The following is a 54,575-nucleotide window of genomic DNA, read 5'->3' on the forward strand; positions in this document are numbered from 1 at the left end:
TTCGACGAGAGTGATGGGCGCGATGTCGAGGTCGCCCTGGACGAGGCTCTCGCTGAGCTTCTCCGGGGTGTCCTTCGTGAGCTCGAGGTCGAGGAGCGTTCCCGTCCTGGCAAGTCCCCAGTACAGGGGCATGCAGTTGAGGAACTGGATGTGGCCGACTCGTGGCCGGTTGCGCTGCGGGGTCTCGGGAGAATTGTCCACATCGCGAGGCTAGACCCCATGCGGTACGGTGCAGGCTTCAGGGTCCCCGAGTCGCCCCTGTCAACCCTTTGACGCCCCGTATCAAACCTCCGGGTGACGTGATCTTGCCCTCTATTGCATTCCGGTGCCTGCGTGCTAGGCTCACCGCCAAGTTGCAGTTTGGTTTCCCTTGCAGTACAGAGCCTGCGGAGCATGTGACCGCGGGCTCTCGTCGTATTCAGACTTTTGCAGTTGTTCGCAAGTGCATTTGCAGGTTCTGGAGCAGGGCGACCCTTTGGCCCAAGGAGGGCTTATGGCTACCGGAACCGTGAAGTGGTTCAACGCTGAAAAGGGCTTTGGATTCATCGCCCAGGAAGGCGGCGGCCCGGACGTCTTCGTCCACTACTCCGCGATCAACGCAAACGGCTTCCGCTCCCTCGAGGAGAACCAGGCCGTGAGCTTCGACGTCACGCAGGGCCCCAAGGGCCCGCAGGCGGAGAACGTCACCCCCATGTAAGTGGGGCGTCCCCAGGTTTGCCCTTGGGACGTCGTGACTCCGGAACGGATGCAGTACCCAAGGAGCCCCGCTCCGCCAAGTGCCCCGGCACGCGGCGGAGACGGGGCTCCTGCCTTTTCGGCTCACGCGTACTGCATGACCAGAACGCAGGTCGTACCCGGCTCCAGGGCACGGCAGGTGTGCGGGACGTCGCCGGGGTACGACATGTAGTCCCCCGGTCCGAGTTCGACCGGATCGTCCTGGGGTCCCGCGAGGACCCGTCCGGAGCCCACCACGATGTGCTCGACGGCGCCCGGCATATGGGGCTCCGATTCACGGGGCGCGCCGGGTTCGACCTGAAGGAAGTAGAGGTCACGGCGGGAGCCCGGCGGGTTCGGCGAGAGCAGCGTCGCCGCGTAGTCGGCCTGCTCCGACGGAACGGCGACGCCCTGGCCCGCCCTGATGACCTGGACGGCGGGGCGCGGCGGGTCGAGCAGCAGACTCGGCGGGACGTCGAGTGCGACGCTCAGCGCCCAGAGGGTCTCCAGACTCGGGTTCCCGCTCGCCGACTCCAGTTGCGAAAGCGTGGACTTGGCGATCCCCGCGCGCTTGGCCAGCTCGGACAGGGAGATCCCGGCCCGGCCGCGCTCCCGGCGCAGGGCCGCGGCGATGCGGTCGAGGGGGAGGCGGGGGGTCTCGCCGGCCATGCTGCTCCTATCTCATCGTTCGTTCGCTGAGACGGACCGAAACGTTCGCCTTGACGAACGGGTGGTCTCGTGTCCATTCTACGAGTATGCGTTCGCCACACCGAACAGACAGCCCTCTTGGGCGAACGGTGGCCTCGGTCACGCCCTCGGACCCCGGCGCCGTTCCCGCCCGCACCGACCGGCGCCTCCTGCGCGACATCGCGCTCGTCTGCCTCGCCGACGCCGTCGTGGGTGTCTCCTTCGGCGCGATCGCGGTCACCGGCGGGCTGCCCGTCTGGGTTCCCGTGCTGATGTCGCTGATCGTCTTCGCCGGGTCGGCGCAGTTCAGCACCGTCGCCGTGCTCGCGGCGGGTGGCGGTCCCGTGGCCGCCGCGGCGACCGGGCTGCTGCTCAACACCCGCACGGCCGCGTTCAGTCTGGCCGTCGCGGACGCGCTCGGCCGGTCCTGGCCCGTGCGTCTCGTCGGCGCGCACCTCGTCACCGACGAGACGGCGGCGTTCGTCCTCGCACAGCGCGATCCCCGGCGGCGCAGGGCGGCGTTCTGGATATCGGGCCTCGGGCTCTTCGCCGCCTGGAACCTCAGCGTGCTCGCCGGGGCGCTCGCGGGCTCCGCGCTCGGGGACACCGCCCGGTTCGGCCTGGACGCGGCGTTCCCGGCGGTGCTCCTTGCGCTCGTACTGCCCGCGCTGCGCGGCTCGGCCGGGGTGCGGCGGGCCGCGGCGGCCGGTGCGGTGATCGCGGTCGCCGCGACACCGGTGCTGCCCGCGGGGGTGCCGGTCCTGCTGGCGCTGACGGGATTGCTCGTGGCCCGCACGCCCCGGCGGGGAACCCCGTCCCGCACGCACCGCCCGGAGTCCCCTTCCCGTACGGCCTCCCCGGGAGCCTCCTCGTGAACGCCACGCTCATCGCCGTCCTCGTCCTGGCCGCCGGGACGTACGCCTTCCGGCTCGCCGGGCCCCTGTTGCACGGGCGGGTCGAACTGCCCGCGCGGGTACAGGAGTTGCTGACCGTAGGGGCGACCGTGCTGCTGGTGGGTCTGCTCGCGACGGGGGCGCTGACCGAGGGGCACGGCTTCGCCGGGTGGGCGCGGCCCGCCGGAGTGCTGGCCGGCGGGGTGCTCGCGTGGCGGAAGGCGCCCTTCGCCGTCGTCGTCCTGGGCGCCGCCGCGACGACGGGCCTCCTACGGCTCACGGGCGTGTCGTAGCGGCCACGCAGGTGCGGCAATCCGTTCCGGATCGGGCGGGTAACGCCTCCAACTCGCTCCCGGCCGGGCCCATTCGGCAACTTACGAACGGATAGCGGCTCTGATCGGTCGCGCGGACCGGTGTCGGGGAAACCGCCGCTACTGTGATCGGCCCGCGTCACCGACCGGACCCCGCGCAGAGGACAGGTATGCCGATTTCTGCGCACGCACCGATGCCGGGGACCGCCCGCCCGGCACATGCTGGCCGCATCCGACCGGAACGCAGCAAGAGGCAGCACGACGGAGGCACCAGAACATGCCGGAGCTCCTGCACATCCGGGCCGTGGGACTCGTCGGCCGGGGCGACGCCGCGGCCGCGCTCGAAGGGCTGCTGCGCACGGAGCGCCTGGTGACGGTCGCCGGGCCGGGCGGCGTCGGCAAGAGCGCGCTCGCCGCCGAAGTCGTACGGCGCATGCGCCGCGAGCCCTGGTCCGCGAAGGGCACCGCCGACCTGGCCACGCTCGACATCCCCGGACTCGTGCCGCACGCGCTCGCCCGCGCCCTGCGCATCGACGGCGATCCCGCGGTGCCGCAGCTCCCCGCGCTGGCCGCCGCGATCGGTCGGCGCCCGGTGCTCCTCGTCGTCGACACCTGCGAGCGGCAGGCCGCGGAGTGCGCCGCCACGCTGCTGCACCTCGTACAGGCGTGTCCTGAGCTGCGGGTCCTCGCCACCAGCAGGGTCCCGCTGGACACCCCGGTCACGTTCCCGCTGCCCCCGCTCACCCCCGGCGGCGCGGCCCGCCTGCTCAGGACGGCCGCGCGGGCACTCGGCGCGCCGCGGGACCCGGACCCCGAGCAGGCCCGCCGCGTCTGCGCGGCACTCGGCGGTCTGCCGCTCGCCCTGCGCATCGCGGCGGGCCAGCTGAACCGCCACGACGCCGACGACCTGCTGTCGCTCATCGGCCGCCCCGAGCGCCTGCTCGACCTGCCCGCCCCGATGCCCGGACTGCCGCACCGGCTGCGCACGCTGCGCGCCTCGCTGCGCTGGAGCCAGCGGCTCTGCCCGCCCGGCGAACGGCTGCTGTGGGCGCGGGCCTCCGTCTTCACGGGGCCATTCACCCTGTCCGACACGGTGACGGTGTGCGCGGACGACCGGCTGCCGGCCGACGAGCTCGCCCGCTCCTTCGAGGGGCTCACGGCTCACTTCCTGTTCCCACCCGAGCCGTCGAGCCCCGGCGCCTTCCGCATGACGGCGGCCACGCGCGCGTACGGCAAGCATCTGCTGGAACGGCTGGGCGAGGACGCCGAGTTCCGGCGCCGCTGCCTTTCGCACTGCCTGCACAACGCCCCCGTCTCGCCCTAGAGCCTCTCGTTCGGATCGGGCTGGATCAGGGAGCGGGGTCTGGTGCGTGCAGCTGCCAGGGGGAGGATCGAGGCGACGCGATGGGGGTCCCCCCACGCCCTTAAGACAGTGAGGGAGTGCGTGCCAGACCCCGCGAGCCCAGCCCCTGATCCAGACGAAAGGCCCTAGCCCTTCTTCCTGGGCAGAGCCCAGGCCGCCAGCGCCGCCGTCACGCACAGGAGGCCGCCCGCGACGATCAGGCTCGTCCGCATGCCCCCGAGCGAGAAGCCGTCCCCGGCGCCGCCCGCGATCAGCGAGCCGAAGAGGGCGACGGCGAGGGCGCCGCCGGTCTGGCGGAACGCGTTCAGGAGGCCGGAGGCCGTGCCCGCGCGGGCCGCCGGGACGCTGTCCATGAGCAGGGCGGTGAGCGCGGGGACCGCGAACGCGCCGCCCATGCCCGTCGGGACGAGCAGGAGCAGGATCAGCCAGACCGGGGTGTGTGCGGCCAGCGGCAGCAGGCAGAACATGCCGAGGGCGAGGACGGCCTGCCCGGTCACGATGACGGGACGGCGGCCGAAGCGCTCGGCCATCGGCGGGGAGATGAGGTTGGTCGACGTGATGATCGCCGCCAGCGGTACGAACATGAGGCCCGCCTCGGTGCCGGACATGCCGCGCAGCTGCTGGTAGTAGAGGCCGAGCAGGAAGATCGCGCCGTAGAAGGCGACGTTGACGGCGAAGCCGATGGCGAGGGACACGCTCACGTCGCGCCGCCGCAGCAGGGGCAGCGGGACCATGGGCGCGCGGTGGCGCTTCTCGGCGGCGAGGAAGGCGAGCGCCCCGGCGACGGCCACGGCGAGTGCCGCGAGGACGGACGGGGCGGTCCAGCCCGCGTGGCCGCCCTCGATGACCGCGAAGGCGAGCCCGGCGAGCGCGAGGACCGCGGTGACCTGGCCGGCCAGGTCGAGCGGGGCGGGACGGCGCGGGGAGCGCGGGACGCGGGTGAGGAGGGCCAGGATCAGGGCGCCCACCGGCAGGTTCAGGAAGAAGACGGCGCGCCAGCCGGCGGCCTCGGTGAGTATGCCGCCGAGGACGGGACCGACGGCCATGGCGACCGAACCGCCCACCGTCCACAGGGCGATGGCCCGTGCGCGGTGGCGCGCGTCGTCGTAGGCCTGGCGGATCAGCGCGAGCGAGGCCGGCATCACGACGGCCGCGGCGCCGCCCTGGACGACACGGGCCGCGACGAGCGTGCCGATGCCGGGCGCGAGGGCGCAGGCGAGCGAGGCGAGGGTGAACAGTCCGACGCCCCAGGCGTATGCGCGCCGCGCACCGGCCCGGTCCGCGAGCGCCCCTGCGGAGAGCATGAGCGCGGCGAACATCAGGGTGTACGCGTCGACGATCCACTGGAGCCCGGTGATGCCGCCGTGCAGGGACGTACGGATGGCGGGCAGGGCGATGTTCACGGCGGACACGTCGATGGAGATGACGGTGAACCCGAGGAGCGCGGCGCCGAGGGCGAAGCCGGACGCCTGGGCGGGCGCCGGCGAACCAGCCGCCGGGCTGGTGACGCGGGCCGGTTTCCGCTGGTCGGAGCGGGTGGCGACGGACGGCATTCGGGGCTCCTCGGATGGAGAATCGGGTGGGCGACGTGGTCCGTCGGTCCTCCCCGGCAGAGCTTCGTGCGGGCGGCTCCGGCAACCGCGGCCGCGGCCCGGTGTCGTGCACCCCCTGGGTCCGCGGTGGCCTCGCCGCCCGCAACGGGGTCAACTCTGCGGGGTGTTGGCGCGAGGTGGCAGGGCGCAGTTCACCGGGGCGCGCTGTTCCTGGTCCTGACACGGCCCCCCAGAGACCTCGCCGAGCGGGGACAATGGAGGTATGGCTGGTGGAGCGACGAACGACGGCACTGAACTGGGCAGGTATCTCAAGGCGCGGCGTGCGCTCGTGAGCCCGGCGGACGCGGGGCTGCCCGCGGGCGCGGGGATCCGGCGGACGCCGGGCCTGCGCCGCGAGGAGCTGGCGACGCTCGCCGGCGTCAGCGTCGACTACTACACGCGGCTGGAGCGCGGCCGCGAGACGAACCCCTCCACGGCCGTGATCGACGCCATCAGCCGCGCCCTGCGGCTGTGCGGCGACGCGCACGAGCGGCTGCACGACCTGGCCGAGCTGGCCTCGGGCCGCCTCACCGAGCCGCACCCCACGACCGACCGCACGGTGCGCGATTCGGTCCTGCGGGTCCTGGAGGCGCTGAGTCCGCTGCCCGCGTACGTGGTGAGCCCGCACAACTACGTGCTGGCGGCGAACCCGGCGGGCCGCCGCCTCCTGCCCGGCCTGTGGGACTGGCCGGACGAGGAGCGCAACATCACGCGGTATCTGTTCCTGCACCCCGTGGGCCGCGTCCTCTACGTCCCCTGGGAGGAGACGGTCGCCCAGTCGGTGGCGCACCTGCGCGCGGTGGGCGGCAAGGACCCGAACTCGCCGGAGCTGGCAGCCCTCGTCGGCGAACTCGTCCTGAAGTCACCGGAGTTCGCGAAGCTCTGGGACCGTTACGAGGTCCTTGAGCGCGGCGGCGGCACCAAGACGTTCGCGCACCCCAAGGTCGGCCGGATGACCCTCACCTTCGAGGTCATGCAGCTGGCCCGCACGGGCGGCCAGCGCCTCGTCACGTATCAGGCCGAGCCCGGCAGCCCGGACGAGGCGGCGATGCTCCGCCTGGACCCGGCGGCCCGCCCGGACCGCCGGGAGTCCTGAACTCCCTTACCGCTCAAGCGCGTTCGAGTATCGCGGTGACGCCCTGCCCGCCGGCGGCGCAGATCGAGATCAGTCCGCGGGAGGGGGCGTCGCGTTCGCTCAGGAGTTTCGCCAGGGTGGCCACGATGCGGGCGCCGGTCGCGGCGAAGGGGTGACCGGTCGCGAGGGAGGACCCTGCGACGTTGAGGCGGGCCCGGTCGACGGGCGCGAGCCCCTGCTTCTCCCAGGCGGCCAGCGTCGCGAGGACCTGTGAGGCGAACGCCTCGTGGACCTCGAAGAGGTCGAAGTCCTCGATGCCGAGTCCGGACCGCTCCAGCATCCGGGGCACGGCGTGGGCGGGCGCCATGAGCAGCCCGTCCCCCTCTCCCCCGGTCACGTCCCCGCCGACGAAGTCCACCGCCCCGGTCTCGTACGCCGTGAGGTAGGCCAGCGGTTCGAGGCCCCGCTCGGCGGCCCATTCCTCGCTCGCGAGCAGGACCACGGCCGCGCCGTCGGTCAGCGGGGTCGAATTCCCGGCCGTCATCGTCGGGTTCGGACCGTCCGTGCCGAACACCGGCTTGAGCGTGGCGAGTTTCTCGACGGTCGACCCGGGGCGCAGGTTCTGGTCGCGGTCGAGCCCCCGGTACGGGATGACGAGGTCGCCCAGGAAGCCCCGCTCGTAGGCGGCCGCGAGCCGCTGGTGACTGGCGGCGGCCAGCTCGTCCTGCGCCTCGCGGGCGATGCCCCAGGCACGCGCGGTGACGGCGGCGTGCTCGCCCATGGACAGCCCGGTGCGCGGCTCGGCGTTGCGCGGGATGTCCGGTACGAGGTGCTGGGGGCGCACCCGGCCCAGGACCTTGAGGCGCGCGGGCAGGGAGCGGGCGCGCCGCGCGTCGAGGAGGATGCGGCGCAGGGAGTCGTTGACACCGAGCGGCGCGTCGCTCGCGGTGTCGGCGCCGCCGGCGACCGCGCTGTCGAGCTGCCCGAGCGCGATCTTGTTGGCGGCGGCGATCACGGCCTGGAGGCCGGTGCCGCAGGCCTGCTGGATGTCGTACGCCGGAGTGCGCGGGTCGAGTGCGGAGCCGAGGAGCGTCTCGCGCGCGAGGTTGAAGTCGCGGCTGTGCTTGAGGACGGCTCCGGCGACGAACTCGCCGACGGTGCCCGGACCTTGGAGGCTGTAGCGCGCCGCCAGGCCGTCGAGCGCCGCGGTCAGCATGTCCTGGTTCGAGGCGGTCGCGTAGGGGCCGTCGGAGCGGGCGAAGGGGATGCGGCTGCCGCCGACGACCGCGACGCGGCGCGGCAGATCTGCGCGCACCGGACGTGCTGGGCGTTCCATCTCGACCAACTCCTGACTGTTGAGTAACCTTACTCGGAAGTAAATTACCGACCGAGCAGGGAGTTGGACAATGGCCGACCGCTATCTGAACTTCACCGGCACGGCCCCGGGCCGCTTCCTGACCCGCCGCCTGGGCCTCCCCCAGCCCGCACAGCTGCACCGCTGGACGCCCGAACGACCGGCGCTGGACGGACCGTTGCTCCACCTCACGGCGGGCGGGTCCGGGCACACGGCGGAGCTCGCGGAGCTGCTGGCGCGCACCGGCCCCGACGTGCGGGCGGCGGCCGAGCGCCCCGCCGCGATCGTCCTCGACGCCACCGCGGTCACGGGCATCGCCTCGCTCGCCGAGGTGCACGCGGCCCTGCACCCGGTCACGCGCTCGGTCGCGTCCAGTGGCCGCATCGTGGTACTCGGCGCCCCGCTCTCCCGCGACGACCACCACCAGGCCGCCGCCCAGCAGGCACTCGAAGGGTTCGTGCGCTCCCTCGGCAAGGAGATCGGCCGCGGCCGCACGGTCACCCTCGTACGCGTCGAAGGGCCCATGGCAGCCGCCGAGTCGACCCTCCGCTTCCTCCTGTCGCCCAAGTCCGCGTACGTCAGCGGCCAGGTGATCGAGGTCGCGGCCGGCGAGACCACCGCGCCCGCCGACTGGGCGCGCCCCCTGGCCGGCCGCACAGCCCTGGTCACGGGCGCCGCCCGCGGCATCGGCGAGGCCGTGGCGGAGGTCCTCGCGCGGGACGGGGCCCGCCTGATCCTCCTGGACGTGCCCTCCGCACAGGCTGATCTCGAGGCCCTTGCGACCCGACTCGACGCGACCGCGCTGCCCCTCGACATCACCTCCCCCGACGCGGCCGAGCGGATCACGGACGCCGTCCCCGCCCTGGACACCCTCGTCCACAACGCGGGCATCACCCGGGACCGCACCCTCGCCAAGATGCCCGCCGACCGCTGGGCCACGGTCCTCGACGTGAACCTCGCGAGCGTCCTGACCACCACGGACGCCCTGCTCAAGTCCGGCACGCTCAGCCGCGGCGGCCGCATCGTCGCCACCGCGTCCATCGCCGGTCTCGCGGGGAACGCGGGCCAGACGAACTACGCGGCCGGCAAGGCGGGCATCGTCGGACTGACCCGCTCCCTCGCCCCCAAGGCGCTCGCCGAACACGGCGTCACGGTCAACGCGGTGGCGCCCGGCTTCATCGAGACGAAGATGACGGCCGCGGTCCCGCTGTTCATCCGCGAGGCCGGACGCCGCATGAACTCCCTCGGACAGGGCGGGCTCCCGGTGGACGTGGCGGAGACGACGGCCTGGCTCGCGCACCCCGCCTCCGGCGCCGTCAACGGCCAGGTCGTCCGCGTCTGCGGCCAGAGCCTGCTGGGGGCCTGACGACCATGGCGACCGTCACGCTCACCGCGCCCCCGTCCCTGCCTCCGCTCCTGGCCCGCGGCGCCCTGCTCTCACCCCTCAAGCGCCCGGGCCCCGGCGCCGAGGCCCCCGCGACCCGCCTGGTCCTGCCGGCCGCACGCGCCGACCGCGCCCGCCTGGCCGCGTACCGCGAGGTGTGCGGCTTCGCCCCGGACTCGACCGCACTCCCGGTCACGTATCCGCACGTCCTCGGCTTCCCCCTGGCGATGCAGATCATGGCCGAGCGGCGCTTCCCGCTCCCCCTGCTCGGCCTCGTCCACACCTCCATCACCGTCACCCAGGGGCATGACCTTCCGGTCGACGAGGCGTACGAACTCTCCGTATACGTAAAGGAGTTGGCGCCACACCGGCGCGGTACCGAGGCCACGGTCGTCACCGAGCTGCGGGCGGGCGACACACGCGCGTGGACTTCTACCAGCACCTACCTGGCGCGCCACCGCACCGACACGCCCGCCAGGGCGGCGGCCGAGGAGCGTCCCGAGCCGCTGCCCGCCGTGGCCGAATGGAAGCTGCCCGGCGACCTGGGCCGCCACTACGGCGCCGCGTCCGGCGACCGCAACCCCATCCATCTGCACCCGCTCACGGCCCGCCTCTTCGGCTTCCCGCGCGCCATCGCGCACGGCATGTGGACGGTCGCCCGCTGCCTCGCCGAACACGGCGCGGAGGGCGAGGTGCAGGTGCGCGCCGCGTTCAAGGCCCCCGTACTGCTGCCGGCGACCGTGACCTACGCGTCCCGGGGGCCCGCCTTCGAGCTCCGCTCGGCGCGCACCCATGTCACGGGCGAGGTGCTACGCGCCGGGGGCGGGTGACCAGCGCCGGCCCTCCATCAGGTTCCCGAGGCCCGACCAGGCGAAGTTCATCAGCGTGGCCGCGGCCTCCTTGGCCGTGACCGACGGGTCCGTGCCGGCCCAGCCGGCCAGCGACTCCGCGGCCCCGACCAGCGCCTGCGCGAGCCCGGCGACCTCGCGGTCGGGCAGCGCGGGATCGCCGTGCGCCTCCCTGGCCGCCGCGGCGATCAGCCCTGTCACGAACGCGACGATCTCGTCCCGCATGGCCGCGACCTCGACGGCGAACGGCTCACCGCCCGCCCGCGCCTGGCTGTGCAGGACGGCCCAGCCGTCGGGGTTCTGCGCCGTGTGCGTGAAGAACGCCCGCAGCCCGTCCCACAGCTGCCGGTCGGCTCCCCCGTCGCCGGAGACACCCGCGCGTACGGCAGCGATCAGGGCCGCCGACTCGCGCTGGATGCACGCCGAGAAGAGCTCTTCCTTGGAGTTCAGATAGAGGTACACCAGCGGTTTCGACACCCCGGCGAGCTCCGCGATGTCATCCATCGACGCGGCCCGGTACCCACGCTCCCCGAACACCCGCACCGCCGCGTCGAGCATCTGACGCTCCCGCACGGCCCGCGGCATCCGCTTGGCCCTCACTTCGCCCACCCCGGCCGCCCGCCTCTCTCCACACCGCGTCCGCCCGCAAGCGTAGCCACCACAACGCACACACCCCGCACCACGACCGGAGGGAACCGGCGGGTGCGGGGTGCGGACGGGTACGAGCCTGGGGACTCAGGCGGCGGCACCCACCGCCTGAGGCTCGTCCTCGTGCCGGCTCTCGACCACGAGCTCCTCGACGGGAGACGCGGTGGCGTTGTCGTACTTCACGCGGTCCAGGATGTTCTCGCGGGCGGCCACGATGACCGGCACGAGCGCCTGTCCGGCCACGTTCGTGGCGGTGCGCATCATGTCCAGGATCGGGTCGATGGCGAGGAGCAGGCCCACGCCCTCCATCGGGAGGCCGAGCGTCGACAGGGTCAGCGTCAGCATGACCGTGGCGCCGGTCAGTCCGGCGGTCGCGGCGGAGCCGATCACCGAGACGAACGCGATGAGCAGGTACTCCTTGATGCCGAGCTGCACGTCGAAGATCTGCGCGACGAAGATCGCGGAGATCGCCGGGTAGATCGCGGCGCAGCCGTCCATCTTGGTCGTCGCGCCGAACGGCACGGCGAAGGAGGCGTAGTTGCGCGGGACGCCGAGGCGCTCGGCGGACTGCTGGGTGACGGGCATCGTGCCGACGGAGGAGCGGGACACGAAGGCCAGCTGGATCGCGGGCCAGGCGCCCTTGAAGAACTGGAGCGGGTTCAGCTTGGCGACGGTCGCGAGGAGCAGCGGGTAGACGCCGAAGAGGACCAGGGCGCAGCCGACATAGATGTCGATCGTGAACGTCGCGTAGTTGCCGAGGAGGTCCCAGCCGTACTGGACGATGGCGCGGCCGATGAGGCCGGCGGAGCCGATCGGGGCGAGCAGGATGACCCACCACAGGGCCTTCTGCAGCAGTTCGAGCACCGACTCGGACAGGGAGAGGATCGGCTGGGCCTTCGGGCCGATCTTCAGGATGGCGACACCGGCGACGACCGCCATGAAGACGATCTGCAGGACGTTGAGCTCGGTGAACGGCGTGACGACATCGGTCGGGACGATGCCGGTCAGGAAGTCCAGCCAGGAGCCGGCGTGGTCGGGCTTGGAGCCGTCGGCCGGGGTGAGGTTCGAGCCGTTGCCCGGGTTGGTGATCAGGCCGATCGCGAGGCCGATGACGACCGCGATCAGCGAGGTGATCATGAACCAGAGAAGGGTACGGCTGGCGAGCCGCGCGGCGTTGTTGACCTTCCGCAGGTTGGTGATGGACACCAGGATCGCGAAGAAGACCAGCGGGGCCACGGCCAGCTTCAGGAGCTGGATGAAGATGCCGCCGACCTTGTCGAGGGTCGTGGCGAGCCAGGACACGTCGTAGGTGCGGGCGACGTAGCCGAGCACGAGGCCGACGACGAGGCCGAGCAGGACCTGGGCCCAGAAGGGGATGGGTATCCGGAAGCGGGGCTTCTGCTTCTCGGACGCGGACGCGGTGTTCGCGGACACGGACACACTCCAGTGATGACGCGCGGGTGGGGTTGGACGTAAGGAAGCGGCCACCGCGGGAGGAAGAACCAGGGGCGCCGCTGCATCGGGGGGTCGCTTCAGAGGCGACAGGCCGCGGACATGCAACGGCAGAGATCGACATGCAGGCGCGCCACGAGCGGAACGCTCAGGGGCGTGCGGACTGCGGATGTCTTCATGACAATCACGTTAACACTCATGCTTTGAGAACATCAAAGGGGTCCTTTGGGACGGAAATGACCTCTCCATGGCGCTTGGGCCTGGAAAACGCAGGTGGCCCCGGCATCGAGCGATGCCGGGGCCACCTGTGCTGTGACGAAGCTTACGAGTCCCTTACACGGGACTTCGGGACGAGGCGCATTACGAGGCGCTCTGCGCGCGGGCCGCGTCGTCCGCGAGGTCTTCCTGCGTGCGATTGCGCTCGTAGTTGGCCTTCGTGCGGTCGACGCGCTCGACGATCTTGACCGAGGCCCGGTCGCGCTCCTTGCGCAGCACGACGTAGCTGATGGGCGCGGAGATGACGAGACCGAGCAGGGCGATCCACAGGAAGTACGAGCTGCCGGCACCGCGGGGCACGATGCCCGTCGAGGCGAGGCCCCAGACGGCAAGGAAGCAGCCCACGAAGATCCCGAAGCGCATCAGCGTGTAGCGGAGCATGTCAATCCACTCTTCCGTTCCGAATCGGTCCTACGCACCTCCAGTGAAGCATGCGGCCCCCGAGGGGCATTGAGCGGCACCGTGAGTAATGGCTAGAGTGACCCAATGACCCTTACGTTTCAGTTGGACCCGCAGATCGGACCGGCGCTGCGGGACGACGTCCTCGCGCTCTGGGCCGACGTGTCCAACGCGGGCGGAGCGGTCGGCTTCGTCCCGCCCGTCACCACCGAGGACATACGCCCCGAGCTGGTCAGGCACCTCGCCGCGATGGCCGAGGGCCGCACCCGGCTCCTGGTCGGACGCGACGAGGAGGGCACCGTCGCGGCGACGGCCTTCTTCACGTACAACCAGCACCGCCTGCAGAAGCACTACATCTGGCTGTACACGGTGATGGTCCACCCGCGGTACCAGGGCAAGGGGTACGGGCGGGAGCTGATGGCCGCCGCGGCCGACGCCGCCCGCGTCTTCGACGGCATCGAGGCGATCCGCCTCACCTGCCGCGGCGGCACCGGCGCCGACCGCTTCTACGCGGCGTGCGGCTACAAGGAGGTCGGCCGCGTCCCCGGCGCGATCCGGGTGGCCCCCGGCGACGACCGCGACGACATCACGATGCTGTTGCCGGTGGCCTGACCCACGTATGGCGATACGGGAAGAGGGGCCCGGCCGCCGGCCGGAACCCCTCTTCGTCGTTACACCTGTCGTCAGAGACGGCGTCAGGAACGCCGTCAGACGCGCATCGCCTGCGGCGTCTCACGGCGCGCCGGGTCCGGGCCGTCGTACTCGCGGATGATCTCGTACCGGGTGTTCCGCTCGACGGGCCGGAAGCCGGCGTCGCGGATCAGGTCGAGCAGGTCCTCGCGGGTCAGCTTGTTCGGCGTCCCGTAGTTGTCCGCGTCGTGCGTGATCTTGTACTCGACGACCGAGCCGTCCATGTCGTCGGCGCCGTGCTGGAGCGCGAGCTGGGTGGTCTGCACGCCGTGCATGACCCAGAAGCACTTCACGTGCGGCACGTTGTCGAACAGGAGCCGGGAGACCGCGAAGGTCTTGAGCGCCTCGGCGCCGGTCGCCATGGTCGTACGCGCCTGGAGGCGGTTACGGACCTTGCCGTCCTTCATGTCGACGAAGTCGTGCTGGTAGCGCAGCGGGATGAAGACCTGGAATCCGCCGGTCTCGTCCTGGAGTTCACGCAGGCGCAGCACGTGGTCGACGCGGTGACGGGGCTCCTCGATGTGCCCGTACAGCATCGTCGACGGGGTCTTGAGACCCTTCTCGTGCGCGAGGCGGTGGATCCGCGACCAGTCCTCCCAGTGGGTGGCGTGGTCGACGATGTGCTGCCGGACCTCCCAGTCGAAGATCTCGGCGCCGCCGCCGGTCAGCGACTCCAGACCGGCGTCGATCAGCTCGTCGAGGATCTCGGAGGCGGAGAGCCCGGAGATCGTCTCGAAGTGGTGGATCTCCGTCGCCGTGAACGCCTTCAGCGCGACGTTCGGCAGCGCCTCCTTGAGGGCCTTCAGGGAGCGCGGGTAATAGCGCCAGGGCAGCGTCGGGTGCAGGCCGTTGACGATGTGCAGCTCGGTGAGGTTCTCGTTCTCCATCGCCTTGGCGAGGCGGACGGCCTCCTCGATGCGCATCGTGTACGCGTCCTTCTCGCCCGGCTTGCGCTGGAACGAGCAGTACGCGCACGAGGCGGTGCACACGTTCGTCATGTTGAGGTGGCGGTTGACGTTGAAGTGGACGACGTCGCCGTTCTTGCGCGTACGCACCTCGTGGGCGAGCCCGCCCAACCAGGCCAGGTCGTCCGACTCGTACAGCGCGATGCCGTCCTCACGGGACAGCCGCTCGCCGTCCCGCACCTTCTGCTCCAACTCGCGCTTGAGCCCTACGTCCATTGCCATTGCTCCTCACCAAAGACTGCGGCCAACCGTACTCCCCCATCATTCGGGCGGGAGGGGCCCCCATCTGGCACTTCGTGCCCGCCCTCACTCCTCCTCAGGCAGCTCCCCCACCCGGTTCTCCCACTTGGTGGACAGCACGATCGTGGTGCGCGTACGCGAGACACCCTTCGTGCCGCTGAGCCGGCGGATGGTGCGCTCCAGACCGTCCACGTCGCCGACCCGCACCTTGAGCATGTACGAGTCGTCGCCCGCGATGAACCAGCAGTCCTCGATCTCGTACAGGTCCTTGAGCCGGCGCGCCACGTCCTCGTGGTCGGCGGCGTCGGAGAGCGAGATGCCGATCAGGGCGGTGACCCCGAGACCGAGCGAGGGCGAGTCGACGGTCGCGCGGTAGCCGGTGATGACACCGGCCGCCTCCAGGCGGTTGATGCGGTCGGTGACGCTGGGCCCGGACAGGCCTACGAGGCGTCCCAGCTCGGCATACGAGGCGCGGCCGTTCTCGCGCAGGGCCTGAATGAGCTGCCTGTCCACGGCGTCCATAGGTCCATGCCTTTCATTATTCTGACTTAACACGAGTTTATGTGTAGAATCTAAGGCGTGCAGGGCGTTGACCCTGTGAATCTTTTAGCCGAAACCCGGTTTCACCTTCGGCTTCCCTACCAAGCGATCTTCGACTACCGATCAAAGACGATCATTCAGGAGTGTTGTCACCGTGTACACGATCGAGATGGCCTACGCCCGTATGCGCGAGCTGCAGGACCAGGCCAACCGCTCGCGTGCCCACCAGTCCGCCGTCGAGGCGCGTACCGCTGAGAAGCGGGCCGCGCGCGCCAAGAAGCGCTAACGGTCCGGAGAGCCGCCCCCGAGCTCTCCCTCCCACCGGCGGTAGAGCCGATGCGGCACCCCTGCCGCGTCGAGCGCCCGCCCGGCGACGAAGTCCACCAGATCCTGGATGTGCGTCGCCCCCGCGTAGAACGCCGGAGAGGCGGGCAGCACCACCGCGCCCGCCTCGTCCAGCACCACCAGATGTTTCAGCGTCTGTCCGTTCAGCGGCGTCTCGCGCACCGCGACGACCAGCCTGCGCCCTTCCTTAAGCGTCACGCTCGCCGCGCGCTGGAGCAGATCCTTCGACAGGCCGAGCGCCACGCCCGCCACGCACGCCGTGGACGCGGGCACGATGATCATGCCCTTCGCCGGATACGACCCGGACGACGGTCCCGCCGCCAGATCCCCGGCCGCCCAGTACCTGACCTGGTCGACAGCGGCGCCCACCGCGAACGTGTCCGGCTTCCCGTCCGCCCCCCGCGCCAGCCACTCCCCCAGGTCCTGACGCCAGTGCGCGTCCCGGAAGGCGATCCCCGTCTCGTCGAGCAGCGTCAGCCGCGAGGCGCGCGAGACGACGAGGTCCACGCTCTCCCCCGCGTCGAGCAGCGCGCGCAGAACCGCGGCGGCATACGGGGTCCCCGATGCGCCGGACACCCCCACGATCCAAGGCCGGCGCCCAATTTCTCCTGCGGTCATGCCATCGAGCCTATCCGGCACCCGGCCGCGGTCAGACAGTCAGGCCGCGCACGAGGAGGTCGAGCAGCGCACACGCGAACAGGGCGATCCCGATGAAGCTGTTGACCTGGAAGAAGGCCCGGTTGAGCCGGGACAGGTCGCGCGGCCGCACGATCGTGTGCTCGTAGACGAAGGCGCCCGCGACGATGACGAGGCCGAGCCAGAAGAACGCGCTCGCGTCCGTGGCGAGGGCGTACCAGACGAACAGCGCCGTGGTGAGCGTGTGGCAGCCGCGCGCTCCCCAGATCGCCGCCGGGACTCCGAAGCGGGCCGGTACCGACATCACGCCGACCTCGCGGTCGGTCTCCACGTCCTGGCAGGCGTAGATGAGGTCGAAACCGCCGATCCAGATGCCGACCGCGAGCCCGAGGATCACCGCGTCCCACGACCACTCGCCGGTGATCGCGAGCCAGGCGCCGACCGGGCCCATCGCCTGGGCGAGACCCAGGATGGCCTGCGGGAAGTTCGTGAACCGCTTGCCGTACGGATAGACGACCATCGGGATCACCGCGATGGGCGCGAGCGCCAGGCACAGCGGGTTGAGCAGAGCGGCCGTGCCGAGGAAGACGACGAGCGCGATGAGCGCGCCGGTCCAGGCGGACTTCACCGACATCGCGCCCGTGACGAGTTCGCGGTGGGCGGTCCTCGGGTTACGGGCGTCGATCTCGCGGTCGATGATCCGGTTCACGGCCATCGCGAACGTGCGCAGGCCGACCATCGCGATCGTCACGAGCAGCAGTCGCCACCAGTGGATGTTCCTGTCCATCTGGAACATCGCGGTGAGCGCGGCGATGTACGCGAAGGGCAGCGCGAACACCGAGTGCTCGATCATGACGAGGCGCAGGAACGCCTTGGTCCGGCCCGGCTGCGGGATCGCGGCGGAAGCGCTGGTCACAGGCCGTACTCCTTCCAGCGGCGGTCGACCGTCGCCGCCGTCTGCGGGTCGGACAGCACCATCTCGGGCCAGCCGCCGTCCCGCGTGTAGCCCTCCTCGGGCCACTTCTTCGTCGCGTCGATGCCCGCCTTGCCGCCCCAGAACTGCTGGTACGACGCGTGGTCGAGGTGGTCGACGGGGCCCTCGGCGACGGTCAGATCACGGGCGTAGTCCGTGTTGCCGAGCGCCCGCCACGCGACCTCGTGCAGGTCGTGCACGTCGCAGTCCGAGTCGACGACCACGATCAGCTTGGTCAGCGACATCATGTGCGCGCCCCACACGGCGTGCATCACCTTCTGCGCGTGTTTCGGGTACTTCTTGTCGATCGAGACGATCGCGCAGTTGTGGAATCCGCCCGACTCGGGCAGGTGGTAGTCCACGATGTCCGGCACGATGATCTTGAGGAGTGGCAGGAAGAAGCGCTCCGTGGCCCGGCCGAGGGGGCCGTCCTCCGTCGGCGGGCGCCCCACCACGATCGACTGGAGCAGCGGGCGCTTGCGCATCGTCACGCAGTCGATCGTCAGCGCGGGGAAGGGTTCCTGCGGCGTGTAGAAGCCGGTGTGGTCGCCGAACGGGCCCTCGGGGAGCATCTCCCCGGGCTCCAGCCACCCCTCGAGGACGACCTCGGCGTTCGCCGGCACCTGGAGCGGCACCGTCTTGCAGTCGACCATCTCGATCCGCTTGCCCTGGATGAACCCGGCGAAGAGGTACTCGTCGATGTCCCCGGGCAGCGGCGCCGTCGACGCGTACGTCACGGCGGGCGGGCAGCCGAAGGCGATCGCGACCGGCAGCTTCTCGCCCTTCCTGGCGGCCACCTGGTAGTGGTTGCGGCTGTCCTTGTGGATCTGCCAGTGCATACCGATGGTGCGCCGGTCGTGGCGCTGGAGCCGGTAGAGCCCGAGGTTGCGGATGCCGCTCTCGGGGTCCTTGGTGTGCGTCAGGCCGAGGTTGAAGAACGAGCCGCCGTCCTCGGGCCAGGTGAACAGGGCCGGGAGCTGGTCCAGGTCCACGTCGTCGCCGCGCAGGACGACCTCCTGCACCGGCGCGTCCTTCACCTTCTTCGGCGGCACGTGGACCATCGAGCCGAGCTTGCCGAACGCCTCGCGCACCCCCACGAAGCCGTGCGGCAGCTCGGGGCGCAGCAGGCCGCCGATCTTGTCGCTGATCTCCTCGTAGGACTTCAGACCGAGCGCCTTCAGCAGGCGCCGGTCGGTCCCGTACACATTCATCGCGAGGGGCATCGAGGAGCCGCGCACGTTCTCGAAGAGGAGAGCGGGGCCGCCGGACTTCTGCACCCGGTCGACGATCTCACCGACCTCGAGATAGGGGTCGACCTCGGCCTTGATGCGCTTGAGGTCACCCTCGCGCTCCAGCGCCCGCAGGAGGGAGCGAAGATCGTCGTAAGCCATGCGTGCCAGTTTGGCATCCTCCCCAGCGGATCTTCACCGGGGCTTCCCCCCTTCAGCCGTCCGCCGCGGCCCGCTCCCTGCGGCTCGCGACGATCACCGGGTAGCGCATCGTGAACATCACCGGCAGGACGAAGGTGACCACCTTGATCGCGATCGCTGCGGCCGTCGCCCTCGGGTCGGCGTGGATGAGGAGCGCGAGCGCGCCGGCTGCGACGGCGAAGGACACAGCCCACACCCAGGTGATGACGGCGTTGGTGCGGAAGAACGCCGGGGTCTTCCAGACGTGCTCCGGCGCGATACGGCGGGCGATGCCCAGCGTGAAGGGCTTGTGGACGGCCAGCGAGCCGAGCGCCGTCAGGGCGAGCCAGGCGTCGACGAGCGCCGGGCCGTAGGGAATGAGGGCCGAGTCGGGACGTGCGTACGAGAGGAGCGTGATGCCCGCGAAGAACACGGCCGCACTCAGCTCGATGACCATCTCGTCCCAGGCCTTGCCCGAGCGGCGGTCGTGGATGATCACTACGCAGGCGATCGCGAGGCCCCACTCGGCGCCGCTGCGCCAGTCGTCGCTCGTCGCGATGAAGGCGTAGACGATCCATGGGGCGAAGCTGATGAGGTAACGGTTCACGATGGTCCCCCTGAAGCCGGTGGTGGGTAAACAACAGCCCAAGAGCGGCGTCATGGACCCCGCTCCCGGCAACCATGTCGATCATGTCCCCGGCAAGCCGCACCGCCAAGCTCCGGCCGATGACGTGAAGTTGCATGGCAACTAATCCCGCCGGCTCCTCCGGTGCCCCGCGTGATGCTCCCGGGGCAGACGGTGCGGGCTTCGACGTACTCGACGACGTCAGCGCCGCCGCGTACGGGCACGCGGCCGCCGCGGGACGGTTCGACCGGGCGGACATCGCCGACGTCCTCGGACTCTCGGAGGACGAAGTCGGCACTGCTGAAGGGGTGTTGACGCGTCTTCGGCTGCTGCGGCCCGCGCCCGGCGACCCGCGGACCCTGGTCCCCGTCGGCCCGGACGCGGCCGCCGCCGATCTCGTCGGCACCACGGAGCGGCAGATACGGGAGCTGCAGGACGCCGTCACCGACGTACGCGGAAGGCTGCTTTCGCTGACGCCCGCCTACTTCGAAGGGCGCAGGCTACGCAATCGGCACGAGGCCTTCGACCTGCTCGAGGACGGCGGCACCGTGCAGTCGGTGCTCAACGGGCTGAGTGCGCGCTGCCGCAGCGAGTTCCTCGCCGTGCAGCCCGGCGGGGCACGGCCCCCGTCGGTGCTCGGCCGCGCCCGCAACAGCGCGCTCGCCATGCTGGAGCGCGGCGTGCGCATCCGCAGCCTCTACCAGCACACCGCGCGCGGGGATCTCGCCACCCGCGCCTACGTGCGCGACGTGACGGCGGCGGGCGCCGAGGTCCGCACCGCCGACCGAGTCATCGAGCGCATCCTCATCTACGACCGGGAGACGGTCTTCATCGCGGACCGGCGCAAGGCCGCCCGCCCGCCCGCCGCGGTCGTCGTGCGAGAACCCGCCCTGGTCGCCTTCATCTGTTCCGTCTTCGAGCATCTGTGGGACGGGGCGACTTCGTTCGAGCCGGACGCGCCGCCGGGCCCTTCCCTCACGGACGATCTCAAGCGGTCGATCCTGCGGCTGATGGCGCAGGGACACAAGGACGAGACGATCGCCCGCAAGCTCGCCATGTCGGTGCGCACCTGCCGCCGCCACATCTCGCAACTCACCGAGGAGCTGGCGGCGAACAGCCGTTTCCAGGCGGGCTACAACGCGGCGACGTCCGGACTGCTCGACGACCACCCCGCCCAGAACGGGGATCACCGGGATGACGGCCACCCGCTACCCTGACCCGGTCACCGGGGGCCTCCGTCGTCCCCATGCCGCTCCTTGGGGGATCGCGACACCATGCTCCGCTACTTGCCGTTCCTGCTGGTACTGGCGTTGTGGATCTACGCCTTCATCGACTGCCTGAACACTCCGGAGGAGGAGGTCAGGGGCCTGCCGAAGGTCGTGTGGGTCATCATCATCCTGCTCTTCGGCGAGGTGCTCGTCGGCCCGATCGCCTGGCTCGTCGCGGGCAGGCGCCGGCACGCGCCCACGGGTGGCTCGACACCGTCCGAGTGGCACCGCAGCCACCGCACACAGTGGGTCGCGCCCGACGACAACCCCGAGTTCCTGCACTCCCTGCGCGAGGAGAACAAGAAGGACGAGTCGCTCCTCAAGGACTGGGAGGCCGATCTGCGCCGCCGCGAGGAGGAGCTCAAGAAGCGCGAGCGCGAGCAGGGCGGCGAGCAGGCGTGAACGCCTTCGCCGCCGAGCTGGCGCGGACCTGGCTGGCCACGGCCGTCGAGGAGGCGCGGGCCGGGCTCGCCGAGGGCGGCATCCCGATCGGCGCGGCCCTCTACTCGGCGGACGGGAAGGTCCTCGGGCGCGGGCACAACCGCCGTGTGCAGGACGGGGATCCGTCCGCGCACGGCGAGACGGACGCCTTCCGCGACGCGGGCCGGCAGCGCTCGTACAAGGGCACGACGATGGTGACGACGCTCTCGCCGTGCTGGTACTGCTCCGGTCTGGTGCGGCAGTTCGGGATCTCGCGGGTCGTCGTCGGTGAGGCGCGGACGTTCCACGGCGGCCACGACTGGCTGGCCGAGCACGGCGTGGAGATCGTGCTGCTCGACGACCCCGAGTGCGTCGCCATGATGGAGGAGTTCATCGCGGCCCGGCCCGAGCTGTGGAACGAGGACATCGGCGATTAGCGCTCGCGTCCGTCCGGGTCAGGCGCCGTTGCCCAGGTGCTGGGCCGCGTCCACAGTGGGGGCATGACCGAACCCTCCGCGCCGCAGCCCCGTATCCCCACGATCGATCTGCGGCCCTGGCTCTCCGGCGGCCCGGACGTGCGCGCCGAGATCGCCCGAACCGTCGACGAGGCGCTGCGGACCGCCGGGTTCCTGCTGGTCACCGGGCACGGCGTGGACCCGGGCCTGCGTGCCCGGATCCGGGAGGCGGCGCGTGACTTCTTCCGGCTGCCGTCCGCGGTGAAGGAGCCGTACGCCGTGAAGGTGGGCGGACGGGGCTGGCTGGGCCCCGGCGCCGAGGCGAACGGCTACGCGGAGGGCACCGAGACCCCGCCCGACCTGAAGGAGTCCCTGTCGTACGCCTCCGAACTGCCCACCGGCGACGCGGAGATCGACGCGGAGTGGTTCCTGCCCAACACCTGGCCCGCCGAGACGCCCGAGCTGCGCGCGCTCGTCGAGGCGTATCTGGGGCGGATGCGGGAGCTGTCCGACCTGCTGCTCGAACTCCTCGCGGTCGCGCTCGGCGAGGAGCCGGACTTCTTCACCCGGCACACCACGCACCCCACTTGGGGCTTCAACATCAACTGGTACCCGGGCACGGACGTCGTCGGCGAGCCCGAGGAGGGCCAGTTCCGCATCGGCCCGCACACCGACTTCGGGACCGTCACGGTCCTGGACCGGCAGGCGGGCAAGGGCGGGCTCCAGGTCTACACCGACGAGGGCGGCTGGGAGGACGCGCCGTTCGACCCGGACGCGTTCACCATCAACGTGGGTGACCTGATGGCGCGTTGGACCGGCGACCGCTGGCGCTCCGGCCGGCACCGCGTCCTGCCGCCCCCGGCGGACCTGCCCGCCGAGGAGCTGATGTCGCTCGTCTACTTCTACGAGTGCGACCCGCGCACGAGCGTCGAGTCCGTCCCCGCCCCGAAGGGCCGGGTCGCGTACGAGCCCGTCGACTCGCACACGTATCTGCGGGCGAAGCTGGACGCCATCACGGTGGAGCCTTGAGCCTTGGTCGTGGTGGCGCCTTGATCGTTGTGGAGCTTGATCACTGTGGGGTCTTGAGGTAGCTGTCCCGGAGCTGCCGCCGGCGGTCCGGGGTCCAGGCCGCCCAGGCCCGCTCGTCCATCGGGCGCCCGTCGAGCGCGGCGGCCAGGTGCTCGAAGTGGTCGTGCCAGGCGGCCAGGTGGTCCAGGCGCGCCGCGTCGTCGCCCTCGATCTCGCCGGTGAACCGCAGGGTCGTCGCGTCGGGGGCCGTCGGCTCCAGGTGGAAACGCATGCGGCCGTGCGGGCCTTCGAGCGTGTACTCGGCGACGCGTTCGCCGTCCCACGCGGTGACGCGGCCCGGGTGGGCCTGCCCGTTGTTGAGCCACCGCAGCGTGACCGCCCCGCCGAGCCGTGGTTCGAGCACATCGGCGGCGGCCAGCCACCCCGGCAGACCCTCCGGGGTGGCCACCGCCGCCCAGACCTCCTCCACAGGGTGCGGTAGAGGGATCGTGAAGTGCAGGGCGTGGGTGTGACCCTCGGTCCGGCTCGTGCCGGGCGCGACGGGTGTGGCGGGTGCCGCGGGCTCGGTGGGGTGGCTGGATTCGGTCATACCTCCAGGCTGGCGCGCCCGTGCGCTTCGCGCACCCTTGGGCGCCGGGATCCGTGCCCCGCCCCGCCCGCCCATACGCCGACGGCCGACCTCTTGTGACTCGCGTCACAAAGGATCGGCCGTCGGTGGCTGTCGCGGTGTCAGACGCCGGCGTAGGAATGCTTGCCGGTGACGAAGATATTTACGCCGTAGTAGTTGAACAGCCAGCAGGCGAACGCGATGAGGGCCAGGTAGGCGGCCTTGCGGCCCTTCCATCCGGCGGTCGCGCGTGCGTGCAGGTAGCAGGCGTAGGCGACCCAGGTGATGAACGACCAGGTCTCCTTGGGGTCCCAGCCCCAGTAGCGGCCCCAGGCGTCGCCGGCCCAGATCGCGCCCGCGATGATCGTGAACGTCCACAGCGGGAAGACGGCCGCGTTCACGCGGTAGGAGAACTTGTCGAGCGAGGCCGCGGCGGGCAGGCGCTCCATGACGGAGGTCGCGAACTTCCCGGGCTTGCCGCCGTTCGCCAGCTTGTTCTCGTACGCGTCGCGGAAGAGGTAGAGCAGCGTGCTGACCGCGCCTACGTAGAACACCGCGCCGCAGAAGATCGCGGTGGAGACGTGGATGTACAGCCAGTACGAGTGAAGGGCGGGAACCAACTGGTCGCTGGCGGTGTACAAGACAGTGACAGCGAGGCCGAGGTCGAGGAGGACCGTGGTGACCAGCGGGAGGCCGAGCCAGCCGATGTTCTTCTTCGCCAGCATGAGGCCGAGGTACACAGCGACGGCGACGGTGGAGAAGGTGATGTTGAACTCGTACATGTTGCCCCACGGCGCGCGCTGCACGGAGAGCGCGCGGGTGAGAACACCACTCGCCTCGACGAGGAACGCGAGCACGGTGAGGGACACCGCGATACGGCCGTAGAGGTCGCCCTGCTCGTCGCCGCCGGAGGCGCCGGGGCCGTCCGGCACGTCACGTGTGCCGGAGACGGAGCGCGTCACGACGCTGGGCCGCTCCAGGACGGCGGTGCCGCCGTTCTTCTCCTTGACCTGCACCTTCACGGGGCCGGCCGCGGCCTGCGCGGTGGCCTTCTGCGTCAGCGCGGCGGCGGTGCGGCCGACCTTGCTGCGGCTGCCGAAGAGCCACTCGGCCGTGTGCGCGAAGAAGGCCAGGAGGTACACGGCCATCGACGAGTAGATCAGCACATTGCTGATGTGCGCGAGATTCTCGTTGGTTGCGGCGGCGAGATTCACTTCTCAGCCCCTTCGGCAGGAACAGCAGGTTGGGGATCGGCGGCGCTGGGCGCCTGTTCGTGGAGGTGTGCGGCCAGGTCGCCGAGTTCTTCGGCCACCTTCGAGGACTCACTGCGGCCGAGACCGCCCATCTCGACGACGGTGACTCCGTCGGCTCCGGGGGTCGCCCGGACCCAGACGCGGCGGCGCTGGATGAACAGGGAGCCTGCGAGGCCCGCGATGGCGGCGAGGGCTCCGGCGAGGGCCCAGCCGTCGCCGGGCTGGTGGGTGATCTGGAAGCTCGCCCACTGCTTGATGTCCTTGTCGAACGTGATCGACCCGGCACCGTTCGGAAGCTTCATGGTCTCGCCGGGCCGCAGCCGCGTCTTGAGCAGCTCCCCCTTCGAGTCCGTGAACTTCTTCATCTTGGAGGTGTCCAGTTGGTACACGTTCTGCGGGATGCCGGAGTCGACGCCCAGGCTTCCGTGGTACGCGGACAGCGCGAGGACGGGGTAGTCGAGCGCGGGGAACTGGGAGAACATGTTGCCCTTCCCGGACCCCGCGAAGGTCGGCACGAAGAAGGCGTTGAAGCCGAGCTGTTCCCGCTTGCCGTTCTTGTCGCGGTAGCCGTCCATGATCTTGATGGCACCGGTGGACGTGACATTCGAGTCGATGGGCAGCAGCGGCACGGCCTGCCGGGAGACGATCTTGCCGCGGCCGTCCCGGACGGTGACGGTGGGCGCGTAGCCGTGGCCGTTGAGGTAGACCTTGGTGCCGTCGATCTCGAGCGGGTCATTGACCTGGATCGCGGTCTTCTGCTCCTTGCCGGTCGCGCCGACGCTGTAGGTCACGTTGGCGCGGTAGACGCGCGGGCTCCCCTTGTTCGGCCCGTTGCGCTCGTACGTCCCGTCGAACTTGTCGAGCTGGAAGCTGAACGGCGTCAGGTCGGTGTCGGAGTTGAAGAGGTTGCCCGACTTGAAGTCGTCGTACATCGGCAGGGCGTTGGAGAAGCCTCCGTCGCCCTCGACCATCAGCTTGCCGCCCTCGGACTTGAAGAGCTGGCCCCAGGCGAAGGCGATCAGCATCACGATCAGCGCGATGTGGAAGATCAGGTTGCCGGCCTCGCGCAGATAGCCCTTCTCGGAGGCGACGGCGTCACCGGCGATGTGGGCGCGGAAGCGGCGCTTGCGGAGGATTTCGAGGGCCGCCGCGCGGACCTGCTCCGGCTCGGCGTCGGTGCGCCAGGTCGCGGACGCGGGCAGATGCGTGAAGCGCTTGGGGGCGCCCGGGGCGCGGCCGCGGAGCTGCCCGACGAACTGCCAGGTGCGCGGGACGATGCAGCCGATGAGGGAGATGAACAGCAGGATGTAGATCGCGGAGAACCACACCGAGCTGTAGACGTGGAACAGGCCCAGCTTGTCGTAGACCGGCGCGACCGTCGTGTGCGCGTCCTTGAACGTCTGCACCTTCATCTCGTCGACCCCGGACTGCGGGATCAGCGAGCCGGGGATCGCCCCGAGCGAGAGCATGAAGAGCAGGATCAGTGCGACGCGCATCGAGGTGAGCTGCCGCCAGAACCAGCGGATCCAGCCGATGACACCCAGCCGGGGCAGGGTCGGGCCGCGGTCCTCCTGCGGAGCGGTGGACAGGTGCGAGCCGGCCGCGCCGAGTTCGTCGCCGCTCACCTCGCCGGTCTTGCCGGATTCAGTCGTGCTCATGAATCAGATTCCCACCGTGAAGCCGTTGGACCAGGTCTGCATCTGCTGGACGAGGGTGTCCCAGGCTCCTGTGAGCAGCAGCACTCCGGTAAAGATCATCATGATGCCGCCGATCCGCATCACCCAGGCGTAGTGCTTCTTGACCCAGCCGAAGGCGCCGAGCGCCTTGCGGAAGGCGACCGCGGCGAGCACGAAGGGGACACCGAGCCCGGCGCAGTACGCAACGGTCAGTATGGCCCCGCGCCCCGCGCTCGCCTCGTTGAACGACAGGGCGGTCACGGAGGCGAGCGTCGGCCCGATGCAGGGGGTCCAGCCGATTCCGAACAGGGCGCCGAGCACCGGAGCGCCGATCAGCCCGGTCACCGGCCGCTTGTGGAAGCGGAATTCGCGCTGGGTGAGCCAGGGCATCATGCCCATGAAGAAGATCCCCATGAGGACCATCAGGACACCGAGGATCTTGGTGAGGGTGTCCTGGTACTCCTGGAGCGTCTCGCCGAAGTAGCCGAAGAGGGCCCCGCCGGAGACGAAGACGGCGGTGAAGCCGAGGACGAAGAGTCCGGCGCCCAGGGCCATCCGGCCCCGCCGTGCGTCGGCCAGGTCGGTGCCGCTGACGCCCGTCACGTACGACAGATAGCCGGGCACGAGAGGCAGGACGCAGGGCGAGAAGAACGAGAGGAGACCGCCGAGCACGGCGATCGGCAGAGCGAGAAGGAGCGCACCGTTCTCGACGGTGCTGCTCACTCCGCCTTCAGCGGCGAGAGCGGTGAGCGTGGCGTGCACCGTCGCTCACTTCTCCGCGATCACGGGGTCGACCATCTTGCGCAGCTTGTCCTCGCTGAGCGCGCGCAGCGAGCGGGCGGCGATCTTGCCGTCGCGGTCGATGACGAGCGTGGACGGGATGGACTGCGGGTTGAGGGTGCCCTTCTCGAACCGCAGCATCAGCTTGCCCGAGGGGTCGTAGAAGCTCGGGTACGGGATGTTGTGGTCCTTCTCGAACTGGAGGGCCGGTTCGGTCTGCGGATCACGGGTGTTGATCCCGATGAACTGGACGTCCTTGCCCTTGGTCTCGTTCGCGACCTTGGCGAAGTAGTTGGCCTCGGCGCGGCACGGCGGGCACCAGGAGCCCCACACGTTCAGCACGATGACCTTGCCCTTGTAGTCGGCGAGGTCGAGGGCCTTGCCCTCCAGATCCTTGCCGTCCAGCTTCGGCGCGTCGTGCCGGTCACCCTTGTCGACGGTGGAGATGCCGCCGGAGTTCGTCACGAAGTTGGTGTTGTTGCCACCGCCGGACGTTCCGCCGGAGCTGCATGCGGAGAGCGTCAGCGCAGCGACCGCGGCTCCTGCGGCGAGGAGGGCGGTACGGCGCGTGGATGCAGCGAGGGGGGAAACGCGGCAGTCGGCACTCATGTGAAAAGTTTCGCATGTCTGTTTAGGGGATCTTCCGCACCCCCCTTGCGTACGGAAAACCCCATTTCAGGAGGGGTCATTCAGGGTGCGGCGCGATGCTCACGCGGCGGCTTTGAGGTAGCTGTTCCAGCCGCCGTCGGGGCGCACTCCGACATCGAGCGAGCGCAGCTTGTCGAGGACCTTCGGGTCCTGGACATCCAGCCAGTCGACGAACTGCCGGAAGGAGACGAGGCGTACGTCCTTCTTGCCGGCGATGTGCTTGAGCGCCTCTTCGACGGAGTCCATATAGATCCCGCCGTTCCACTCCTCGAAGTGGTTGCCTATGAAGAAGGGCGCCCGGTTCGTCTCGTATGCCCGGTTGAAGCCGGCTATGTAGGCCTCGGCCGACTGCTTGCGCCAGCGCGGGTAGTTGTAGGCGGGCGCCCTGGTGGTGTTCACCGACTGGTTGGCCAGCATGTTGTAGTCCATCGAGAGGACCTCGAAGCTGCGCCCGGGGAACGGCACGGCCTGGAGCGGCAGATCCCACACCCCGCCCCGCTTGGAGGGCCAGCGCTGCCGGCCGCCCGGCGACGAGGCGTCGTAGCGCCAGCCGAGCTCGCGGGCCGTGGGCAGCAGGTTGTCCTGGCCGAGCAGACAGGGCGTGCGGCCGCCGGCGAGTTCCTTCTCGTAGTCGAAGGGCAGCGAGGGCAGGTCGTGCCAGCCCGTGTTCGTGCGCCACTCCTTGACGAACGACTTGGCCTGGTCTATCTCGCTGCGCCATTGCGCCGGGGTCCAGTTGGCGACGGTGCCGGTGCCCGCGCAGAAGTGGCCGTTGAAGTGCGTGCCGATCTCGTGGCCTTCCAGCCAGGCCCGGCGGACGTACTTCAGCGTCTCCCTGATGTGGGCGTCGGTGAGGTAGCCGATGTCGGAGGCACCGACCCCGTTGTTCGGCGGGCGGTACAGCCGCTTCTTCGACTCCGGCAGCAGATAGATGCCGGAGAGGAAGAACGTCATGTGCGCGCCGTGGTTCTCGGCCAGTTCGAGGAAGCGCGGGAAGAGACCGTTGCCGACCTCACCCGCGCCGTCCCAGGAAAAGATCACGAACTGCGGCGGCTGCTGGCCGGGTTCGAGGGGGACGGGCCTGCCCGGCTGGTTCGGCTGCTTGCCGGTGTACGACGTCGAGCCGTCGCCGATCGGCCGGGCCGCGGGCTTGTCGGGCTTACCGGGCCCGCCCTCGGACCTGTCGCCCGGCGGCACGGACGTCCCGCCGCCCTGCCCGTTGCTGGTACCGCACCCGGCGAGCGCGGCGGCCGCCGCCGCCCCCGCTCCGAGCCCGATCAGTCCCCTTCGTGTGATGTCCGGCATTCCCTGGTCCCCATTCGTCGCGCCCCGTTCCCGTACGAGACGGGCACCCCCTTAGAGGGCGCGACGAACACTGCGGTTCCGGCAGGGAGAACAAAGTTGGGCAATGCCGACGGCCATACCCGGAAGCACCGAGGGCCGAGTATCGAAGGCGCTACGCGCCGAACGCCTTGTCCTTCCCCTTCACGGGCTTGGCGCCCGCGAGGAGATGGGCGGGCACGAGATCGCGCGCGGGCTCCGTATAGCCGACGGACACGATCTTGTCGCCGCGATAGGTGAACGTCGTGAGCGAGGCGAGCGTGCACTGCCGCTTGCGCGGGTCGTGCCACAGGCGGCGCTTCTCCACGAAGCTGCGCACGATCCAGATCGGCAGCTGATGGCTGACGCACACCGCCTCGTGACCCCGCGCCGCGTCCTTCGCCGCGTCGAGGGCGCCCATCATCCGCACGACCTGCTCGACGTACGGCTCGCCCCACGACGGCTTGAACGGGTTGACGAGGTGCTTCCAGTTCTCCGGCTTGCGCAGCGCGCCGTCGCCGACGCCGAACGTCTTGCCCTGGAAGACATTGCCCGCCTCGATGAGCCGGTCGTCGGTCGCCAGGTCGAGCCCGTGCGCCTTCGCGATCGGCGTCGCCGTCTCCTGCGCCCGGTCCAGCGGCGAGGCCACGACATGGGTCACGTCACGCGAGGACAGGTGCTCGGCGACCCGGTCGGCCATCTGCCGGCCGAGCTCGGAGAGGTGGTAGTCGGGCAGTCGCCCGTACAGGATCCCCTCCGGGTTGTGCACCTCTCCGTGCCGCATCACGTGGACGACGGTGATGTCCTGGTCGGACTTGCCGGCAGTGGTCATGCTTGCGTGGCCTCCGCAGCCGCGCGCGCGGCACCGGGGAGCGCGGCGGCGATGCGCTCGACCGCCCGCTCGTCATGGGCAGTGGAGACGAACCAGGACTCGAAGGCCGACGGCGGCAGATAGACGCCCTGCGCCAGCATCGAGTGGAAGAACGCGGTGAAGCGGAAGGACTCCTGCGCCTTCGCGTCCTCGTAGTTGCGCACCTCGTTCTCCGTGAAGAACACGGAGAACATGTTCGAGGCGCTCTGCACGCGGTGCGCGACGCCCTCCTTGGTGAGCGCGGCGCCCACCAGGGTGCGCAGCTCCTCGGAGACCGCGTCGATCTTCGCGTACGCGGCGTCGTCGAGCAGCCGCAGCTGCGCGACGCCGGCCGCCGTCGCGATCGGGTTCCCGGACAGCGTGCCCGCCTGGTAGACGGGTCCCGCCGGGGCGAGGTGCCCCATGACGTCCGCGCGGCCACCGAACGCGGCGGCCGGGAAGCCACCGCCCATGACCTTGCCGAACGTCATCAGGTCGGGTGCCACCCCGTCGATGCCGTACCAGCCGGCCTTCGACGTGCGGAAGCCGGTCATGACCTCGTCGGAGATGTACAGCGCGCCGTTCTCGCGGCACAGGTCCGCGAGGCCCTGGTTGAAGCCTTCGAGCGGCGGCACGACGCCCATGTTGCCCGGCGACGCCTCGGTGATGACACAGGCGACCTGGCCCTCGTTCGCGGCGAACGCGGCCCGCACGGCTTCGAGGTCGTTGTACGGGACGACGATGGTGTCGCCCGCCTGGGCGCCGGTCACACCAGGGGTGTCCGGCAGCCCGAAGGTCGCCACCCCCGAACCCGCGGCGGCGAGCAGCGCGTCCACGTGCCCGTGGTAGCAGCCGGCGAACTTGATCACCTTGGCGCGCCCGGTGAACCCGCGGGCGAGCCGGATCGCGGACATGGTCGCCTCGGTCCCGCTGGACACCAGCCGCACCTGCTCGACCGGCGCGATCCGCGCGACGATCTCCTCGGCCAGGGCGACCTCGCCCTCACCCGGCGTACCGAAGGATGTGCCGCGCGCGACGGCGTCCTGGACGGCCGCGATCACCTCGGGACGGGAATGGCCGAGGATCATCGGTCCCCAGGAGCAGACGAGGTCGACGTACTCGCGACCGTCGGCATCCGTGAGGTACGGACCGGTACCGGACACCATGAACCGGGGCGTACCGCCCACGGCACGGAACGCGCGAACGGGCGAGTTCACGCCGCCCGGCGTCACGAGGGCCGCACGGTCGAAGAGACCCTGCGAGACCGGTGCTTCATAGGGGTACGGTGCGGTCGCGCCCGACGGCGGCGCCGCGGACCCGGGGATGTTGTTCGCCTCTGCCATGCCTCTCAGCGTACGGGCAGGCTCCGCGGAGCCCGGCTCATCCCCTGCTTCTCTGGCCACGACGGGAACCGACTACCTAAACTCCCGGGGGACGGGCCGCTCGCGGACAGTTCACGCTGTACGCCGGCGCGGGGTTCGCTCCCCGGCCCGCGCAGGTGTTTCACCGCACGTTTCGGCGAGTGACCGTGGGGGAGGTCACTGACACGATGATCGGGTTGCGCGGTGGTGGCCGCGCGGCCTAGAAAAGGGGCGAGGCGCCCTGGAAAAGCAGTCGGGTGGAGATATGCATCGCGGTGGCGGACTGGGCGAGGGGACCGACGATCTGGGCCCCCGGCGTGCCCGGCGGGGAAAGCACCGGCGCGACGCGGAGGCGGCAGCGGCACCGGCGGAAGAAGCGGACGCCGGGCAGGCACTGGGCGGGACCGGGAGCAGGAATGGTGGCCGGGTGGGGGTGACGTACAAATACTTCGGCGCGCCCGACGGTGCCACGGCGGCCCGTGTCCCCATCTCGATGCGCCCCGAGGAGCTCGGCGGTGACGAGCTCGGCATGGGCGGCATGTTCACCAAGATCAAGCCGGAGACGATGGCCGCGATGGTCCTCACCGGCATAGAGGGCATACCTCTGCACAAGGTCCCCCCGCTGGAACTGGTCGTCCTGCACCCCGACTACGCGGTCGTGAAGCTGCCCATGACGGTCGTCGACCCGCTGCGCGGCGTCGGCGAGGAGGCCGTGGGCGCCGCGGCGTTCATCTGGTCGACGGTCCCGGACCGCGGCGGCCCGCGCGACGCGTTCAACGTGTACCAACTGCTCCACGAATGGCAGGACTTCAGCCACCGACTGCACGACGCGGGACACCAGGCCTACTGCCTCGTCTGGCCCTGACCGCCCACGCCACGCCCGCCGGCTTCAGTCCCGCTCCTCCGGCACCCCCCGCACCGTGAACCCGATCGCCGCTCCCCCGCCGACTCGCCCCTTCGCGAACGGCACGCCCCCGTGGGCCGCCGCGACCTCCTGGACGATCGACAGTCCGAGGCCGGATCCGGGCAGGCTGCGGGCGGCCGGCGCGCGGTAGAAGCGGTCGAAGACCCGGTCCAGGTCCGAGTCCGCGATGCCGGGACCCCGGTCGAGCACCTCGACGCGCACTCCGTCCGGGAGGCCTCCCGTGACCACGATCTCGATCGGCTCCGTCCCGTCGCTGTCGAACTTGGCGGCGTTCTCCACCAGGTTCGACACCGCGCGCTGGAGCGAGGCCGGGCGGCCCCGGATCACCGTGTCGCCCCGCGAACGCACCGTGACCGTGCGGCCCGTGCGGCGGCGCGCGAGGACCGCCGTGTCCTCGGCCGTCTCGGCGAGCGCCACCTCGACGACCGGCTCGTCGTCCTCCTTGCCCGCGGCCAGCTCCACCAACTCGTTCACCAGATCGGTCAGTTCACGCGACTCCTGCGCCAGGTCGGCGATCAGCTCCTCGCGGGCGGCGGGGGGCAGGTCCTCGATACGGCGCAGCAGCGAGATGTTCGTACGCAGCGAGGTGAGCGGCGTACGCAGTTCATGGCCGGCGTCCTGCACCAGGCGGCGCTGGTCCTCCATGGAGCGCGCAAGCCGCCCCAGCATCCGGTCGAAGGAGCGCCCCAGGCTGCCCACCTCGTCGCCGCCGGTGACCGGCACCCGCACATCGAGGTGCCCCGTGCCCGCCACGTCCTCCGCCGCCTCGGCCAGCCTGACCAGGCGCCCCGTGATCCGGCGCGCCAGCCACCAGCCGACGAGTCCCGCCGCGATGATCACGAAACCGGCCAACAGGCCCGTGCGCTGCTGGAGTTCACGCAGCAGGTCCTCCGTGTCGCTGAACTCCTGCGCGACCTGGACCGCGCCGCGCCCGCCGCCCAGCGACACGGCCGTCAACCGGTACTCGTCGCCGCCGATCTCCACATCGCGCCGCGACCCGCCCGCCTCCGCCCCGTCGGCCTCCTCCGTCACGCCGGCGTGCGCCTCGTCGGCGGTGCGCCGGTCGGCCGCGTTCACCGGCAGCTGCGGGCTGCCGCGGTCGACTATCCGGCCGCCCGGCCCGAGGATCTGGACATCCGTACGGGCCGGCCTGATCAGGTCGTCGCGCGGCCCGTCGTGGTCCGGGTCCCCCGACGCGAAGTCGTACGGGGTGAGCTCGGTCTCCTTCACCTGCTGCCGCAGGTCGCTGACGACCTCGTCGAACACGGCCTGCTGGTCGACGCGGACGAGGCGCGCCGCGGCGTCGTAGGAGAGGAAGCCGACCAGGACGGTGACGGCCGCCGCGACGGCCGCGAACGACACGGCGAACGTGGTCCGCAGGGACCGGGCGCGCGGGCGCCCGTGCAGGAACGCTCGCAGGCGGCGGCGCGCCATCCTCAGTCCTCCCGCAGCACGTAGCCGACGCCGCGCACGGTGTGGATCAGGGAGGGGGCGCCGGGTTCGTCGACCTTGCGGCGCAGATAGCCGACGTAGACGGCGAGGTTCTTCGACCCGGGGCCGAAGTCGTAGCCCCAGATGCGGTCGTAGATCGTGGCGTGGTCGAGGACGATGCCCGCGTTGCGCACGAGCAGCTCCAAGAGGTCGAACTCGGTGCGGGTGAGTTCCAGTTCGCGCTCACCGCGCCAGGCCCGCCTCGCCTGCGGGTCCATCCGGAGGTCGGCCGCGGCGACCTGGCCGTCCGGCTCGGACGGTGATGCGTCGCGGCCGTCGTCCGAGGCAGCGCCGTTGGTGCGGCGCAGCAGGGCACGCAGCCGCGCGAAGACCTCGTCCACGTCGAACGGCTTCACGACGTAGTCGTCCGCGCCCGCGTCCAGGCCCGCGATCCGGTCGGGCGTCTCGACCAGCGCCGTCAGCATCAGGATCGGCGTGCGGTCGCCCTCGGCGCGCAGCACCCGGCACACCTGAAGGCCGTCGATGCCCGGCATCATCACGTCCAGGACGAGTATGTCGGGCGCCCTGCGGTGGGCCTGGGCGATCGCCTCCACTCCGTCGGCGACGGCCGTGACCTCGTAACCCTCCAGGGTCAGGGCCCGCTCCAGGGCATGGCGGATGGCACGGTCGTCCTCGGCGAGCAGCACGGTCGGGGACGCGGCGCGGGGCGTGGCGGACGCAGCGGTTGGGGACACGCGTTCCAGTGTGCCCCCCGCGCCCGGGGGCGTACCCCCTGACCAGGGGCCCGCCGGACGCCTTCTTACCCGCCTCTCACCCGGGCGCGAACGGCGGCTTACCTCGCTGGACCAGGCTGCCGCCGTATGTTGCGGGCAAAGGGCCCGCCGGGAGGGTTGTCCATGAAGATCGTGTTCCTGCTGCACAACGCGTACGCGATCGGCGGGACCGTACGGACCACGCTCAACCTCGCCGCCGCGCTCGCGGGGTGCGGTGGCCACGAGGTGGAGATCGTCTCGATGTCCCGGCACCGCGAGGTGCCGCGCTTCACGGTCGACCCCGCCGTCTCACTGGTCCCGCTCGTCGACACGCGCATCGGCGGCGTCGACACGCAGTACGCGGCGTACGGGGAACCCGCGCAGGACTTTCCCGCCGCCGAGAAGCGCCACAAGCAGTACACCCGTCTGCACGATCTGCGCGTGCGTGAGTACCTGGAGCACTGCGACGCTGACGTCGTGATCGGTACGCGCCCCGGCATCAACGTCTATCTGGCGATGCACGGCCCGCGCACCGCACTGCGCATCGGGCAGGAGCACCTGCGCCACGACGCCCACAGCAAGAAGCTCCGGGCGGTACTCGCCCGCCACTACCGCTCCCTCGACGCCGTCGTCACCATGACCGCGGCGGACGCCGAGGTGTACCGGGCGCGCATGACCCTGCCGGGTGTACGGGTTCTGTCGGTCCCGAACATCGTGCCGGAGGCGCCCTGTCCCCCGTCCGAGGGAACTTCCAAGATCATCGCGAGTGCCGGGCGTCTCGCGCCGGGCAAGCGCTTCGACCTGCTCCTGGAGGCCTTCGCGGCCGTCGCCGCGCAGGAACCCGAGTGGCAGCTGCGGATCTACGGCGGCGGGCCCGAGGAAGCGAAGCTGCGCGATCTCGTCGCCGGGCTCGGGCTGACCGGGCGCGCCCATCTGATGGGGGCGCACTCACCCATCGAGCCGGAGTTCGCCAAGGCCTCGATCGTGGTGTCCGCCTCCGACGCGGAGTCCTTCGGGATGACGCTCGTCGAGGCCATGCGGTGCGGGGTTCCGGCGGTCAGCACCAACGCGCCACTCGGCCCCGCCGAGATCATCACGGACGGCGTCGACGGCCGGCTCGTACCCGTCGGGGACGCGCGCGCCCTCGCCGAGGCCATGGTCGATCTCATCCAGGACGCGCCGCACCGGCACGCCATGGCCCGCGCCGCGTTCGCGTCGGCCCGCCGCTACGACCCCGATCCGATCGTCGCCCGCTACGAGCTCCTGTTCGCCGAACTCCGTGAGACGCGGCGCCTGCGCTCTTGGCAGCGGCTGCGCCACCGGGCGGCCAACTGGGCGCGGCGCAAGACCCGTTCGCCCCGCGGCCCGGCCCGGACCGTGCCCGCGCGCGGTGCCCACTCGGACCCACGCCCCACGTGACGCACGAGCGGGAAGGCACATGACGACCAACGACGCACACCTCGGCACCCCCACCCCAGAACCGGCCCGCCCGCAAGGCCCCAAGGCCCCCGGAGCCAAGCGGGACCGGGCCACCGAGGGCCGGGGAAGGCGGGCCGATCAAAACCGGCGGCGACCCGCCCCCCGGCCCGACCTCCACCCGAAGCCCGGACCGTCCGCATCCGGGTCCGGACCGTCCCTGTCCGGGCCCGAGCCGTCCGTGCCCCCGCCCGACGCCCAGCCGGGTACGGCAGCCACCACTGCCCGACCGGAGACCGGAACCACGGCACGGAGGTGGGCCGAGCGCCCTTCCACCCCAGGCCACTCGACGCCTCGGCGGCATCGCGCCCAGCCGCCCGGCCCGACAGCCTCCGCCCACCCGGACACGGACCCGACAGCCTCCACCACCCGACCGCAGACGGGCCGGCCGGAGGCCGGGGCCACCCGCCCGGGGGCCGACGCCGCAGCCACCACCACCCCCCGCCGCCACACCGGACCCACCCCCAGCTGCCCAGCCACCACCACCGCCCCCGGTGCCCCCGGAAGGCGCCCCCGCGCCACCCCGTGGCTCGCCCTCGTAGCCCTCGCCTACGCCCTCGTTCAGTGCTTGCTCGTCGTGCCGCCGCTCGCGCACGCGCTCGGGTGGGACGAGACCGTGTACGTGTCGCAGTACGACCCGCGTGTCCCCGCCGCCTTCTTCAGCGCGCCGCGCTCCCGCGGCATCAGCTTCCTGACCGCGCCGTTCATCGCGGCCACCCCGTCCGTGCTCGTCCTGCGCATCGGGCTCACGCTGCTCTCGTCGGCCGCCCTGTACGCCGCGTTCCGCGTATGGCGTCCCGTCGTCGGGGCCCGCACCACCGCCCTCGCCGCGCTGCTGTTCGGAGGGCTGTGGATCACCCAGATCTCCGGGCCTCAGGCCATGCCCAACCTCTGGGTCGCGTTCGGCGCGGTCGCCGCCACCGGCTGGTTCCTGCGCGCGGTGATCGGGCGCGAACCCCGCGCCAGCTGGTGGCTCGCAGGCTGTGTCGCCGTGACCGCCCTGTTCCGCGCCCCGGACGCGGTCTGGCTCGCCCTGCCCCTGATCGCCACGGCCCTGTTCCGCAACCGCCGCACCCTGCCCTACCTGGTCGGCGGACTCGCGGTCGGCCTCGCCCAGTGGGTCGCGGAGGCGTTCATCCGCTTCGGCTCGGTACAGGACCGGCTGCATGTGTCGAGCGCCACCGAGGGCGACATGGGCCTGCACCTCAACTTCGGCAACGCCTGGTCCAGCCTCAACGGCCCCCTGCTGTGCCGCCCGTGCACGGCGACCCAGGACTCCCCCGGCCTCACCCTGTGGTGGCTGGTCCTGCCCCTGCTCGCCGCGGCCGCGCTCGCCTACGCCGTGCGCGAGCGCCGGCTCCTGCCGACCGCACTCCCCATGGCCGTCGCCGCCGCGCTCTCCGTGCCGTATCTGCTCATGATCGACTACTCGGCTCCGCGCTTCCTGCTCCCGGCCTACGCGCTCCTCGCACTGCCGGTCGCGGGCCTGGTCACGCGCCTGAACTCGCGCCGCGCCCTCGTCCTCGCAGGACTGTTCATCGCGGCGCAGCTCGTCTCGCAGGCCACTGTCCTGACCCCGGTCACCGCGTCCACCGCGCTCACGAACGAGCGCTACCGCGCCGCCGCCGACGGACTGCGCACCCTGGGCCTGCGGCCGCCCTGCCTGGTCTCGGGCCCGCGCGCCCTCCCCATCGCCTACGACGCGGGCTGCGCCTCCGCCCAGGTGGACGGCAACAACCTCTCGACGACCGTCGCGGGCCTCCTCGACCGCGCCGCCGAGGTGCCGACCGCCCTCCTCACGGAAAGGGGACAGCGCCCACCGCACTATGCGCGCGACTGGACGCCGTATCCCCTGCACCGCACCCCCGGCTGGACGGCCTGGCTCGCGCCGGCCGGCCCGCAGGGCCCGTAACCCGACGGACGACGCCTACTCCGCCCGCAGCGCGGCAAGCTGCCGCTCGAAGGGGACGACATCGTCGCCCCACTCCACCGGCGCCGGGCGGGCCGCCGCGAGCCCGGTCATGAGCCGGGCGAGCTCGCCGCCCGCCCGTTCGACGCGCTGCTCGAGACCCTCCGCTCCCCAGTCCTGCGACGCCGCGTACACGGCGGTCGGCACGACCACGGCCCGCAGGTAGGCGAACAGCGGACGCATCGCGTGCTCCACGACGAGCGAGTGCCGCGGCGTGCCGCCGGTCGCCCCGACGAGCACCGGCTTCCCGGTGAGCGCGTCCTTGTCGAGCACGTCGAAGAACGACTTGAACAGACCGCTGTACGAGGCCGAGAACACCGGCGACACGGCGATCAGACCGTCCGCCCCGGCCACCGCGTCGAGCGCCTCCCTGAGGGCGGGCCCGGGGAACCCGGTGACCAGGTTGTGCGCGATCTCGACGGCAAGGTCACGCAGTTCGACGACGGTCACGTCCACATCGGCGCCCGCGACCTGCGAGGTCACCGCCCGCGTGAGCCGGTCGGCGAGGATCCGGCTCGACGACGGGGCGCTCAGCCCCGCCGACACGACGACGAGCTTCATACGGCCGGCACCTCCTTCTCCTGCTGGGTCTTCAGCTCCGCCTCGGCGACGCGCGACGCGTGCGTCGGCGCGTCCGGCACGTTCGCCGGGCGACTGTTCGCGAACTCCTTGCGCAGCACCGGCACGACCTCCTCGCCGAGGATGTCGAGCTGCTCCAGGACGGTCTTCAGCGGCAGACCGGCGTGGTCCATCAGGAACAGCTGGCGCTGGTAGTCACCGACGTGCTCCCGGAAGCCGAGGGTGCGCTCGATCACCTGCTGCGGGGATCCCACGGTCAGCGGGGTCTGCGAGGTGAAGTCCTCCAGGGAGGGGCCGTGTCCGTAGACGGGCGCGTTGTCGAAGTACGGGCGGAACTCCCGCACCGCGTCCTGCGAGTTCTTGCGCATGAACACCTGGCCGCCGAGGCCGACGATCGCCTGCTCGGGGGCGCCGTGCCCGTAGTGGGCGAAGCGGCGGCGGTAGAGGTTCACCATCTGCTTGGTGTGCTCCATCGGCCAGAAGATGTTGTTGTGGAAGAACCCATCGCCGTAGAACGCGGCCTGCTCGGCGATCTCGGGGGAGCGGATCGAGCCGTGCCACACGAAGGGCGCGACCCCGTCGAGCGGGCGCGGCGTCGAGGTGAAGGACTGCAGCGGCGTACGGAACTTGCCCTCCCACGTCACGACGTCCTCGTCCCACAGGCGGCGCAGCAGGGCGTAGTTCTCGACGGCGAGGTTGATGCCCTCGCGGATGTCCTTGCCGAACCAGGGGTAGACGGGGCCGGTGTTGCCGCGGCCCATCATCAGGTCGACGCGGCCGTCCGCGACGTGCTGGAGCATCGCGAAGTCCTCGGCGATCTTCACCGGGTCGTTCGTGGTGATCAGCGTCGTGGAGGTGGAGAGGATCAGGTTCTCGGTGCGGGCGGCGATGTAGCCGAGCATCGTGGTCGGCGACGACGGCACGAAGGGCGGGTTGTGGTGCTCGCCGGTGGCGAAGACGTCGAGCCCGACCTCCTCCGCCTTCAGAGCGATGGCGAGCATGGCCTTGATGCGCTCGTGCTCACTCGGCGTACGGCCCGTCGTCGGATCGGCTGTGACGTCACCGACGCTGAAGATCCCGAACTGCATGGCGCTCACCCTTCGAGGTTGTTGATGATTCAACTATACCCTCGAACGGTGACGGCCCCGCCTCTATTCCTCAGGGCTCTCAGCTCACCGGCGCCGCCCACCGCGGATCCCGCCCCGTCGCCGCGAGCAGCCGCTCGAACGCCGACGCCCCCGCGGGCTCCGGCACCGCCTCCCCGAACACCCCCATCGACCGCGCCGTCGGCGCCAGCTCCGCGACGGTCCCGGCCAGCCGCTCCACGACGACGAGCGCTTCCCCCTCGGGCACGTACTCCTGCCCCGTCGCCCGCGCCAGGTCCCAGATGTGCACGGTCAGATCGAGCAGCACCATGGAGCCGACCGTGGCCGCCGGCATGTTCATCGCGCCGGTCGTCCCCTCCTCGGCACCCGGCGCCGACCAGGCCGCCACCAGTTTCCGGGCCTCCTCACCGAACCGCTCACGCCAGTCGGGCCCCTCGGCCACCCGGTCCGCGGACTCCGTGAAGGCCGAGAAGCCGGAGTCCTGCTTCGCGGCCAGCCGCTGGAACTGCTCCATCACCTGGAAGAGGTGGTTGAGCAGGGCCTTCACGTCGAATTCCGCGCACGGCGTCGCCGCTTCGAGACGGCTGTCGGGCAGGGCGCGGACGACCGGGACGGCCCGCTCCACGGCCACGCCCAGCAGATCGCCGATGCCGCGCGGGTTCCCGACACTCCCGTTGTTCCCGTGGATGTCATTCATGGCGCCAAGCTAGGAGCCCGAACCCGGCCCGTCTTGAAGAAAGGCGACATACGATCCGGCCATGGCCGCACCCAGCCGTGACACCCGCGGCATCGTCGACCCGAACGAGCTCCTGACCCGCGTACGGTTCCGCCGCCACGAGCCCGCCGAGCCGCTGCGCCACTATGTCGAGAACTACTGGTTCATCGACTGGGACCTCACCGAGCCCTACGCCTCGCACATCGTCCCGCACCCCTCGGTCAACCTGACCTTCGAGCACTACGACTACGCGGGCGGCGCCGAAGGCCCCGGCGGACCTCCCGTCGGCATGGTCACCGGCGTCGCGCTCGGCCTGTTCACCAAGAAGCTGACGGGCCGCGGCCGGGTGTGCGGGGTGAAGTTCCGCAGCGGAGGCTTCCGGCCCTACGCCCCTGACGTGCCGGTCATCCACTGGACCGGCCAGGAGCTGCCCATGGGCGACGTGTTCACCGGCGCCCCGCCCGACATCGCCCGAGCGGTCACCGGCCCCGACGACGAGCACGCACGCGTGGCCGCACTCGACGCCTTCCTGCTCGCCCGCGCCGCCGCCGACGACCCACAGGCCGACCTCGCCATGGACCTCGTCGACCGCATCCGCACCGACGCCACCGTGCACCGCGTCGGCGAGTTCGCGGCCGCACAGGGCCTCTCCGTACGGGCCCTGCAACGCCTCTTCTCCGCCTACGTCGGCGTCGGACCGAAGTGGATCATCCTGCGCCACCGCATCCACCAGGCTCTGGAACGCGCCGACTCGGACGCCGCCGTCGACTGGTCAGCCCTCGCCGCCGACCTCGGATACGCCGACCAGGCCCATCTCGTCAGAGATTTCACCGCGACCGTAGGCGTGCCGCCGACGGCCTACGCACCGAGGAACCGATGAGCCGATGACGCACAGCACCGAACGCAGGACGGCCGGGGAAAAGACGGCGCACATAGGCCTCGTGCCCTGGGCGGACGCCGACTTCGACCTCCTGCTCAAGAACAACGCGCCCGAGATGACGGCCCACCTCGGCGGCCCCGAGACCCTCGACCAGCTCATGGACCGCCACCGCCGCTACCTCGCCCTGTCCACACTCGACGGGCACGGCCGGATGTTCCGCATCACCGCGGGACCCGACGCCCCCGCGGCCGGCTCCATCGGCTACTGGGCGACACCGTGGCAGGGCGAACGGATCTGGGAGACCGGCTGGGGCGTCCTCCCCGGCTACCAGGGCCGCGGCATCGCCGCCGCGGCCGCCCGTCTCGTCGCCGCACATGCGGCCGCCGACCGGGCACGACTCCGCCATCTGCACGCGTTCCCGGCCGTCGACCACTCCGCGTCGAACGGCGTCTGCCGCAGCGCCGGCTTCACCCTGCGCGGCCCCTGCGACTTCGAGTACCCGAAGGGCCGCGCGATCCGCTGCCACGACTGGCACCTCGACCTGCGGACCCTCAGCCGAGCTTCTTCGCGAAGTGGAACGCCGTGATGTCCATGCGCTCCCGCAGATAGAAGCGGTGCGCGTCCGTCCGGCGCGTCCCCGAGTCCAACTGGAGCGTGCGGCAGCCCAGTTCACGCGCCCGCTCCTCCAGGTACGCGAGCAGCGCCCGGCCCACGCCGCCCGACCTCGCCCGCTCGGCGGTCACCAGGTCGTCGACGTACAGCTTGCGCAGCGCGCTCGTGTTGGCGACCACGCGCCACCCCGCGACGCCCGCGCACGACCCGTCGCCGGTGTACGCGGCCGTGAACCGCAGCCCCTGCGGGTACCCCTCCGCGTACACCTCACAGAACAGCTCGCCGGTCAGGTGCGGGCGCAGCTCCCGGAGCACGGGCAGGACCTCGGCGCCGAGGCGTGGATCGCCGGGCTCCATGTCAGTGATCTTCATGCCCGAACGATAGGAGCCCCGCCCGGGGACGCACACCTCCGTCTCAGAAGGAGTCGCCCAGCTCACAGGAGTCAGAAGTAGTAGACGTCCCCGGTGTCCAGGGCCAGCACCTTGTGGGTGCTGTTCTGCGGATTGTGGTCGGCGGTGCCTCCGCTCCACATCGTGTCGATCCGCACCGTCACCTCCGAAGGTGCCCCGGCCAGCCGCGCGGACACCCGGATCCGCCTGCCCCTGCTGTCCGCCGGCAGTGCGCCGGTCCGGCACAGGACCGTCTGCGTATCCGCCCGCACACACATCGGCGGCAGCCCCCGCGTGTCCGTGACCGGCGCCGACCAGCGCAGCCGCAGCGTGGCGTCCGCCACCGACGACGGACCGTGGTTCTGCGGGATCAGCCGGGTCTCCACCCGGCCCCCGGACATGGCGACCTGCCCGTGATACGCCAGATCGACCTCCGGAACGGGCCGCGGCCGGGTCCGGGGCCCGTCGGCAACGGCGGGACCGGCCCCCAGCACCACGGCGGCACTCAGCCCGACGGCCCCGAGCCCACGCCCGACCTCACGCCCAATTCCACGCCCCACACCACGCCTCACCAGCATGTTCTTTCCGCCCTCTCGTCCTCCGCCACAGATCACCGACCACGAATCACCGGTCACGGCCAGGCGGGTCTCCTGATGTATCCCACGCATCCCGCCCCGCAGGCGCCGTCCAACAGGTGACGGTGCGGCGGCCGCGCAGGACCGGCATGGCAGCCTGTCCCGCATGCTTGTCGCCCGCTCCGCGCTCCTCTTCGTCCTCGCCGCCCTTTTCGAGATCGGCGGCGCCTGGCTCGTCTGGCAGGGCGTGCGCGAACACAAGGGATGGGCGTGGATCGGCGCGGGCGTCATCGCCCTCGGCATCTACGGCTTCGTGGCCACGCTCCAGCCCGACGGCGAGTTCGGCCGCGTCCTCGCCGCGTACGGAGGCGTCTTCGTCGCGGGCTCGATCGCCTGGGGCATGGTCGCGGACGGCTACCGGCCCGACCGCTGGGACGTCACCGGAGCCCTCATCTGCCTGGCCGGCATGGCCGTGATCATGTACGTGCCCCGCGGCGGCCGGTGACACCACCGCGCGCCGCCTGCCTATCCTGGCGGGAGTCGATCGCACGTCCGAGGAGCAAGCCATGACCGCCGCCGCGCCCGCAGCCGCCTCCCGCATCGCCGTCATCACCGGCGCGAGCAGCGGAATCGGCGCAGCCAGCGCACGACAGCTGGCGGCTGCCGGCTACCGGGTCGTGCTCACCGCGCGCCGCAAGGACCGGATCGAGACGCTGGCCGCCGAGATCAACGACGCGGGCCACCAGGCGGCGGCCTACGCGCTCGACATCACGGACCGCGCCGCGGTCGACGAGTTCGCCACGGCCTTCAAGACCATCGGCGTCCTCGTGAACAACGCGGGCGGCGCGCTCGGCGCGGACCCCGTGGCGACGGGCGACCCCGCCGAGTGGCGCCAGATGTACGAGACGAACGTCATCGGCACGCTGAACGTCACCCAGGCCCTGCTCCCCGCGCTCACCGCGAGCGGCGACGGCACGGTCGTCGTCCTCTCCTCCACGGCCGGGCACGGCACGTACGAGGGCGGCGCCGGCTATGTGGCCGCCAAGCACGCCGAGCACGTCCTCGCCGAGACCCTGCGTCTGGAGATCGTCGGCACCCCGGTCCGCGTCATCGAGGTCGCGCCCGGCATGGTCAAGACCGAGGAGTTCGCCCTGACCCGCTTCGGCGGCGACACCGAGAAGGCCGAGAAGGTCTACGCGGGCGTCGCCGAACCGCTCTCGGCGGACGACGTGGCCGACACCATCACCTGGGCGGTCACCCGCCCCAGCCACGTGAACATCGACCTGCTCGTCGTCCGCCCCCGCGCCCAGGCCTCCAACACCAAGGTCCACCGGGAGCTGTGATGCCCCCGGAACCCCCCGACCCGCTCGAGATCCTGGAGCGCGAAGCGGACGAGCGCCGCCGCGAAGAGGAGAAACGCGGCGAGCGCCACATGTGGTGGTACCTGGCCTACTTCCTCTTCGGCATCCACCTGGTGGCCCTGGTCATGATCTACGCGGTCACCCACGCGAAGTAGCGAAGCGGCCAGGCAGGCGCGCGCCGAGGCGGTTCAGCCCTTCACGCAGACGACCTGCTTCAGCTTCGCGACGACCTCGACCAGGTCGCGCTGCTGGTCGATGACCTTCTCGATCGGCTTGTAGGCACCCGGGATCTCGTCGACGACACCGGAGTCCTTACGGCACTCCACGCCCCGCGTCTGCTCCTCCAGGTCCTTCGTCGAGAACTGCTTCTTCGCGGCGTTCCGGCTCATCCTGCGGCCGGCACCGTGCGACGCCGAGTTGAACGACGCCACGTTCCCGAGGCCCTTCACGATGTACGAGCCCGTGCCCATCGACCCCGGGATGATCCCGTACTCACCGGAACCCGCGCGGATCGCGCCCTTCCGGGTGACGAGCAGGTCCATGCCGTCGTAGCGCTCCTCCGACACGTAGTTGTGGTGGCAGGAGATCACCGGCTCGAACGTCGGCTTCGCCTTCTTGAACTCGCGGCGAATCACGTCCAGGGAGAGCGCCATCATGACCGCGCGGTTGTACTTCGCGTACTCCTGCGCCCAGAACAGGTCGTTGCGGTACGCCGCCATCTGCGGGGTCTGCGCGATGAACACCGCGAGGTCCCGGTCGACCAGGCCCTGATTGTGCGACAGCTTCTGCGCGACGCCGATGTGGTGGTCGGCCAGTTCCTTGCCGATGTTCCGCGAACCCGAATGGAGCATGACCCAGACAGAATTGTCTGTATCGAGGCAAAACTCCCAGAAATGATTCCCGCTGCCGAGCGTCCCCATCTGCTTCGCGGCCCGTTCCTCACGGAACTTCACCGCGTCCGCGACCCCCTCGAACCGCCCCCAGAAGTCGTCCCAGGCCCCCGTGCCGAAGCCGTGCAGCCGCCCCGGATCCACCGGGTCGTCGTGCATACCGCGGCCCACCGGGATCGCCTGTTCGATCTTCGAACGCAGCCGGGACAGATCCCCGGGCAGGTCATTCGCCGTCAGGGACGTCTTCACCGCCGACATGCCGCAGCCGATGTCCACGCCCACCGCCGCCGGGCAGACCGCGCCGTGCATCGCGATGACCGAGCCGACCGTCGCGCCCTTGCCGAAGTGCACATCGGGCATCACGGCCAGACCCTTGATCCACGGCAACGTCGAGACATTGCGCAGCTGCTGCATCGCCACGTCCTCGACCGACGCCGGATCCGTCCACATCCGGATCGGCACCTTCGCCCCCGGAACCTCTACATACGACATGGTGCCCTCGTTTCCCCCGTACGCTCCCGTACGTTCACATACCCGATTAGAAGTCAGTAATCGCAAATACCGGCGCCAAGGTCAACGAATGGGATATCGGACCGGCGTCCACAGCAGTGCGTGCGATACACATTGTGTCCATCGGCCGTCCTGCGACGGCAACCGAATAAGCACGTCCGACGACGTGCCACCTTGTCGAGAGGGGCCATCACCGTGCAGCGGAAGGCGTACGTACCCGGCGTCGCCGCGCTCCTCGCAGCGCTGCTCACCGGCTGTACCGGAGGTTCCGGGACCACCGGTGACGCGACCGACTCCAAGCCCGGCGACGTCGGCACCAGCGCCGTGGCCGCCCGGCCCGGCAAGTACCGCACCCTGCCCGAGCCGTGCCGGCAGCTCGACAAGAGCACCCTCGACAAGATGCTGCCCGGCATCAAGGAGCTCCCCGAGGGCGAGCAGCGCGACAAGGCGTACGAGGGCGCGGCCACGGTCACGTACGACACGGACCGGCGTGTGGGCTGCCGCTGGAAGGACGACGGGGCGGACGCGACGCATCGCCTGCTGGTCGACTTCGAGCGGGTCGTGTCCTACGACAACGCGGTGAGCGACGACACGGAGGCCGGCCAGGTCTTCACGTCGAAGCGGACCGAAGCGCATCTGCCGGAGCCGGTCCCGACGGACACGACGTCGCCGACTTCTTCCCACTCCCCCTCGGCCGGCACCGGCGAGGACGCCGGGGGCGACACGGAGAAAGAAGGGGATAAGTCAGGCAAGACGGACAACGAGGCGTCGGGCGAAGCGTCGGGCGACGCCTCGTCGAGCCCGTCGGACGACTCCGTTCCGGGCGTCGAACTGCAGCCCCGCGTTCTCGAAGGGCTGGCCGACGAGGCGTTCCTCGACGACCAGCTGACGGCGTCCGCGTCGGCGGGCGGCCACCGCACGGTGACTGTGGTGTTCCGCACGTCCAACGTCATCGTGACCGTCGAGTACGAGCAGCAGCCGGGCCCCGCCGCGAAGGTGCCGGACAGCAAGGAAATGCAGGACAGGGCGCAGGAACTGGCCCGGAAGCTGGCCGGGACGCTGGGCGGGTAACCGGTGGTACCGCGGGTGCGCGGGTCCGCGGAAGCGGAGCCGCGCCGCCCGGCTTGGGCGTACGGTGGCCCATCGGACCCGGGCCGCACCCCTCGGGTACGTACCAGGCAAACCCGGAGAATAAGGAACCATGCACCGACCGACCAAGCGACTCACCCGCATATTTGTCTGCGCAGCCGCCGTGCCGGTGATCCTCGTGGCATCCGGCTGCTCCTCCGGCTCGGACTCCGGCGGCGGGGCCGACAAGGGCTCTTCGAAGGCGTCGGCGTCCGCGAGTGACGCGGCCGCCAAGGTGAAGGCGGCGGCGTACGACTCGCTGCCGCAGCCGTGCGCCGCGATCTCGAAGAAGACGCTCGACGATCTCGTCCCGGAGGCGAAGTCGGGCAAGGCGGGCTCCTCCGACGACGAGTCGGTGCGGGGAACCTGCTCCTGGTCGAGCCTCGACAACAAGGGCGTGAAGGGGTCGCAGTTCCGCTGGCTGAACGCGTCGCTGATGCGTTTCGACTCGGACGCGGCGCGCGGCAGCGGCAACAAGCTGGCGCACGAGTACTTCACCAAGCAGGTGACCGACGCGCAGTCCGTGGACGGCGCGAAGTCCCCGAAGTCGGAGCCGGTCAGTGGCACGGGCGACGAGGCGACGGCGGTGACGTACGAGCTGAAGAAGAAGGAAGGCACCTTCAAGCAGCAGACGGTCGTCACGCGCGTCGAGAACGTCGTCGTCACGGTCGACTACAACGGCGCGGGTCTCGCGGGCGAGAAGGCGCCGGGCGCCGACGAGCTGGTGAAGGACGCCGAGAGGGCGGCGAAGGACGCTGTCGCGGCGGTCGTCGCGGCGAACGGGGCGGGTGGCTCGGACACCGCCGGTTCCGCGTCGGCGAAGCCGTCGGACAAGGCCTCCTCGAAGCCCTCGGGCAAGACGTCCGACAAGTCTTCCGCGAAGCCGTCCGAGAAGTCGTCCTCGAAGACCTCGGCCACGCCGTCGGACAAGGCGTCCTCGAAGTCGTAACCACGTAGGCAACCGGCCGCCAAGTGGCCTTCCATGGCCTCCGGTCGGCGTCGAGCAGGCCTCAACTCACTTGCCGGTCACGCCTTTTGCGGAGCCCGGTCCCTTATGGGGCCGGGCTCCCGCCGTACCGGGCCACGGGCCCCCGCGCCGATGTGCGAGGCTGTTGCGCGCAACAAGGCGTACAGGGAGGGGAGCACGTGTGGCCGCGCCACAGCTGACACGGACGCACCGCATACTCATCGGCGTGGTCGTCGCCGGTGCGGTGGTCATCGCCGGCATCGGTTTCGCGGGTTCGTACGCGGCCGTTCGCTCACTCGCGCTCCAGAAGGGGTTCGGGAACTTCAGCTATGTGTTCCCGATCGGCATCGACGCGGGTATCTGCGTACTGCTCGCCCTGGACCTGCTGCTGACCTGGATCCGCATACCGTTCCCCCTGCTGCGCCAGACGGCGTGGCTGCTGACCGCGGCGACGATCGCGTTCAACGGCGCGGCCGCCTGGCCGGACCCCCTCGGCGTCGGCATGCACGCCGTCATCCCGATCCTGTTCGTCGTCTCGGTCGAGGCGGCGCGGCACGCGGTGGGCCGGATCGCGGACATCACGGCCGACAAGCACATGGAGGGCGTGCGCCTCACGCGCTGGCTGCTCTCCCCGCTGCCCACGTTCCTGCTGTGGCGCCGCATGAAACTGTGGGAGCTGCGCAGTTACGAGGCCGTCATCAAGCTGGAGCAGGAGCGCCTGGTCTACCAGGCGCGCCTGCGGTCCCGCTTCGGGCGCGCCTGGCGCCGCAAGGCCCCCGTCGAGTCCCTGATGCCGCTGCGGCTGGCGAAGTACGGGGTGCCGCTGGCGGAGACCGCCCCCTCGGGTCTGGCCGCCGCCGGCATCGAGCCCGCGCTGCTGCCCCCGGCCCCGGCACCGGCCGCCCCCGCACCCGTTCCCGTTCCCGAGCTGGAGCGTCCCGCTCCGGCGGCCACCGGACCGCAGCCGGTCCCCGCCGGACCCGGCACCCCGGCCGAGGCTGCGGCTGCCGCCGGCGAGGAGTCGAGCCCGTGGTTCGCGACCCCGCCGCAGGCGATGTCGTACGACGGCGGCTACGACCCGTCGTACGTACCTGAGCAGGAGTACGAGCCCTGGTACCAGGAGCAGCACGAGGACCAGGCTCCGGGCCAGGTCCAGGAGCAGTTCCCGGCCGAGGCCTTCATCCCCGCGCAGATGCAGGCACAGGCGCAGATGCAGGAGCCGGAGTTCCCCGTTCCGTCCGGGCCCAACCGCACCCGCCAGCTCGGTGAGGGCATCGAGACCGGCGAGGAGCCGCCGACGGAGGAGGACCTGTACCAGGTGTTCCGCAAGTCGATAGACGGCGAGGGCGGGCCCACCCCGGGCACGTTCCACGCGAACGTCGAGGCGACGTTCGGAACCAGCCTTGAACCGCGTGAACTGCAGCGCTGCATGGACCTGTTCATGCAGCGGCTGAACAGCGAGTTCATCGAGGACCACATCGCCTGACCCGCCACAGACGCGAAAGGGCCGCACCGGATGCTCCGGTGCGGCCCTTTCGCGGTCTCAGGCTCCGAGCAGCTTGCGCACCCGGTCCGCGCCCACGGCGAGCAGCAGCGTGGGCAGCCGCGGCCCGGTGTCACGGCCGACGAGCAGGTCGTACAGGAGCGCGAAGAACGACCGCTGGGCCGTCTTGATCTCCGGCGGCAGCTCCTTCGGCGTCGCGTCCGGCGAGAAGCCCGCCTGGACCTTCGGCACGCCGTAGACGAGGTGCGTCAGGCCGTCGAGGGACCAGTGCGAGTCCAGACCGTCGAGGAGGAGCCGCAGCGACTCGCGGGACTCGTCGTCGAGCGCGGCCAGCGCCTGCCTGTCCGGCTCGGCGCGCACCAGGGTGCGCGACTCGGCGGGCACGTACTTGCTGATCCACGCCTCGGCCCGGTCGAGCCTCGGCCGCACCTCGTCGAGCGCGGTGACCGGGTTCTCCGGGTCGAGCTCGCTGAGGATGCGCAGGGTCTGGTCCTCGGCGCCGGCGGTGATGTCGGCGACGGAGGCCAGGGTGCGGTACGGCAACGGCCGCGGGGTGCGCGGCAGCTCACCGGCCGCGGTGCCCACGGCGCGCGTGTACGCGGCGGCGTCCGCCGGCAGGACCGCGCCGTCCGCGACCTTGGAGGCGAGCTTGTCCCACTCGTCGTAGAGCCGCTGGATCTCCTGGTCGAAGGCGATCTTGAAGGACTGGTTGGGCCGGCGGCGGGCGTACAGCCAGCGAAGGAGCTGCGGCTCCATGATCTGGAGCGCGTCGGCCGGGGTCGGGACCCCGCCCTTGCTGGAGGACATCTTCGCCATGCCGCTGATGCCGACGAACGCGTACATCGGGCCGATCGGCTGCTTGCCGCCGAAGATCCCGACGATCTGCCCGCCGACCTGGAACGACGAGCCCGGGGACGAGTGGTCGACACCGGACGGCTCGAAGATCACGCCCTCGAACGCCCAGCGCATCGGCCAGTCGACCTTCCAGACCAGCTTGCCGCGGTTGAACTCCGTCAGCCGGACCGTCTCGCCGTGGCCGTCGAGCGTGCAGGTGTAGGACAGCTCCGTCGTCTCGTCGTCGTACGACGTGACGGTGGTGAGGTCCTTGCCGCACTCGCCGCAGAACGGCTTGTACGGGTAGTAGCCGCCCGCGCCGCCGCTGCCGTCGTCCTCGTTCGCCGCGCCGGAGCCCTCGGCGGCCTCCAGCTCGGCCTCGTCGAGCGGCTTCTGGTTCTTCTGCTGCTGCGGCTTCTTGTCGGGGTTCTTCTTCGTGCGGTACTGGTCGAGGATCGCGTCGATGTCGCCGCGGTGCTTCATCGCGTGCAGGACCTGCTCGCGGTAGACGCCCGACGTGTACTGCTCGGTCTGGCTGATGCCGTCGAACTCGACGCCCAGCTCGCCGAGCGCCCCGGTCATCGCGGCCTTGAAGTGCTCCGCCCAGTTCGGGTACGCCGATCCGGCGGGCGCCGGGACCGAGGTGAGCGGCTTGCCGATGTGCTCGGCCCAGGACTCGTCGACGCCGGGGACACCGGCCGGCACCTTGCGGTACCGGTCGTAGTCGTCCCAGGAGATCAGGTGCCGGACCTCGTACCCGCGGCGGCGGACCTCGTCGGCGACCAGGTGCGGGGTCATGACCTCGCGCAGGTTCCCCAGGTGGATGGGGCCGGACGGGGAGAGTCCGGACGCGACGACAACGGGTTTGCCCGGGGCACGACGCTCCGACTCGGCAATGACCTCGTCCGCGTAACGGGAGACCCAGTCGGTGGTCTCTGTGCTCTGAGCCACGATCGGCACGTCCTTCTTCCTCATACGTGGAGTGCGTCAGGGACGCCTGACCGTTCCATTCTCCCAGCTGCGCCCCCATCCGCGAAAACCGCTTTTCACCGCGTGGGATACTGAGCTTCTCTGTATATGGAGAAACCCAGGCACCCGAGCAGAACGGCACCTCACCCATGGCCTCGGTCACGTCCCTCACCGCTTCCGTCCACCAGCGTCTCGCGGACGCCCTCTCGGCCGCCCTGCCGGAGGCCGGCGCCGCGGACCCGCTGCTGCGACGAAGTGACCGGGCCGACTTCCAGGCCAACGGGATCCTGGCTCTCGCCAAGAAGGCCAAGGCGAACCCGCGCGAGCTCGCGGCGACCGTCCTGGACGCCCTCCCGGCCAACGACGTGATCAAGGACGTCGAGGTCTCGGGCCCCGGCTTCCTGAACATCACGATCGCCGACAAGGCCATCATCGAGACCCTGGCCGCCCGCGCCGCCGACGACCGCCTCGGCGTGCCGTTCCAGCAGGACGCGGGCACGACGGTCATCGACTACGCCCAGCCGAACGTGGCGAAGGAGATGCACGTCGGCCACCTGCGGTCCGCCGTGATCGGCGCCGCGATGGTCGAGATCCTGGAGTTCACCGGCGAGAAGGTCGTCCGGCGCCACCACATCGGCGACTGGGGCACCCAGTTCGGCATGCTCATCCAGTACCTCCTGGAGCACCCGCACGAGCTGGACCACGACGGCGGCAAGGGCAGCGAGGCTGACGGCGAGGCGGCGATGTCGTCGCTGAACCGGCTCTACAAGGCCTCGCGCGCGCTCTTCGACTCCGACGAGGAGTTCAAGGCCCGCTCCCGGGACCGCGTCGTGGCCCTCCAGGCCGGGGACGCGGAGACCATCGCCCTGTGGCAGCGGTTCGTCGACGAGTCGAAGATCTACTTCTACTCGGTCTTCAACAAGCTCGACATGCAGATCGACGACCCGGACGTGGTCGGCGAGTCCGGCTACAACGACATGCTCGAGGAGACCTGCCGGATCCTGGAGGAGTCGGGCGTCGCCGTCCGCTCCGAGGGTGCGCTGTGCGTCTTCTTCGACGACGTGCTGGGCCCCGACGGCAACAAGGTCCCCCTGATCGTCAAGAAGTCGAACGGCGGCTACGGCTACGCCGCGACCGACCTCTCCGCAATCCGGGACCGCGTCCAGAACCTCAAGGCGTCGACGCTCCTCTACGTCGTGGACGCCCGGCAGTCGCTCCACTTCAAGATGGTCTTCGAGACGGCCCGCCGCGCCGGCTGGCTGAACGGGGACGTGAAGGCGCACCAGCTGGCCTTCGGCACGGTCCTCGGCAAGGACGGCAAGCCGTTCAAGACCCGTGAGGGCGAGACGGTACGCCTGGTGGACCTCCTCGACGAGGCGATCGACCGCGCCACGTCCGTCGTGCGTGAGAAGGCCGAGAAGGTGGGCCTGGCCGAGGAGGAGATCGCCGAGAACGGCGTGTACGTCGGCATCGGCGCGGTGAAGTACGCCGACCTGTCGACCTCCGCCGTGCGGGACTACAAGTTCGACCTGGACCAGATGGTGTCGCTGAACGGCGACACGAGCGTGTACCTCCAGTACGCGTACGCCCGTATCCGCTCGATCTTCGGCAAGGCGGGCGACCGCAGGCCTCTCGCGCACCCGGAGCTGGAGCTGGCCCCGGCGGAGCGGGCCCTCGGCCTGCACCTGGATCAGTTCGGCGAGACGCTGGCCGAGGTCGCGTCGTCGTACGAGCCGCACAAGCTGGCCGCGTACCTGTACCAGCTGGCGTCGCTGTACACGACGTTCTACGACCAGTGCCCGGTCGTGAAGCCGGCGCCCGCGCCGGAGGTCGCCGAGAACCGGCTGTTCCTGTGCGACCTGACGGCCCGCACGCTGCACCAGGGCATGGCGCTCCTGGGCATCAGGACGCCCGAGCGCCTCTGACTGACCGGCCGACCCCGGCCATCCGGGGCTCGATAGCCCGATTACGCCGACTGTGCCCCGCCGGAAGTCCCCGGCGGGGCACAGCCGTTCGGGCCCGGCGGCTATCCGTCGACGCGCTCGCCCCAGCTGCCCGCCCCGATCGGGTAGTCGTAGCCGGGGCGGCCGACATCGGCGCTGGTGCGAAACGCGCTCCCCTGGTTGTCGACCTTCAGGACGCCGTGGCGGGAGCCGCTCGACCACTTCAGCTCCAGGACCCAGCTGACGTCGTGGGCCTTGGTGTTCGCCTTGATGTAGAAGACCTCGGGGTCACTCTCGCTGACCTTGTACGGGAAGTCGCGCTGCCCGTGCTTCGGCGCCGAGACCGGGCGGGGCGCGTCGAGATCCACGCCGAACGACTTCGTTTCCACGTTGCCCCCGCAGCCCACGCCCATCGAGTAGTCGTTCCACGCGAGCGGCGCACCGGACTTCATGACGCGGACATCCATGTCCTCCAGGACCACGGTCTCGCTGCCGGTCCCCTGAACGGTGAGTTTGATGAACTGCTCACCCGAAGCGACCGCGCCGATCGCGCCGACCCAGTTCGGGGCGTCCTGTTCGAGGGGCGGCGGGGGCACCTCGGCCGGCGGCCTGTCGATCAGGAAGTGCTGACTGCAGGGGCTCTCGTAGACGTACGGGGTGGTGGCCACGGTCAGCGGGGTGCCGGTGCCTTCGCCTGCCGCCGGGGCGGACGGGGTGCCCGGTGCGGCACCGGCCGGGGCGCCGCTGCGGGACGGGCCCGCGGAAGGCTTGTGCTTGCGGCCCGGTGACGGGGACGCCGTACCGGACGGGTCCGCGGAACGGGCTCCCGGCGCAACGGACGAGGTGGCCCCGGCTCGGTCCTTCCGGCCGCCGCCGTCACCGCTTCCGCCTCCGGCGAGGTGCACGGCGAACGCGCCGGCTCCCCCGGCCACGACGACTGCCAGGGCGGCGGCGAGCACGACAGTACGCCGCAAGCGGCGCTTCCCGGGGGCGGGCACGGGCTCCGCGTCGGGCACGGACGGCGGCGCCACCGCCGAGGGCTCCTCCACCGCCGCCACCGGCTTCGTCCTGCGCGCCGCGTCCGCGAGGACCCACAGCCGGTGCAGCTCGACGAGCTCCTCGGGCCCGGCCTTGCACAGCCGCGCCAGCCGCTCGACCGGCGCGTAGTCGACCGGCACCGCATCCCCGTTGCAGTACCGGTGCAGCGTCGACGTACTCATGTGCAGCCGCTTCGCGAGCACGCCGTAACTCAGACCCGAGCGCTCCTTCAGCCCTCGCAGCAGCGTCGCGAACTCCGCCGTCCCGTCAGCCTCAGCCACCGTTCCCCAACCCCCTCATCCCATTCCGGCGTTCCAGGGCATGGTCGTTTCCCCAGGTCAGAGCCGGTACGAACGTTCCAGCGTCCCAAGTGGTCCTGCATCACTGGCGATTGGGACAGATCACCGCACAAGCTCTGGCCATCCAAGCACGCCGCTTCCGAAGGGGATCACCAGTGTCCATCGCCGCACCCACCCGCTCCCGTATCCGCCTCCTCACGGCCGCTGCCACGGTCGCCCTGGCCGCGCTCTCCCTGACTGCCTGCAACAACGGGGACGGGGTCCGCGACGAGGGCGCGTCGCAGCAGCCGTCGAAGTCGGCGCCGGCCGACGGCGACAGCGGCAAGGACACGAGCGCCGGATCCACGACGGGCACCAGCACCGGCACCAGCACCGGAAGCGGCGCCACCACCAAGCCGAAGCCCCGGCCCGCCCCCACCGGCAAGAACAACCCCACCACCTCCACCGCCCGCGTCACATGCAACGGCTCCACGGTCAAGGTCACCGCCCAGTCCGTCGCGCGCCCCGTCAACCACATGCTCCTGACGGTGACCAACACCGGCTCGAAGCGATGCGACCTGTACGGCTACCCGGCCGTCCGCTTCGGCGAGGCCCAGTCGGTCCCGCCGGTGATCGA

Annotated in this window: 57 protein-coding genes (2 of these 57 cut by a window edge); 26 read left to right on the plus strand and 31 right to left on the minus strand. The window is 70.9% G+C overall.

The genetic code is table 11. The features are described from left to right. Positions 1-201, minus strand: the beginning of a protein-coding gene (locus ACWFR4_RS35185; RefSeq protein WP_100598013.1) for a menaquinone biosynthetic enzyme MqnA/MqnD family protein. 663 nt of this gene lie to the left of the window's left edge; only the first 201 of its 864 coding nucleotides appear in the window; its start codon is at positions 199-201; its stop codon lies beyond the left edge, outside the window. A gap of 292 nt (positions 202-493) precedes the next feature. Here ACWFR4_RS35185 and ACWFR4_RS35190 point away from each other — a divergent pair, with 292 nt between their 5' ends. Further along, the gene (locus ACWFR4_RS35190; RefSeq protein WP_006138897.1) at positions 494-697 is read left to right on the plus strand and encodes a cold-shock protein; all 204 of its coding nucleotides are present in this window, start codon (positions 494-496) and stop codon (positions 695-697) included. A gap of 122 nt (positions 698-819) precedes the next feature. On the opposite strand, the gene ACWFR4_RS35195 is transcribed toward ACWFR4_RS35190, so the two are convergent. Beyond that, entirely contained in the window at positions 820-1,383 is a 564-nt protein-coding gene (locus ACWFR4_RS35195) for a helix-turn-helix domain-containing protein (RefSeq protein ID WP_453457042.1), read from the minus strand. A gap of 86 nt (positions 1,384-1,469) precedes the next feature. Here ACWFR4_RS35195 and ACWFR4_RS35200 point away from each other — a divergent pair, with 86 nt between their 5' ends. From ACWFR4_RS35200 to ACWFR4_RS35210, 3 genes are all read left to right on the plus strand, one after another. Next, positions 1,470-2,276, plus strand: coding sequence for an AzlC family ABC transporter permease (locus ACWFR4_RS35200; protein WP_453656016.1), 807 nt, complete (start codon positions 1,470-1,472; stop codon positions 2,274-2,276). Next, on the plus strand, positions 2,273-2,587 hold the full coding sequence (locus ACWFR4_RS35205; protein ID WP_453457048.1) for an AzlD domain-containing protein: 315 nt from the start codon (positions 2,273-2,275) through the stop codon (positions 2,585-2,587). Before ACWFR4_RS35200 ends, ACWFR4_RS35205 begins: the two co-directional genes overlap by 4 nt. A 295-nt stretch (positions 2,588-2,882) precedes the next feature. After that, positions 2,883-3,929, plus strand: coding sequence for an ATP-binding protein (locus tag ACWFR4_RS35210; RefSeq protein WP_453656017.1), 1,047 nt, complete (start codon positions 2,883-2,885; stop codon positions 3,927-3,929). Positions 3,930-4,093: 164 nt separating this feature from the next. Here the strand turns inward: ACWFR4_RS35210 and ACWFR4_RS35215 are convergent, their stop codons facing one another. Further along, positions 4,094-5,521, minus strand: a complete 1,428-nt coding sequence (locus tag ACWFR4_RS35215) for an MFS transporter (RefSeq protein ID WP_453656018.1) — start codon at positions 5,519-5,521, stop codon at positions 4,094-4,096. 262 nt (positions 5,522-5,783) lie between these two features. On the opposite strand from ACWFR4_RS35215, the gene ACWFR4_RS35220 reads away from it, so the two are divergent. Next, positions 5,784-6,656, plus strand: coding sequence for a helix-turn-helix domain-containing protein (locus ACWFR4_RS35220; protein ID WP_453656019.1), 873 nt, complete (start codon positions 5,784-5,786; stop codon positions 6,654-6,656). Positions 6,657-6,669: 13 nt separating this feature from the next. Here the strand turns inward: ACWFR4_RS35220 and ACWFR4_RS35225 are convergent, their stop codons facing one another. Then, positions 6,670-7,971, minus strand: a complete 1,302-nt coding sequence (locus ACWFR4_RS35225; protein ID WP_453457059.1) for an acetyl-CoA C-acetyltransferase — start codon at positions 7,969-7,971, stop codon at positions 6,670-6,672. Between the two features lie 70 nt (positions 7,972-8,041). Between ACWFR4_RS35225 and ACWFR4_RS35230 the strand changes: the two genes are divergently transcribed. Both ACWFR4_RS35230 and ACWFR4_RS35235 read left to right on the plus strand, forming a co-directional pair. Then, positions 8,042-9,355, plus strand: coding sequence for a 3-oxoacyl-ACP reductase (locus ACWFR4_RS35230; protein WP_453656020.1), 1,314 nt, complete (start codon positions 8,042-8,044; stop codon positions 9,353-9,355). Positions 9,356-9,360: 5 nt separating this feature from the next. After that, positions 9,361-10,203 carry a MaoC family dehydratase gene (locus ACWFR4_RS35235; RefSeq protein WP_453656021.1) on the plus strand — a complete coding sequence of 281 codons (843 nt, stop codon included), beginning with the start codon at positions 9,361-9,363 and terminating at the stop codon, positions 10,201-10,203. On the opposite strand, the gene ACWFR4_RS35240 is transcribed toward ACWFR4_RS35235, so the two are convergent. The 3 genes from ACWFR4_RS35240 to ACWFR4_RS35250 form a co-directional block, all read right to left on the minus strand. After that, positions 10,183-10,830: a TetR/AcrR family transcriptional regulator gene (locus tag ACWFR4_RS35240; RefSeq protein WP_453656022.1), complete on the minus strand. Its 648-nt coding sequence runs from the start codon at positions 10,828-10,830 to the stop codon at positions 10,183-10,185. The genes ACWFR4_RS35235 and ACWFR4_RS35240 overlap by 21 nt on opposite strands. Before the next feature lie 126 nt (positions 10,831-10,956). Further along, positions 10,957-12,303: a dicarboxylate/amino acid:cation symporter gene (locus ACWFR4_RS35245; RefSeq protein WP_100598004.1), complete on the minus strand. Its 1,347-nt coding sequence runs from the start codon at positions 12,301-12,303 to the stop codon at positions 10,957-10,959. A 378-nt stretch (positions 12,304-12,681) separates the two neighbouring features. Beyond that, positions 12,682-12,978 carry a DUF4229 domain-containing protein gene (locus ACWFR4_RS35250; RefSeq protein WP_453460694.1) on the minus strand — a complete coding sequence of 99 codons (297 nt, stop codon included), beginning with the start codon at positions 12,976-12,978 and terminating at the stop codon, positions 12,682-12,684. Positions 12,979-13,083: 105 nt separating this feature from the next. Here ACWFR4_RS35250 and ACWFR4_RS35255 point away from each other — a divergent pair, with 105 nt between their 5' ends. Beyond that, positions 13,084-13,608, plus strand: coding sequence for an N-acetyltransferase family protein (locus ACWFR4_RS35255; protein WP_453460691.1), 525 nt, complete (start codon positions 13,084-13,086; stop codon positions 13,606-13,608). Between the two features lie 95 nt (positions 13,609-13,703). On the opposite strand, the gene mqnE is transcribed toward ACWFR4_RS35255, so the two are convergent. Together mqnE and ACWFR4_RS35265 are read right to left on the minus strand one after the other, a co-directional pair. Beyond that, entirely contained in the window at positions 13,704-14,867 is a 1,164-nt protein-coding gene (mqnE, locus tag ACWFR4_RS35260; RefSeq protein ID WP_116511303.1) for an aminofutalosine synthase MqnE, read from the minus strand. Positions 14,868-14,957: 90 nt separating this feature from the next. After that, complete coding sequence (locus tag ACWFR4_RS35265; RefSeq protein ID WP_116511305.1) at positions 14,958-15,413, minus strand: Lrp/AsnC family transcriptional regulator; 456 nt, start codon at positions 15,411-15,413, stop codon at positions 14,958-14,960. 172 nt (positions 15,414-15,585) lie between these two features. Here ACWFR4_RS35265 and ACWFR4_RS35270 point away from each other — a divergent pair, with 172 nt between their 5' ends. Beyond that, positions 15,586-15,717 (plus strand): hypothetical protein, encoded by a 132-nt coding sequence (locus tag ACWFR4_RS35270; RefSeq protein WP_264484737.1) that lies wholly within the window; start codon positions 15,586-15,588, stop codon positions 15,715-15,717. Here ACWFR4_RS35270 and ACWFR4_RS35275 read toward each other — a convergent pair. From ACWFR4_RS35275 to ACWFR4_RS35290, 4 genes are read right to left on the minus strand one after another with little or no spacing between them, the layout of a single operon-like run. Then, positions 15,714-16,394 (minus strand): UbiX family flavin prenyltransferase, encoded by a 681-nt coding sequence (locus ACWFR4_RS35275; RefSeq protein WP_453656023.1) that lies wholly within the window; start codon positions 16,392-16,394, stop codon positions 15,714-15,716. The genes ACWFR4_RS35270 and ACWFR4_RS35275 overlap by 4 nt on opposite strands. A gap of 31 nt (positions 16,395-16,425) precedes the next feature. Continuing rightward, on the minus strand, positions 16,426-17,328 hold the full coding sequence (gene mqnP, locus ACWFR4_RS35280) for a menaquinone biosynthesis prenyltransferase MqnP (protein WP_453656024.1): 903 nt from the start codon (positions 17,326-17,328) through the stop codon (positions 16,426-16,428). Continuing rightward, positions 17,325-18,776 (minus strand): menaquinone biosynthesis decarboxylase, encoded by a 1,452-nt coding sequence (locus tag ACWFR4_RS35285; protein ID WP_100597997.1) that lies wholly within the window; start codon positions 18,774-18,776, stop codon positions 17,325-17,327. The genes mqnP and ACWFR4_RS35285 overlap by 4 nt, the downstream gene beginning before the upstream one ends. Positions 18,777-18,828: 52 nt before the next feature. Further along, positions 18,829-19,401: a hypothetical protein gene (locus ACWFR4_RS35290; protein WP_453460682.1), complete on the minus strand. Its 573-nt coding sequence runs from the start codon at positions 19,399-19,401 to the stop codon at positions 18,829-18,831. Positions 19,402-19,535: 134 nt separating this feature from the next. On the opposite strand from ACWFR4_RS35290, the gene ACWFR4_RS35295 reads away from it, so the two are divergent. The 4 genes from ACWFR4_RS35295 (at position 19,536) to ACWFR4_RS35310 (ending at position 22,591) form a co-directional block, all read left to right on the plus strand. Next, entirely contained in the window at positions 19,536-20,636 is a 1,101-nt protein-coding gene (locus ACWFR4_RS35295; RefSeq protein WP_453460679.1) for a helix-turn-helix transcriptional regulator, read from the plus strand. Between the two features lie 57 nt (positions 20,637-20,693). Then, positions 20,694-21,089 carry a PLD nuclease N-terminal domain-containing protein gene (locus tag ACWFR4_RS35300; protein WP_453460676.1) on the plus strand — a complete coding sequence of 132 codons (396 nt, stop codon included), beginning with the start codon at positions 20,694-20,696 and terminating at the stop codon, positions 21,087-21,089. After that, on the plus strand, positions 21,086-21,544 hold the full coding sequence (locus tag ACWFR4_RS35305) for a nucleoside deaminase (protein WP_453460673.1): 459 nt from the start codon (positions 21,086-21,088) through the stop codon (positions 21,542-21,544). Before ACWFR4_RS35300 ends, ACWFR4_RS35305 begins: the two co-directional genes overlap by 4 nt. A gap of 63 nt (positions 21,545-21,607) precedes the next feature. Beyond that, a complete protein-coding gene (locus ACWFR4_RS35310; RefSeq protein WP_453656025.1) occupies positions 21,608-22,591 on the plus strand; it encodes an isopenicillin N synthase family dioxygenase in 984 nt (327 codons plus the stop codon). Positions 22,592-22,631: 40 nt separating this feature from the next. On the opposite strand, the gene ACWFR4_RS35315 is transcribed toward ACWFR4_RS35310, so the two are convergent. The 8 genes from ACWFR4_RS35315 to hemL form a co-directional block, all read right to left on the minus strand. Further along, a complete protein-coding gene (locus ACWFR4_RS35315; protein WP_453460667.1) occupies positions 22,632-23,180 on the minus strand; it encodes an SRPBCC domain-containing protein in 549 nt (182 codons plus the stop codon). 140 nt (positions 23,181-23,320) lie between these two features. Continuing rightward, positions 23,321-24,412 carry a c-type cytochrome biogenesis protein CcsB gene (ccsB, locus tag ACWFR4_RS35320; protein WP_453656026.1) on the minus strand — a complete coding sequence of 364 codons (1,092 nt, stop codon included), beginning with the start codon at positions 24,410-24,412 and terminating at the stop codon, positions 23,321-23,323. Continuing rightward, positions 24,409-26,109, minus strand: a complete 1,701-nt coding sequence (resB, locus tag ACWFR4_RS35325) for a cytochrome c biogenesis protein ResB (protein ID WP_355888998.1) — start codon at positions 26,107-26,109, stop codon at positions 24,409-24,411. The genes ccsB and resB overlap by 4 nt, the downstream gene beginning before the upstream one ends. A gap of 3 nt (positions 26,110-26,112) precedes the next feature. Next, positions 26,113-26,889 carry a cytochrome c biogenesis CcdA family protein gene (locus ACWFR4_RS35330; protein ID WP_453460661.1) on the minus strand — a complete coding sequence of 259 codons (777 nt, stop codon included), beginning with the start codon at positions 26,887-26,889 and terminating at the stop codon, positions 26,113-26,115. Positions 26,890-26,895: 6 nt separating this feature from the next. Next, the gene (locus tag ACWFR4_RS35335; RefSeq protein ID WP_453460658.1) at positions 26,896-27,516 is read right to left on the minus strand and encodes a TlpA family protein disulfide reductase; all 621 of its coding nucleotides are present in this window, start codon (positions 27,514-27,516) and stop codon (positions 26,896-26,898) included. A 99-nt stretch (positions 27,517-27,615) separates the two neighbouring features. Beyond that, positions 27,616-28,860, minus strand: coding sequence for a hypothetical protein (locus ACWFR4_RS35340; RefSeq protein ID WP_453656027.1), 1,245 nt, complete (start codon positions 28,858-28,860; stop codon positions 27,616-27,618). 151 nt (positions 28,861-29,011) lie between these two features. Further along, positions 29,012-29,707, minus strand: coding sequence for a histidine phosphatase family protein (locus ACWFR4_RS35345; RefSeq protein WP_100597987.1), 696 nt, complete (start codon positions 29,705-29,707; stop codon positions 29,012-29,014). Then, positions 29,704-31,068: a glutamate-1-semialdehyde 2,1-aminomutase gene (hemL, locus tag ACWFR4_RS35350; protein ID WP_453656028.1), complete on the minus strand. Its 1,365-nt coding sequence runs from the start codon at positions 31,066-31,068 to the stop codon at positions 29,704-29,706. The genes ACWFR4_RS35345 and hemL overlap by 4 nt, the downstream gene beginning before the upstream one ends. A gap of 283 nt (positions 31,069-31,351) precedes the next feature. Here hemL and ACWFR4_RS35355 point away from each other — a divergent pair, with 283 nt between their 5' ends. Then, the gene (locus ACWFR4_RS35355; protein WP_383997028.1) at positions 31,352-31,951 is read left to right on the plus strand and encodes a hypothetical protein; all 600 of its coding nucleotides are present in this window, start codon (positions 31,352-31,354) and stop codon (positions 31,949-31,951) included. A 24-nt stretch (positions 31,952-31,975) separates the two neighbouring features. On the opposite strand, the gene ACWFR4_RS35360 is transcribed toward ACWFR4_RS35355, so the two are convergent. Both ACWFR4_RS35360 and ACWFR4_RS35365 read right to left on the minus strand, forming a co-directional pair. Continuing rightward, positions 31,976-33,445 (minus strand): HAMP domain-containing sensor histidine kinase, encoded by a 1,470-nt coding sequence (locus ACWFR4_RS35360; protein WP_453460649.1) that lies wholly within the window; start codon positions 33,443-33,445, stop codon positions 31,976-31,978. A gap of 2 nt (positions 33,446-33,447) precedes the next feature. After that, the gene (locus ACWFR4_RS35365) at positions 33,448-34,149 is read right to left on the minus strand and encodes a response regulator transcription factor (protein ID WP_453460700.1); all 702 of its coding nucleotides are present in this window, start codon (positions 34,147-34,149) and stop codon (positions 33,448-33,450) included. 210 nt (positions 34,150-34,359) lie between these two features. On the opposite strand from ACWFR4_RS35365, the gene ACWFR4_RS35370 reads away from it, so the two are divergent. Both ACWFR4_RS35370 and ACWFR4_RS35375 read left to right on the plus strand, forming a co-directional pair. Next, positions 34,360-35,634 carry a glycosyltransferase family 4 protein gene (locus tag ACWFR4_RS35370; protein ID WP_453460646.1) on the plus strand — a complete coding sequence of 425 codons (1,275 nt, stop codon included), beginning with the start codon at positions 34,360-34,362 and terminating at the stop codon, positions 35,632-35,634. Positions 35,635-35,653: 19 nt separating this feature from the next. Beyond that, the gene (locus tag ACWFR4_RS35375; RefSeq protein ID WP_453656029.1) at positions 35,654-37,603 is read left to right on the plus strand and encodes a hypothetical protein; all 1,950 of its coding nucleotides are present in this window, start codon (positions 35,654-35,656) and stop codon (positions 37,601-37,603) included. A gap of 15 nt (positions 37,604-37,618) precedes the next feature. On the opposite strand, the gene ACWFR4_RS35380 is transcribed toward ACWFR4_RS35375, so the two are convergent. The 3 genes from ACWFR4_RS35380 to ACWFR4_RS35390 all read right to left on the minus strand — a co-directional run bounded on the left by ACWFR4_RS35380 (position 37,619) and on the right by ACWFR4_RS35390 (position 40,042). Beyond that, the gene (locus tag ACWFR4_RS35380; RefSeq protein WP_453656030.1) at positions 37,619-38,221 is read right to left on the minus strand and encodes an FMN reductase; all 603 of its coding nucleotides are present in this window, start codon (positions 38,219-38,221) and stop codon (positions 37,619-37,621) included. Next, positions 38,218-39,327: an LLM class flavin-dependent oxidoreductase gene (locus ACWFR4_RS35385; protein WP_116511338.1), complete on the minus strand. Its 1,110-nt coding sequence runs from the start codon at positions 39,325-39,327 to the stop codon at positions 38,218-38,220. The genes ACWFR4_RS35380 and ACWFR4_RS35385 overlap by 4 nt, the downstream gene beginning before the upstream one ends. A 79-nt stretch (positions 39,328-39,406) precedes the next feature. After that, positions 39,407-40,042 carry a TIGR03086 family metal-binding protein gene (locus tag ACWFR4_RS35390; RefSeq protein ID WP_453656031.1) on the minus strand — a complete coding sequence of 212 codons (636 nt, stop codon included), beginning with the start codon at positions 40,040-40,042 and terminating at the stop codon, positions 39,407-39,409. A gap of 61 nt (positions 40,043-40,103) precedes the next feature. Between ACWFR4_RS35390 and ACWFR4_RS35395 the strand changes: the two genes are divergently transcribed. Together ACWFR4_RS35395 and ACWFR4_RS35400 are read left to right on the plus strand one after the other, a co-directional pair. Continuing rightward, a complete protein-coding gene (locus tag ACWFR4_RS35395) occupies positions 40,104-40,940 on the plus strand; it encodes an AraC family transcriptional regulator (RefSeq protein ID WP_453460634.1) in 837 nt (278 codons plus the stop codon). Positions 40,941-40,944: 4 nt separating this feature from the next. Beyond that, complete coding sequence (locus ACWFR4_RS35400; RefSeq protein WP_453460631.1) at positions 40,945-41,526, plus strand: GNAT family N-acetyltransferase; 582 nt, start codon at positions 40,945-40,947, stop codon at positions 41,524-41,526. Here the strand turns inward: ACWFR4_RS35400 and ACWFR4_RS35405 are convergent. Both ACWFR4_RS35405 and ACWFR4_RS35410 read right to left on the minus strand, forming a co-directional pair. Beyond that, a complete protein-coding gene (locus ACWFR4_RS35405) occupies positions 41,492-41,923 on the minus strand; it encodes a GNAT family N-acetyltransferase (RefSeq protein WP_453460628.1) in 432 nt (143 codons plus the stop codon). The two genes, ACWFR4_RS35400 and ACWFR4_RS35405, sit on opposite strands and share 35 nt — an antisense overlap. 71 nt (positions 41,924-41,994) lie before the next feature. Continuing rightward, positions 41,995-42,342 (minus strand): hypothetical protein, encoded by a 348-nt coding sequence (locus tag ACWFR4_RS35410; RefSeq protein WP_453656032.1) that lies wholly within the window; start codon positions 42,340-42,342, stop codon positions 41,995-41,997. A 340-nt stretch (positions 42,343-42,682) separates the two neighbouring features. On the opposite strand from ACWFR4_RS35410, the gene ACWFR4_RS35415 reads away from it, so the two are divergent. The 3 genes from ACWFR4_RS35415 (at position 42,683) to ACWFR4_RS35425 (ending at position 44,032) form a co-directional block, all read left to right on the plus strand. Next, positions 42,683-43,021: a YnfA family protein gene (locus ACWFR4_RS35415; protein ID WP_453460622.1), complete on the plus strand. Its 339-nt coding sequence runs from the start codon at positions 42,683-42,685 to the stop codon at positions 43,019-43,021. A gap of 61 nt (positions 43,022-43,082) precedes the next feature. Beyond that, positions 43,083-43,859, plus strand: a complete 777-nt coding sequence (locus ACWFR4_RS35420; protein WP_453656033.1) for an SDR family NAD(P)-dependent oxidoreductase — start codon at positions 43,083-43,085, stop codon at positions 43,857-43,859. After that, complete coding sequence (locus ACWFR4_RS35425; RefSeq protein WP_227296665.1) at positions 43,859-44,032, plus strand: hypothetical protein; 174 nt, start codon at positions 43,859-43,861, stop codon at positions 44,030-44,032. The genes ACWFR4_RS35420 and ACWFR4_RS35425 overlap by 1 nt, the downstream gene beginning before the upstream one ends. 33 nt (positions 44,033-44,065) lie before the next feature. Here the strand turns inward: ACWFR4_RS35425 and ACWFR4_RS35430 are convergent, their stop codons facing one another. Beyond that, complete coding sequence (locus ACWFR4_RS35430; protein ID WP_453460619.1) at positions 44,066-45,259, minus strand: RtcB family protein; 1,194 nt, start codon at positions 45,257-45,259, stop codon at positions 44,066-44,068. Positions 45,260-45,472: 213 nt separating this feature from the next. Between ACWFR4_RS35430 and ACWFR4_RS35435 the strand changes: the two genes are divergently transcribed. From ACWFR4_RS35435 to ACWFR4_RS35445, 3 genes are all read left to right on the plus strand, one after another. Continuing rightward, positions 45,473-46,348, plus strand: coding sequence for a DUF3558 domain-containing protein (locus ACWFR4_RS35435; protein ID WP_453460616.1), 876 nt, complete (start codon positions 45,473-45,475; stop codon positions 46,346-46,348). 130 nt (positions 46,349-46,478) lie between these two features. Then, the gene (locus ACWFR4_RS35440) at positions 46,479-47,354 is read left to right on the plus strand and encodes a DUF3558 domain-containing protein (RefSeq protein WP_453656034.1); all 876 of its coding nucleotides are present in this window, start codon (positions 46,479-46,481) and stop codon (positions 47,352-47,354) included. Positions 47,355-47,553: 199 nt separating this feature from the next. After that, positions 47,554-48,858: a DUF2637 domain-containing protein gene (locus tag ACWFR4_RS35445; protein WP_453656035.1), complete on the plus strand. Its 1,305-nt coding sequence runs from the start codon at positions 47,554-47,556 to the stop codon at positions 48,856-48,858. Between the two features lie 57 nt (positions 48,859-48,915). Here ACWFR4_RS35445 and lysS read toward each other — a convergent pair whose 3' ends face one another. Continuing rightward, positions 48,916-50,670 carry a lysine--tRNA ligase gene (gene lysS / locus ACWFR4_RS35450; protein ID WP_453656044.1) on the minus strand — a complete coding sequence of 585 codons (1,755 nt, stop codon included), beginning with the start codon at positions 50,668-50,670 and terminating at the stop codon, positions 48,916-48,918. A gap of 158 nt (positions 50,671-50,828) precedes the next feature. Between lysS and argS the strand changes: the two genes are divergently transcribed. Further along, positions 50,829-52,604: an arginine--tRNA ligase gene (argS, locus tag ACWFR4_RS35455; protein ID WP_453656036.1), complete on the plus strand. Its 1,776-nt coding sequence runs from the start codon at positions 50,829-50,831 to the stop codon at positions 52,602-52,604. Between the two features lie 101 nt (positions 52,605-52,705). Here argS and ACWFR4_RS35460 read toward each other — a convergent pair whose 3' ends face one another. Then, positions 52,706-53,941 carry a helix-turn-helix domain-containing protein gene (locus tag ACWFR4_RS35460; RefSeq protein WP_453469577.1) on the minus strand — a complete coding sequence of 412 codons (1,236 nt, stop codon included), beginning with the start codon at positions 53,939-53,941 and terminating at the stop codon, positions 52,706-52,708. A gap of 179 nt (positions 53,942-54,120) precedes the next feature. Here ACWFR4_RS35460 and ACWFR4_RS35465 point away from each other — a divergent pair, with 179 nt between their 5' ends. After that, positions 54,121-54,575, plus strand: partial view of a DUF4232 domain-containing protein gene (locus ACWFR4_RS35465; protein WP_453656045.1) — the 5' portion only. The gene runs 259 nt beyond the window's last position; 455 of the gene's 714 nt are visible here — the first part of the coding sequence; it begins with the start codon at positions 54,121-54,123; its stop codon lies off the right edge, out of view.

The sequence above is a fragment of the Streptomyces sp. NPDC055140 genome (genome assembly GCF_053607285.1).

Excerpts from the sequence above, each read along its gene's own strand:
- ACWFR4_RS35190 (WP_006138897.1), top strand. The coding sequence starts at position 494 with ATGGCTACCGGAACCGTGAAGTGGTTCAACGCTGAAAAGGGCTTTGGA.
- ACWFR4_RS35195 (WP_453457042.1), bottom strand. The coding sequence starts at position 1,383 with ATGGCCGGCGAGACCCCCCGCCTCCCCCTCGACCGCATCGCCGCGGCC.
- ACWFR4_RS35200 (WP_453656016.1), top strand. The coding sequence starts at position 1,470 with ATGCGTTCGCCACACCGAACAGACAGCCCTCTTGGGCGAACGGTGGCC.
- ACWFR4_RS35210 (WP_453656017.1), top strand. The coding sequence starts at position 2,883 with ATGCCGGAGCTCCTGCACATCCGGGCCGTGGGACTCGTCGGCCGGGGC.
- ACWFR4_RS35215 (WP_453656018.1), bottom strand. The coding sequence starts at position 5,521 with ATGCCGTCCGTCGCCACCCGCTCCGACCAGCGGAAACCGGCCCGCGTC.
- ACWFR4_RS35220 (WP_453656019.1), top strand. The coding sequence starts at position 5,784 with ATGGCTGGTGGAGCGACGAACGACGGCACTGAACTGGGCAGGTATCTC.
- ACWFR4_RS35225 (WP_453457059.1), bottom strand. The coding sequence starts at position 7,971 with ATGGAACGCCCAGCACGTCCGGTGCGCGCAGATCTGCCGCGCCGCGTC.
- ACWFR4_RS35230 (WP_453656020.1), top strand. The coding sequence starts at position 8,042 with ATGGCCGACCGCTATCTGAACTTCACCGGCACGGCCCCGGGCCGCTTC.
- ACWFR4_RS35235 (WP_453656021.1), top strand. The coding sequence starts at position 9,361 with ATGGCGACCGTCACGCTCACCGCGCCCCCGTCCCTGCCTCCGCTCCTG.
- ACWFR4_RS35250 (WP_453460694.1), bottom strand. The coding sequence starts at position 12,978 with ATGCTCCGCTACACGCTGATGCGCTTCGGGATCTTCGTGGGCTGCTTC.
- ACWFR4_RS35255 (WP_453460691.1), top strand. The coding sequence starts at position 13,084 with ATGACCCTTACGTTTCAGTTGGACCCGCAGATCGGACCGGCGCTGCGG.
- mqnE (WP_116511303.1), bottom strand. The coding sequence starts at position 14,867 with ATGGACGTAGGGCTCAAGCGCGAGTTGGAGCAGAAGGTGCGGGACGGC.
- ACWFR4_RS35265 (WP_116511305.1), bottom strand. The coding sequence starts at position 15,413 with ATGGACGCCGTGGACAGGCAGCTCATTCAGGCCCTGCGCGAGAACGGC.
- ACWFR4_RS35275 (WP_453656023.1), bottom strand. The coding sequence starts at position 16,394 with ATGACCGCAGGAGAAATTGGGCGCCGGCCTTGGATCGTGGGGGTGTCC.
- ACWFR4_RS35285 (WP_100597997.1), bottom strand. The coding sequence starts at position 18,776 with ATGGCTTACGACGATCTTCGCTCCCTCCTGCGGGCGCTGGAGCGCGAG.
- ACWFR4_RS35295 (WP_453460679.1), top strand. The coding sequence starts at position 19,536 with ATGGCAACTAATCCCGCCGGCTCCTCCGGTGCCCCGCGTGATGCTCCC.
- ACWFR4_RS35300 (WP_453460676.1), top strand. The coding sequence starts at position 20,694 with ATGCTCCGCTACTTGCCGTTCCTGCTGGTACTGGCGTTGTGGATCTAC.
- ACWFR4_RS35310 (WP_453656025.1), top strand. The coding sequence starts at position 21,608 with ATGACCGAACCCTCCGCGCCGCAGCCCCGTATCCCCACGATCGATCTG.
- ACWFR4_RS35315 (WP_453460667.1), bottom strand. The coding sequence starts at position 23,180 with ATGACCGAATCCAGCCACCCCACCGAGCCCGCGGCACCCGCCACACCC.
- resB (WP_355888998.1), bottom strand. The coding sequence starts at position 26,109 with ATGAGCACGACTGAATCCGGCAAGACCGGCGAGGTGAGCGGCGACGAA.
- ACWFR4_RS35335 (WP_453460658.1), bottom strand. The coding sequence starts at position 27,516 with ATGAGTGCCGACTGCCGCGTTTCCCCCCTCGCTGCATCCACGCGCCGT.
- ACWFR4_RS35340 (WP_453656027.1), bottom strand. The coding sequence starts at position 28,860 with ATGCCGGACATCACACGAAGGGGACTGATCGGGCTCGGAGCGGGGGCG.
- ACWFR4_RS35345 (WP_100597987.1), bottom strand. The coding sequence starts at position 29,707 with ATGACCACTGCCGGCAAGTCCGACCAGGACATCACCGTCGTCCACGTG.
- hemL (WP_453656028.1), bottom strand. The coding sequence starts at position 31,068 with ATGGCAGAGGCGAACAACATCCCCGGGTCCGCGGCGCCGCCGTCGGGC.
- ACWFR4_RS35355 (WP_383997028.1), top strand. The coding sequence starts at position 31,352 with ATGCATCGCGGTGGCGGACTGGGCGAGGGGACCGACGATCTGGGCCCC.
- ACWFR4_RS35360 (WP_453460649.1), bottom strand. The coding sequence starts at position 33,445 with ATGGCGCGCCGCCGCCTGCGAGCGTTCCTGCACGGGCGCCCGCGCGCC.
- ACWFR4_RS35370 (WP_453460646.1), top strand. The coding sequence starts at position 34,360 with ATGAAGATCGTGTTCCTGCTGCACAACGCGTACGCGATCGGCGGGACC.
- ACWFR4_RS35375 (WP_453656029.1), top strand. The coding sequence starts at position 35,654 with ATGACGACCAACGACGCACACCTCGGCACCCCCACCCCAGAACCGGCC.
- ACWFR4_RS35380 (WP_453656030.1), bottom strand. The coding sequence starts at position 38,221 with ATGAAGCTCGTCGTCGTGTCGGCGGGGCTGAGCGCCCCGTCGTCGAGC.
- ACWFR4_RS35385 (WP_116511338.1), bottom strand. The coding sequence starts at position 39,327 with ATGCAGTTCGGGATCTTCAGCGTCGGTGACGTCACAGCCGATCCGACG.
- ACWFR4_RS35390 (WP_453656031.1), bottom strand. The coding sequence starts at position 40,042 with ATGAATGACATCCACGGGAACAACGGGAGTGTCGGGAACCCGCGCGGC.
- ACWFR4_RS35395 (WP_453460634.1), top strand. The coding sequence starts at position 40,104 with ATGGCCGCACCCAGCCGTGACACCCGCGGCATCGTCGACCCGAACGAG.
- ACWFR4_RS35400 (WP_453460631.1), top strand. The coding sequence starts at position 40,945 with ATGACGCACAGCACCGAACGCAGGACGGCCGGGGAAAAGACGGCGCAC.
- ACWFR4_RS35405 (WP_453460628.1), bottom strand. The coding sequence starts at position 41,923 with ATGAAGATCACTGACATGGAGCCCGGCGATCCACGCCTCGGCGCCGAG.
- ACWFR4_RS35410 (WP_453656032.1), bottom strand. The coding sequence starts at position 42,342 with ATGTCCGGGGGCCGGGTGGAGACCCGGCTGATCCCGCAGAACCACGGT.
- ACWFR4_RS35415 (WP_453460622.1), top strand. The coding sequence starts at position 42,683 with ATGCTTGTCGCCCGCTCCGCGCTCCTCTTCGTCCTCGCCGCCCTTTTC.
- ACWFR4_RS35420 (WP_453656033.1), top strand. The coding sequence starts at position 43,083 with ATGACCGCCGCCGCGCCCGCAGCCGCCTCCCGCATCGCCGTCATCACC.
- ACWFR4_RS35425 (WP_227296665.1), top strand. The coding sequence starts at position 43,859 with ATGCCCCCGGAACCCCCCGACCCGCTCGAGATCCTGGAGCGCGAAGCG.
- ACWFR4_RS35430 (WP_453460619.1), bottom strand. The coding sequence starts at position 45,259 with ATGTCGTATGTAGAGGTTCCGGGGGCGAAGGTGCCGATCCGGATGTGG.
- ACWFR4_RS35440 (WP_453656034.1), top strand. The coding sequence starts at position 46,479 with ATGCACCGACCGACCAAGCGACTCACCCGCATATTTGTCTGCGCAGCC.
- argS (WP_453656036.1), top strand. The coding sequence starts at position 50,829 with ATGGCCTCGGTCACGTCCCTCACCGCTTCCGTCCACCAGCGTCTCGCG.